General features: G+C 62.3%; 49 protein-coding genes, 2 tRNA genes and 1 pseudogene (1 of these 52 only partly in view). 31 read left to right on the top strand and 21 right to left on the bottom strand.

The genetic code is table 11. The features are described 5' to 3' along the window. Positions 1–4 precede the first annotated feature (4 nt). A tRNA-Leu gene (locus tag C2I35_RS13875) sits at positions 5–90 on the bottom strand. 148 nt (positions 91–238) lie between these two features. Between C2I35_RS13875 and C2I35_RS13870 the strand changes: the two genes are divergently transcribed. Together C2I35_RS13870 and C2I35_RS13865 are read left to right on the top strand one after the other, a co-directional pair. Continuing rightward, the gene (locus C2I35_RS13870) at positions 239–1,222 is read left to right on the top strand and encodes a complex I NDUFA9 subunit family protein (RefSeq protein ID WP_103763653.1); all 984 of its coding nucleotides are present in this window, start codon (positions 239–241) and stop codon (positions 1,220–1,222) included. A 26-nt stretch (positions 1,223–1,248) separates the two neighbouring features. Further along, a complete protein-coding gene (locus C2I35_RS13865; protein ID WP_146050038.1) occupies positions 1,249–1,953 on the top strand; it encodes a hypothetical protein in 705 nt (234 codons plus the stop codon). Here the strand turns inward: C2I35_RS13865 and C2I35_RS13860 are convergent. Continuing rightward, positions 1,944–2,747: an undecaprenyl-diphosphate phosphatase gene (locus C2I35_RS13860; protein ID WP_103763651.1), complete on the bottom strand. Its 804-nt coding sequence runs from the start codon at positions 2,745–2,747 to the stop codon at positions 1,944–1,946. The two genes, C2I35_RS13865 and C2I35_RS13860, sit on opposite strands and share 10 nt — an antisense overlap. Before the next feature lie 220 nt (positions 2,748–2,967). On the opposite strand from C2I35_RS13860, the gene C2I35_RS13855 reads away from it, so the two are divergent. The 10 genes from C2I35_RS13855 to C2I35_RS13810 all read left to right on the top strand — a co-directional run bounded on the left by C2I35_RS13855 (position 2,968) and on the right by C2I35_RS13810 (position 18,216). Beyond that, on the top strand, positions 2,968–4,404 hold the full coding sequence (locus tag C2I35_RS13855; protein WP_211286151.1) for an NAD(P)-dependent oxidoreductase: 1,437 nt from the start codon (positions 2,968–2,970) through the stop codon (positions 4,402–4,404). Positions 4,405–4,469: 65 nt separating this feature from the next. Then, positions 4,470–9,002 (top strand): glutamate synthase large subunit, encoded by a 4,533-nt coding sequence (gltB, locus tag C2I35_RS13850; RefSeq protein ID WP_103763649.1) that lies wholly within the window; start codon positions 4,470–4,472, stop codon positions 9,000–9,002. A gap of 117 nt (positions 9,003–9,119) precedes the next feature. Continuing rightward, positions 9,120–9,848: a monofunctional biosynthetic peptidoglycan transglycosylase gene (mtgA, locus tag C2I35_RS13845; protein ID WP_103763648.1), complete on the top strand. Its 729-nt coding sequence runs from the start codon at positions 9,120–9,122 to the stop codon at positions 9,846–9,848. Positions 9,849–9,906: 58 nt separating this feature from the next. Beyond that, positions 9,907–10,572: an FtsZ-binding protein FzlA gene (gene fzlA / locus C2I35_RS13840; protein ID WP_103763647.1), complete on the top strand. Its 666-nt coding sequence runs from the start codon at positions 9,907–9,909 to the stop codon at positions 10,570–10,572. Between the two features lie 117 nt (positions 10,573–10,689). Further along, positions 10,690–11,739, top strand: coding sequence for a tRNA epoxyqueuosine(34) reductase QueG (queG, locus tag C2I35_RS13835; protein ID WP_103763646.1), 1,050 nt, complete (start codon positions 10,690–10,692; stop codon positions 11,737–11,739). Between the two features lie 44 nt (positions 11,740–11,783). After that, a complete protein-coding gene (locus C2I35_RS13830) occupies positions 11,784–13,784 on the top strand; it encodes a hydantoinase/oxoprolinase N-terminal domain-containing protein (protein ID WP_103763645.1) in 2,001 nt (666 codons plus the stop codon). Positions 13,785–13,872: 88 nt separating this feature from the next. Further along, positions 13,873–15,072: a glycine C-acetyltransferase gene (locus C2I35_RS13825; protein ID WP_103763644.1), complete on the top strand. Its 1,200-nt coding sequence runs from the start codon at positions 13,873–13,875 to the stop codon at positions 15,070–15,072. Continuing rightward, a complete protein-coding gene (locus tag C2I35_RS13820) occupies positions 15,069–15,989 on the top strand; it encodes a PLP-dependent cysteine synthase family protein (protein ID WP_245890494.1) in 921 nt (306 codons plus the stop codon). Before C2I35_RS13825 ends, C2I35_RS13820 begins: the two co-directional genes overlap by 4 nt. A 15-nt stretch (positions 15,990–16,004) precedes the next feature. Then, a complete protein-coding gene (gene tdh, locus C2I35_RS13815) occupies positions 16,005–17,036 on the top strand; it encodes an L-threonine 3-dehydrogenase (protein WP_211286154.1) in 1,032 nt (343 codons plus the stop codon). Between the two features lie 169 nt (positions 17,037–17,205). After that, positions 17,206–18,216, top strand: a complete 1,011-nt coding sequence (locus C2I35_RS13810) for a GlxA family transcriptional regulator (protein WP_103763642.1) — start codon at positions 17,206–17,208, stop codon at positions 18,214–18,216. Here C2I35_RS13810 and C2I35_RS13805 read toward each other — a convergent pair. Next, positions 18,173–18,706 carry a glutathione peroxidase gene (locus tag C2I35_RS13805; RefSeq protein ID WP_371931612.1) on the bottom strand — a complete coding sequence of 178 codons (534 nt, stop codon included), beginning with the start codon at positions 18,704–18,706 and terminating at the stop codon, positions 18,173–18,175. The genes C2I35_RS13810 and C2I35_RS13805 overlap by 44 nt on opposite strands. 129 nt (positions 18,707–18,835) lie before the next feature. On the opposite strand from C2I35_RS13805, the gene C2I35_RS13800 reads away from it, so the two are divergent. Further along, positions 18,836–19,759 (top strand): DMT family transporter, encoded by a 924-nt coding sequence (locus C2I35_RS13800; RefSeq protein ID WP_103763641.1) that lies wholly within the window; start codon positions 18,836–18,838, stop codon positions 19,757–19,759. On the opposite strand, the gene C2I35_RS13795 is transcribed toward C2I35_RS13800, so the two are convergent. From C2I35_RS13795 to C2I35_RS13775, 5 genes are all read right to left on the bottom strand, one after another. Then, positions 19,756–21,096: an NAD(P)/FAD-dependent oxidoreductase gene (locus tag C2I35_RS13795; protein WP_103763640.1), complete on the bottom strand. Its 1,341-nt coding sequence runs from the start codon at positions 21,094–21,096 to the stop codon at positions 19,756–19,758. The genes C2I35_RS13800 and C2I35_RS13795 overlap by 4 nt on opposite strands. Then, the gene (locus tag C2I35_RS13790) at positions 21,093–21,914 is read right to left on the bottom strand and encodes an ABC transporter permease (RefSeq protein WP_103763639.1); all 822 of its coding nucleotides are present in this window, start codon (positions 21,912–21,914) and stop codon (positions 21,093–21,095) included. Before C2I35_RS13790 ends, C2I35_RS13795 begins: the two co-directional genes overlap by 4 nt. Positions 21,915–21,993: 79 nt before the next feature. Continuing rightward, the gene (locus tag C2I35_RS13785; RefSeq protein ID WP_103763638.1) at positions 21,994–22,884 is read right to left on the bottom strand and encodes an ABC transporter permease subunit; all 891 of its coding nucleotides are present in this window, start codon (positions 22,882–22,884) and stop codon (positions 21,994–21,996) included. After that, the gene (locus C2I35_RS13780; RefSeq protein WP_103763637.1) at positions 22,881–24,377 is read right to left on the bottom strand and encodes an ABC transporter ATP-binding protein; all 1,497 of its coding nucleotides are present in this window, start codon (positions 24,375–24,377) and stop codon (positions 22,881–22,883) included. Before C2I35_RS13780 ends, C2I35_RS13785 begins: the two co-directional genes overlap by 4 nt. Before the next feature lie 63 nt (positions 24,378–24,440). Continuing rightward, on the bottom strand, positions 24,441–25,535 hold the full coding sequence (locus tag C2I35_RS13775) for a polyamine ABC transporter substrate-binding protein (protein ID WP_103763636.1): 1,095 nt from the start codon (positions 25,533–25,535) through the stop codon (positions 24,441–24,443). A 147-nt stretch (positions 25,536–25,682) separates the two neighbouring features. On the opposite strand from C2I35_RS13775, the gene C2I35_RS13770 reads away from it, so the two are divergent. The 3 genes from C2I35_RS13770 (at position 25,683) to C2I35_RS13760 (ending at position 29,157) form a co-directional block, all read left to right on the top strand. After that, positions 25,683–26,378 carry a GntR family transcriptional regulator gene (locus C2I35_RS13770; RefSeq protein ID WP_103763635.1) on the top strand — a complete coding sequence of 232 codons (696 nt, stop codon included), beginning with the start codon at positions 25,683–25,685 and terminating at the stop codon, positions 26,376–26,378. Between the two features lie 88 nt (positions 26,379–26,466). Continuing rightward, entirely contained in the window at positions 26,467–27,864 is a 1,398-nt protein-coding gene (locus tag C2I35_RS13765; RefSeq protein ID WP_103763695.1) for an aspartate aminotransferase family protein, read from the top strand. 105 nt (positions 27,865–27,969) lie between these two features. Continuing rightward, positions 27,970–29,157: a leucine-rich repeat domain-containing protein gene (locus C2I35_RS13760; protein ID WP_103763634.1), complete on the top strand. Its 1,188-nt coding sequence runs from the start codon at positions 27,970–27,972 to the stop codon at positions 29,155–29,157. 156 nt (positions 29,158–29,313) lie between these two features. Here the strand turns inward: C2I35_RS13760 and C2I35_RS13755 are convergent, their stop codons facing one another. Further along, positions 29,314–30,501 (bottom strand): M24 family metallopeptidase, encoded by a 1,188-nt coding sequence (locus C2I35_RS13755; RefSeq protein ID WP_103763694.1) that lies wholly within the window; start codon positions 30,499–30,501, stop codon positions 29,314–29,316. Between the two features lie 424 nt (positions 30,502–30,925). Here C2I35_RS13755 and C2I35_RS13750 point away from each other — a divergent pair, with 424 nt between their 5' ends. The 4 genes from C2I35_RS13750 (at position 30,926) to C2I35_RS13735 (ending at position 36,319) form a co-directional block, all read left to right on the top strand. Beyond that, positions 30,926–32,029: an ABC transporter ATP-binding protein gene (locus C2I35_RS13750; RefSeq protein WP_103763633.1), complete on the top strand. Its 1,104-nt coding sequence runs from the start codon at positions 30,926–30,928 to the stop codon at positions 32,027–32,029. Positions 32,030–32,143: 114 nt separating this feature from the next. After that, positions 32,144–33,256, top strand: a complete 1,113-nt coding sequence (locus C2I35_RS13745) for an extracellular solute-binding protein (RefSeq protein WP_103763632.1) — start codon at positions 32,144–32,146, stop codon at positions 33,254–33,256. Between the two features lie 90 nt (positions 33,257–33,346). After that, positions 33,347–35,086, top strand: coding sequence for an ABC transporter permease (locus tag C2I35_RS13740; protein WP_211286150.1), 1,740 nt, complete (start codon positions 33,347–33,349; stop codon positions 35,084–35,086). A 3-nt stretch (positions 35,087–35,089) separates the two neighbouring features. Continuing rightward, complete coding sequence (locus C2I35_RS13735) at positions 35,090–36,319, top strand: ABC transporter permease (protein ID WP_103763631.1); 1,230 nt, start codon at positions 35,090–35,092, stop codon at positions 36,317–36,319. A 54-nt stretch (positions 36,320–36,373) separates the two neighbouring features. Here the strand turns inward: C2I35_RS13735 and C2I35_RS13730 are convergent, their stop codons facing one another. Beyond that, entirely contained in the window at positions 36,374–37,762 is a 1,389-nt protein-coding gene (locus C2I35_RS13730; protein WP_103763630.1) for a citrate lyase subunit alpha, read from the bottom strand. 29 nt (positions 37,763–37,791) lie between these two features. After that, on the bottom strand, positions 37,792–38,658 hold the full coding sequence (locus C2I35_RS13725; protein WP_103763692.1) for a branched-chain amino acid aminotransferase: 867 nt from the start codon (positions 38,656–38,658) through the stop codon (positions 37,792–37,794). Positions 38,659–38,814: 156 nt separating this feature from the next. On the opposite strand from C2I35_RS13725, the gene C2I35_RS13720 reads away from it, so the two are divergent. The 6 genes from C2I35_RS13720 (at position 38,815) to C2I35_RS13690 (ending at position 44,602) form a co-directional block, all read left to right on the top strand. Beyond that, entirely contained in the window at positions 38,815–39,312 is a 498-nt protein-coding gene (locus C2I35_RS13720) for a MarR family winged helix-turn-helix transcriptional regulator (protein WP_103763629.1), read from the top strand. Further along, a complete protein-coding gene (locus C2I35_RS13715) occupies positions 39,309–40,010 on the top strand; it encodes a response regulator (protein ID WP_103763628.1) in 702 nt (233 codons plus the stop codon). Before C2I35_RS13720 ends, C2I35_RS13715 begins: the two co-directional genes overlap by 4 nt. 320 nt (positions 40,011–40,330) lie before the next feature. Next, on the top strand, positions 40,331–41,734 hold the full coding sequence (gene leuC / locus C2I35_RS13705; protein WP_103763626.1) for a 3-isopropylmalate dehydratase large subunit: 1,404 nt from the start codon (positions 40,331–40,333) through the stop codon (positions 41,732–41,734). After that, positions 41,734–42,339 (top strand): 3-isopropylmalate dehydratase small subunit, encoded by a 606-nt coding sequence (gene leuD / locus C2I35_RS13700; RefSeq protein WP_103763625.1) that lies wholly within the window; start codon positions 41,734–41,736, stop codon positions 42,337–42,339. Before leuC ends, leuD begins: the two co-directional genes overlap by 1 nt. A gap of 362 nt (positions 42,340–42,701) precedes the next feature. Continuing rightward, positions 42,702–43,541: a hypothetical protein gene (locus tag C2I35_RS13695; protein WP_103763624.1), complete on the top strand. Its 840-nt coding sequence runs from the start codon at positions 42,702–42,704 to the stop codon at positions 43,539–43,541. A 41-nt stretch (positions 43,542–43,582) separates the two neighbouring features. Further along, positions 43,583–44,602 (top strand): endonuclease/exonuclease/phosphatase family protein, encoded by a 1,020-nt coding sequence (locus C2I35_RS13690; RefSeq protein ID WP_103763623.1) that lies wholly within the window; start codon positions 43,583–43,585, stop codon positions 44,600–44,602. On the opposite strand, the gene C2I35_RS13685 is transcribed toward C2I35_RS13690, so the two are convergent. After that, positions 44,566–45,498 carry a Rossmann-fold NAD(P)-binding domain-containing protein gene (locus tag C2I35_RS13685; RefSeq protein WP_211286149.1) on the bottom strand — a complete coding sequence of 311 codons (933 nt, stop codon included), beginning with the start codon at positions 45,496–45,498 and terminating at the stop codon, positions 44,566–44,568. The genes C2I35_RS13690 and C2I35_RS13685 overlap by 37 nt on opposite strands. 108 nt (positions 45,499–45,606) lie before the next feature. Here C2I35_RS13685 and C2I35_RS13680 point away from each other — a divergent pair, with 108 nt between their 5' ends. From C2I35_RS13680 to C2I35_RS13670, 3 genes are all read left to right on the top strand, one after another. Further along, a complete protein-coding gene (locus tag C2I35_RS13680) occupies positions 45,607–46,491 on the top strand; it encodes a LysR family transcriptional regulator (RefSeq protein WP_245890493.1) in 885 nt (294 codons plus the stop codon). Between the two features lie 55 nt (positions 46,492–46,546). After that, positions 46,547–47,653: a 3-isopropylmalate dehydrogenase gene (gene leuB / locus C2I35_RS13675; RefSeq protein ID WP_103763621.1), complete on the top strand. Its 1,107-nt coding sequence runs from the start codon at positions 46,547–46,549 to the stop codon at positions 47,651–47,653. A 294-nt stretch (positions 47,654–47,947) separates the two neighbouring features. Beyond that, a tRNA-Pro gene (locus C2I35_RS13670) sits at positions 47,948–48,024 on the top strand. Between the two features lie 88 nt (positions 48,025–48,112). Here C2I35_RS13670 and C2I35_RS22315 read toward each other — a convergent pair. The 8 genes and pseudogenes from C2I35_RS22315 to C2I35_RS13630 form a co-directional block, all read right to left on the bottom strand. Then, complete coding sequence (locus C2I35_RS22315) at positions 48,113–48,277, bottom strand: hypothetical protein (protein WP_211286148.1); 165 nt, start codon at positions 48,275–48,277, stop codon at positions 48,113–48,115. A gap of 627 nt (positions 48,278–48,904) precedes the next feature. Continuing rightward, positions 48,905–49,048 (bottom strand): annotated as a pseudogene (locus tag C2I35_RS13660) (transposase); the annotation flags it as partial. Positions 49,049–49,311: 263 nt separating this feature from the next. Continuing rightward, complete coding sequence (locus tag C2I35_RS13655) at positions 49,312–50,727, bottom strand: DUF7056 domain-containing protein (protein WP_211286147.1); 1,416 nt, start codon at positions 50,725–50,727, stop codon at positions 49,312–49,314. A 91-nt stretch (positions 50,728–50,818) separates the two neighbouring features. Beyond that, positions 50,819–51,445, bottom strand: coding sequence for a class I SAM-dependent methyltransferase (locus C2I35_RS13650; RefSeq protein ID WP_103763618.1), 627 nt, complete (start codon positions 51,443–51,445; stop codon positions 50,819–50,821). Between the two features lies 1 nt (position 51,446). Next, a complete protein-coding gene (locus C2I35_RS13645) occupies positions 51,447–52,391 on the bottom strand; it encodes a glycosyltransferase family 2 protein (RefSeq protein ID WP_170067210.1) in 945 nt (314 codons plus the stop codon). After that, the gene (locus C2I35_RS13640) at positions 52,388–53,395 is read right to left on the bottom strand and encodes a lysylphosphatidylglycerol synthase transmembrane domain-containing protein (protein ID WP_103763617.1); all 1,008 of its coding nucleotides are present in this window, start codon (positions 53,393–53,395) and stop codon (positions 52,388–52,390) included. Before C2I35_RS13640 ends, C2I35_RS13645 begins: the two co-directional genes overlap by 4 nt. Before the next feature lie 18 nt (positions 53,396–53,413). After that, positions 53,414–54,610: a glycosyltransferase family 2 protein gene (locus C2I35_RS13635; RefSeq protein ID WP_103763616.1), complete on the bottom strand. Its 1,197-nt coding sequence runs from the start codon at positions 54,608–54,610 to the stop codon at positions 53,414–53,416. 336 nt (positions 54,611–54,946) lie between these two features. Then, positions 54,947–55,987, bottom strand: coding sequence for a zinc-dependent alcohol dehydrogenase family protein (locus C2I35_RS13630; RefSeq protein ID WP_103763615.1), 1,041 nt, complete (start codon positions 55,985–55,987; stop codon positions 54,947–54,949). A gap of 85 nt (positions 55,988–56,072) precedes the next feature. Here C2I35_RS13630 and C2I35_RS13625 point away from each other — a divergent pair, with 85 nt between their 5' ends. Together C2I35_RS13625 and C2I35_RS13620 are read left to right on the top strand one after the other, a co-directional pair. After that, positions 56,073–56,861, top strand: a complete 789-nt coding sequence (locus C2I35_RS13625; RefSeq protein WP_103763614.1) for a hydroxypyruvate isomerase family protein — start codon at positions 56,073–56,075, stop codon at positions 56,859–56,861. A gap of 52 nt (positions 56,862–56,913) precedes the next feature. Beyond that, on the top strand, positions 56,914–57,381 hold the full coding sequence (locus C2I35_RS13620; protein WP_103763613.1) for a rhodanese-like domain-containing protein: 468 nt from the start codon (positions 56,914–56,916) through the stop codon (positions 57,379–57,381). A gap of 7 nt (positions 57,382–57,388) precedes the next feature. Here the strand turns inward: C2I35_RS13620 and mdoH are convergent, their stop codons facing one another. Next, positions 57,389–57,671, bottom strand: partial view of a glucans biosynthesis glucosyltransferase MdoH gene (gene mdoH, locus C2I35_RS13615; RefSeq protein ID WP_103763612.1) — the end only. The gene runs 1,586 nt beyond the window's last position; only the last 283 of its 1,869 coding nucleotides appear in the window; its start codon lies beyond the right edge, outside the window — the gene reads right to left on this strand; the stop codon is at positions 57,389–57,391.

Genomic DNA, 57,671 nt, shown 5'->3' with positions numbered 1-57,671 from the left:
CGAATGGTGCCCAGGAGAGGACTCGAACCTCCACGTCCATACGGACACTAGCACCTGAAGCTAGCGCGTCTACCATTCCGCCACCTGGGCAGGTGTCGTGGAGGCGCATTTAGACATCACGCCGGGTCATGTCAACGTGGATTCGTGCGGATAGTTCGCATTGGTCAATTCGCCTTGTCGATTTCGGCCATCACGTCTAGTAGAAAGGAACCCAAAGGCGCAGACGGGAGCACCAATCATGTCCAGGCTTGTCACCATTTACGGCGGATCGGGGTTTGTCGGGCGGTATATCGCGCGGCGGATGGCGCAGAAGGGATGGCGTGTGCGGGTCGCGGTGCGCCGCCCACACGAGGCGATCTTCGTCAAACCCTACGGTGTCGTGGGCCAAGTCGCGCCCGTAGCGTGCAACCTGCGCGATGATGACAGCGTGCGCTCGGTGATGCACGGCGCGGATGCGGTGATCAACTGCGTCGGCACGTTCGATCGGCGCGGTAAGAACAATTTCGACGCCATTCAGGTCGAAGGCGCGCGCCGCGTGGCGCGTATGGCCGCCGAGACAGGCGTCGGCCGCATGGTGCAGATCTCGGCGATCGGCGCCGACACGGGCTCGCCCAGCATCTACGCCCAGACCAAGGCCAAGGGCGAAGAGGCCGTACTGGAACATATGCCCGACGCCGTCATCCTGCGTCCCTCGGTGATTTTTGGCGCCGAGGACAGCTTCTTTAACCGTTTCGCCGGCATGGCCCGGATCTCGCCGATCCTGCCCGTCGTCGGCGCAAGCACGAAGTTCCAGCCGGTCTATGTCGACAACGTCGCCGAGGCCGCGGTGATGGGCGCCACGGGCGACGCCGCCCCCGGCATCTACGAGCTGGGCGGACCTGACGTGCACACCTTCCGCGAGCTGATGCACCAGATGCTGGAGGTGATCCGCCGTCGCCGTCTGATCATGAACATCCCCTTCGCCATCGCGCGGCCCCTTGGCGCCGCGATGGACGGGGTCCAGTTCCTCAGCGGCGGGTTGATCCCGGCGCAAATCACCCGCGACCAGGTCGCCAGCCTTAAACGGGACAACGTCGTCGCGGACGACGCAAATGGATTTGCCGCGCTGGGCATCCGGCCCACGGCGATGGAGGCGGTTCTGTCCGATTACCTGTGGCGGTTCCGCCCGTCGGGCCAGTATTCGGATATCAAGGAATCGGCGCGCAACCTTCGCCAGGGATGATCCGGCGCGCGATATGTGCCGCGCTGTTGCTTGTCTCGTCGGCGCTTGCGGTCTGTGCCCAACCGATACCGGAAAAGCAGGCGCAGCTTTTCGTCGATTTTGCGCGGGACGTCTCGGGGAATGATCCCCAGGTCATGGCCACCGCGCGCGACCTGATTGAAACGCCGCCCACCACGCTGGAGACGATCGGGTACTACGGTCTCGAAGACGCCCCGGCAGCAGAGCGCACGCTGCACGGGATCATCAGCCTGCTCGACGCCCGCGGTCACATCCTCGGGATCGAGGACAAATACATCAACGAGATGCCGCTGGTGCTGGAACAGCAGGGCCTGGCCGATTTCGCAGGCGACCCGCAAAGGGATGTCATGACCCTGTTTCCGGGTGAAATAGATCCTGAAACCGGACCGAGCGACGATCAATGGCGCGCCTTCCGCAAGGGCTTTGGCGGGCATGTCCGCGCGATCGAGGCGGCGATGGCGCGCAAGGGGCACGTGCTCATGTCGCTGGATCTGCCGCTCGGCGACACGTTGCACCTGTGGTGCGCCTCGCCCGAGATGGCAGAGAAGTGGCGCGGCCAGGTTCTGTATTTCGGGAGGAACACGCTCGACCGGCGCTATTTCCCCACCGTGACCGTCGCCGTGACAGATGTGGCTTGGAACGACTACTGGGGCTTTCTGACCTATGCGCTGTTCATCCCCGAGCGCCATAGCGACCTGCCTGTCTACGAATAAGCCACGACCAGCAGCACGATCCCGAGGACGATCCGGTAGATCACGTATGGCGTGAAGGACACGCTGCGCAATAGCCGCATCATCAGCGTCAGCGCCAGCAGCGCAGAGAAGAAGGCAAACGCGGCGGCAATGGCGCTGTCCCGGATCAGCGCGACATTCGCGGTGTAGATCGCCTCGCCGCCAAGGAACACGCCGCTTTCGATGATCACCGGGATCGACATCAGCATCGACAGCCGCGCCGCGTCGGACCGGCTGTAGCCCATGAACCGCGCGCCGGTGATGGTTATCCCGGACCGCGACGTGCCCGGGATCAGCGCGATGGCCTGCCAGACGCCCATCACCATGGCATCGCGGAGCGACCAGTCCGCGGTGGTGCGCGTCGCCTCGCCCGCCTGGTCGGCCCAGTAGAGCACGATACCAAAGACCAGCATCGTCCAGCCGATCACCGCGATCGAGCGCATGGCGTCGTCCAGCCCGGTCAATTTCAACAGCACGCCGAAAGCCACCACCGGGATCGACGACACGATCAGCAGAAAGGCCAGTTTCGAGCCTTCCGTGTCGATCCGGCCCTTCAGGGCGCGGGGCAGGCCCGACAGCGCCAGTTTCACGTCCGACCAGAAATACAGGATCACCGCGAAAAGCGTACCGACATGCACCGCCACGTCGATCGCCTGACCTTGATCGTCGAGTCCGGTCAGGCCGGGCAGCAGGATCAGGTGGCCCGAGGACGACACCGGCAGGAACTCTGTGATCCCTTGGATCACGGCCACCAGTATAAGATGGAAAAGCGGCATGTACGCGGCCCTGCTCGTGTCTTTTTTTCCTAGCTATACCGCATTCGGAGTCCGAGGGAAGTGGACATTTATGTCCGGATCGGACCTAAGTTTTTGATCAAACTTGACGTAGCGCGGTACCGAGGGTAGAAATATCGCAATATAGGTAAACTGTACTGACTTTATTTTTGCTTGGTCTTGCACTACACCTTCCGAACCTAGGCGATCTTTGGAGAGAATCGTGGCAAAAACACCGATGCTGAAATTCGTGTCCGTCGAGCGGGACATGCCCACCAAGCGCACCGCTGATGCGCGCTGGGAAGATTTCAACGAGATCTACGCGGAATACGCCGACGAAAAGGCCAAGGAGCAGTCCGGCCGGTGCAGCCAATGTGGCGTGCCTTATTGCCAGAACCACTGCCCGCTGCACAACAACATCCCCGACTGGCTGCGCCTGACCGCCGAGGGGCGCCTGCAGGAGGCCTACGAGGTAAGCCAGGCGACTAACACTTTCCCCGAGATCTGTGGCCGCATCTGCCCGCAGGACCGGCTGTGCGAAGGCAACTGCGTGATCGAGAAATCCGGGCACGGCACGGTCACCATCGGCGCGGTCGAGAAATACATCACCGACACCGCGTGGGAGGAAGGCTGGGTGCAGCCCATCGCACCCGTTCAGGAGCGCGAGGAAAGCGTTGGCATTATCGGCGCTGGCCCTGGCGGGCTGGCGGCGGCGGACGTGCTGCGCAACGCTGGCGTGCAGGTCACGGTCTATGACCGCTATGACCGCGCGGGTGGATTGCTGACCTATGGCATCCCCGGCTTCAAGCTGGAAAAGCCCGTTGTCATGCGCCGTGTCGAACAGCTTGAAAAAGGCGGTGTCGAGTTCGTGCTGAACTGCGACGTGGGCAATGACATCACCTTTGACGAGATCCGGCAGAAACACACCGCGGTCCTGATCGCCACGGGCGTCTACAAAAGCCGCGAACTGCCCGGCCCCGGCGCGGGTGCCGCGGGCATCGTGCGGGCCATCGACTACCTGACGGCGTCGAACCGCAAGAGTTTCGGCGATGACGTGCCAGAGTTCGAAAACGGCGAGCTGAATGCCGAGGGCAAGCGCGTCATCGTGATTGGCGGCGGCGACACCGCGATGGACTGTGTGCGCACCGCCGTCCGGCAGGGCGCCACCAGCGTCAAATGTCTCTATCGCCGCGACCGGGCAAATATGCCGGGCTCGCAACGCGAGGTGATGAACGCCGAGGAAGAAGGCGTGGACTTCCAGTGGCTTTCCGCCCCCAAGGCGTTCCACGGCGACCCGGTGACCTCCGTGAAGGTGCAGCAGATGCGCCTCGGTTCGCCGGACGCCACGGGCCGGCAAAGCCCCGAGGAGATCGAAGGCGCGGATTACGACGAGCCCGCCGACCTGGTGATCAAGGCGCTGGGCTTCGAGGCCGAGGAACTGCCGACGCTGTGGGATCAGGATGAGCTGACCGTGACCCGTTGGGGCACCATCCGGGCCGAATTTACCAGCGGCAAGACCTCTCTGCCCGGCGTCTATGCCGTCGGCGACATCGTGCGCGGTGCCAGCCTTGTGGTCTGGGCCATTCGCGACGGACGCGACGCCGCTGCGGCAATTCTTGAAGAGATGGACGCCGGCGCAACGGCGGTGGCGGCGGAATAAGCGTTTTCCGCCACGTTAGAGACTGTTTTTCGGGCCATGCCCGCACCCATTGAAGGGGTATAGTGATGACGAAATTCGATGAAACCTGGGCCGCTGGCGAAGAGGCCAAGCGCAACTGGATGGCAGAAAACGGCATGTACGCCCACGAGGAAGAGCATTCCTCCTGTGGTGTCGGCCTTGTGGTGTCCGTCAACGGCAAGGAAAGCCGCAAGGTGGTCGAGGCCGGGATCGACGCGCTCAAGGCGATCTGGCACCGGGGCGCCGTCGATGCCGATGGCAAGACCGGCGACGGGGCCGGCATCCATATCCAGATTCCCGCGCCGTTTTTCTATGACCAGGTGCGCCGCACCGGACACGAGCCGCGCGAAGATCAACTTCTCGCCGTTGGTCAGGTCTTTCTGCCGCGCACCGATTTCGGGGCGCAGGAAACCTGCCGGACCATCGTGGAAACCGAAGTGCTGCGCATGGGGCACTATATCTACGGCTGGCGCCACGTGCCCGTGGATATCAGCGTGCTGGGCGAAAAGGCAAACGCGACCCGCCCCGAGATCGAGCAGATCCTTATTTCCAACGCCAAGGGTATCGATGTCGAAGATTTCGAGCGCGAGCTTTACGTCATCCGCCGCCGGATCGAGAAAGCCGCCGCCGCCGCCGGTGTCGGGCAGCTTTACATCGCGTCGCTCAGCTGCCGCAGCATCATCTACAAGGGCATGATGCTGGCCGAGCAGGTCGCGGAGTTCTATCCCGACCTCAAGGACGAGCGGTTCAAGTCGAACTTCGCCATCTACCACCAGCGTTATTCCACCAACACCTTCCCGCAATGGTGGCTGGCGCAGCCCTTCCGCATGCTGGCCCATAACGGCGAGATCAACACGCTGAAGGGCAACACCAACTGGATGAAAAGCCACGAGATCCGCATGGCCTCGCAGTCCTTTGGTGAAATGGCCGACGACATCAAGCCGATCATCGCCCAAGGATCGTCGGATTCCGCCGCATTAGACTCTGTTTTCGAGGTCCTGGTGCGCGCCGGACGCTCGGCGCCCATGGCGAAAACCATGCTGGTGCCCGAAAGCTGGTCCAAGCAGGCCGAGGAACTGCCGCAGGCGTGGCGCGACATGTACTCCTACTGCAACTCGGTGATGGAGCCGTGGGACGGCCCCGCAGCACTTGCCATGACCGATGGCCGCTGGGTCTGTGCCGGGCTCGACCGGAACGGGTTGCGCCCGATGCGGTATGTGGTGACGGGCGACGGCCTTGTGATCGCGGGGTCCGAGGCCGGGATGGTGCCGATCGACGAGGCCACCGTGCGCGAAAAAGGCGCGCTGGGCCCGGGCCAGATGCTGGCCGTCGACACGCAGAAGGGCGTTCTTTACCACGACACCGAGATCAAGGACAAAATGGCCCGCGCCCTGCCCTTTGATGAATGGGTGGGCAAGATCACCGACCTCGATGAGCGCCTTGCCGGGGTGACCGAGACGGCGACCTGCGAAGGCACGGAGCTGCGCCGCCGCCAGATCGCCGCGGGCTATTCCGTGGAAGAACTGGAACAGGTTCTCGCCCCCATGGCCGAGGACGGCAAGGAGGTCGTGGCCAGCATGGGTGACGACACGCCCAGCGCGGTCCTGTCCAAGAAATACCGCCCGCTCAGTCACTATTTCCGCCAGAACTTCAGCCAGGTGACCAACCCGCCGATCGACAGCCTGCGCGAATTCCGCGTCATGAGCCTGAAGACCCGGTTCGGCAACCTCAAGAACGTTTTGGACGAGTCCAGCAGTCAGACCGAGATCATGGTGCTGGAAAGCCCCTTTGTCGGCAACGCGCAGTGGCAGGCGATGCTGGAAAGCCTGAACGCCGACGTCTGCGAGATCGACTGTACCTTCGAATCCGGGAAAGGCGCGCTCAAGGCCGGGCTGGAACGGATTCGCGCCGAGGCCGAGGATGCCGTGCGCTCGGGGGCGGGGCATATCGTGCTGACCGACCAGGGCGTCAACGAGACGCGCATCGCCATGCCGATGATCCTGGCCACCAGCGCGGTCCACAGCCACCTGACCCGCAAGGGTCTGCGCACCTTCACCAGCCTCAACGTGCGGTCTGCGGAATGCATCGACCCGCATTACTTTGCCGTTCTGATCGGCGCGGGCGCGACCGTGGTCAACGCCTACCTCGCCGAGGACAGCCTCGCCGACCGGATCGAACGCGGCCTGCTGGATTGCTCGCTGACCGAGGCCGTGGCGCGCTATCGCCTCGCCATCGACCAGGGCCTTCTGAAGATCATGTCGAAGATGGGCATCAGTGTCATCTCGTCCTATCGCGGCGGTCTGAATTTCGAGGCTGTGGGCCTTTCGCGCGCCATGTGCGCCGAGTACTTCCCGGGCCTTGTCAGCCGCATCTCCGGCATCGGTGTCAGCGGCATCCAGGCCAAGCTGGAGGAAATCCACGCCACGGCCTTCCGCGGCGGCAAGCACGTGCTGCCGATCGGCGGCTTCTACAAGTCGCGCAAATCGGGCGAAACCCACGCCTGGGGCGCGCAGACGATGCACATGATGCAGATGGCCTGCAACAAGGCCAGCTTCGAGCTGTGGAAACGCTACAGCCAGGCGATGCAGGCCAACCCGCCGATTCACCTGCGCGACCTGATGGCGATCAAGCCCATGGGCGAGGCCGTGCCGCTGGAAGAGGTGGAAAGCGTTACCGCGATCCGCAAACGCTTCGTCACGCCCGGCATGTCGCTGGGGGCGCTTAGCCCCGAGGCGCACAAGACGCTGAACGTCGCCATGAACCGCATCGGCGCGCGCTCTGACAGTGGCGAGGGCGGCGAGGATCCGGCGCATTTCGTGCCAGAACCCAACGGCGACAACCCATCGGCCAAGATCAAGCAGGTCGCGTCGGGCCGCTTCGGCGTGACGGCGGAATACCTCAACCAATGCGAAGAGCTTGAAATCAAGGTCGCCCAGGGCGCCAAGCCCGGTGAGGGCGGCCAGCTGCCCGGCATGAAGGTGACCAAGCTGATCGCGCGTCTGCGGCACTCGACCGAAGGCGTGACCCTGATCTCACCGCCGCCGCACCACGACATCTACTCGATCGAGGATCTGGCGCAGCTGATCTATGACCTGAAACAGATCAACCCGACCGTGAAGGTCTGCGTCAAGCTGGTGTCGCAATCCGGTGTCGGCACCATCGCCGCCGGTGTGGCCAAGGCCAAGGCCGACGTGATCCTGATCTCGGGCCACAATGGCGGCACGGGCGCGTCCCCCGCCACGTCGATCAAATATGCCGGCCTGCCCTGGGAAATGGGCCTGACTGAGGCGCACCAGGTTCTGTCGATGAACAACCTGCGCAGCCGCATCACCCTGCGGACCGATGGCGGGCTGCGCACCGGGCGCGACATCGTCATGGCCGCGATGATGGGGGCCGAGGAATACGGCATCGGCACCGCCGCGCTGATCGCCATGGGCTGCATCATGGTGCGCCAGTGTCAGTCCAACACCTGCCCGGTGGGCGTGTGCACGCAGGACGAGTCGCTGCGCGAGAAGTTCACCGGCAATGCCGACAAGGTGGTGAACCTGATCACCTTCTACGCCCAGGAAGTGCGCGAGGTGCTGGCCAGCATCGGCGCGCGCAGCCTCGATGACGTAATCGGACGTGCCGATCTGCTGACCCAGGTCAGCCGTGGCTCGGCGCATCTCGATGACCTGGACCTCAACCCGATGCTGATCACCGTGGATGGGGCGCAGCACATCACCTATGACCGCAACAAGCCGCGCAACGAGGTGCCCGATACGCTGGACGCCGAAATCGTGCGGGATGCCGCGCGGTTCCTCAACGATGGCGAGAAGATGCAGCTTCACTATGCGGTCCAGAACACGCACCGCACCGTGGGCACCCGCGTCAGCAGCCATATCGTCCGCAACTTCGGCATGCGCAACGCGCTGCAACCCGATCACCTGACCGTCAAGCTGACGGGCAGCGCGGGTCAGTCCCTGGGCGCCTTCGCGGCACCGGGGCTCAAGATCGAGGTGTCGGGCGATGCCAACGACTATGTCGGCAAGGGCCTGTCGGGCGGCACTGTCGTGGTGCGCCCCCCCATGGTCAGCCCGCTTGAGGCCGCCGATAACACCATCATCGGCAACACCGTCCTTTACGGTGCGACCGAAGGGTACCTCTTTGCCGCCGGTCGCGCGGGCGAACGCTTTGCCGTGCGCAACTCTGGCGCCAAGGTCGTGATCGAGGGCTGCGGCAGCAACGGCTGCGAATACATGACCGGCGGGATGGCCGTGATCCTTGGCTCCGTCGGCGCGAACTTTGCCGCGGGCATGACCGGCGGCATGGCCTTCCTCTATGATCCAGAGGGCGACACGGACAAGCTGATCAACCGCGAGTCGGTGGTGACCTGCCCGGTCACCGAGCTGCACTGGCTGACCCAGCTCAAGGACCTGATCGAGCGTCATGTCGAGGAAACCGGCAGCCGCCGCGCCGCCGAGATCCTGCAATACTGGGAGGCCGAGAAAGACAAGTTCGTGCAGGTCTGCCCCAAGGAAATGCTGGGCAAGCTGGAGCATCCCATCGGCATCGAGGACAGCGCCATTCCGGCGGAATAGGGTCTGAATCATACTTCGGCTGGGGGAATGCAAGCCATGCCCCCGGCCGGGATACCTTGGGCCGGAAGAAACTGTCGATTGACCATCGGACCCCGGTTTGCACTATTGCGGGCAGCGATGGCCAGGAAAACACGCAGCAGAAAATCCAAGCCCTCGGTGATGGATCGCATCGCCGCCCCCGTGGTGTGGGCGCGTGTCTGGATCGTGCGCGTGTTCCTGATCGTCGTGGTGATCGTCTGCGGCACGATCCTGGCACATCGCTGGTGGGCCCCGCCCGACACGCTTTACATGAAGCAGGAAGCCTTTCGCCTGGGCGAGATCCGGCACCAGTGGGTGTCGCTGAGTGACGTTACCCCGGTGATGGCGCGGTCCCTGGTGGCAGCCGAAGACGCCAACTTCTGCCTGCACTGGGGTTTCGACATGAACGCCATCCGCGACGCGCTGGAAGACGGCAGCGGGCGGGGCGCCTCGACCCTGAGCCAACAGGTCGTCAAGAATGTCTATCTCTGGCACGGGCGCAGTTGGACCCGAAAGGCGCTCGAAGCGGCTCTGACCCCGGTGGTCGAGCTGCTCTGGTCCAAGCGTCGGATCATCGAGGTCTATCTGAACGTGGCCGAGTTCGACGAAGGCATCTTCGGCATCGACGCCGCCGCGCGGCATTATTTCGACGTGGCCCCGGACGCGCTGAGTGACGTGCAGGCGGCGCGGCTTGCCGCCATCCTGCCCAACCCCAAGGGCCGCTCTGCGTCCCAGCCCAGCAGCGCGACCCGCAAGCGCGCCGCCGGTATCATGGACGGGGCGGCCACGATTCGCCGTGACGGGCGCGCGGCGTGTTTCGAGGATTGAAATGGGCGCAGATTGCGGGCATTGAAGAACAGATTTTCGCCAGCCGCCCGGAGTATACATGGCCAAGCTATACCACGTTCCCCTCTCCCCCTTCTGCCGGAAGGTGCGGCTCTGCCTCGCGGAAAAGCGGATCGAATGCGAGTTGGTCGAGGAACGCTACTGGGAGGCCGATCCCGATTTCCTGCGCCGCAACCCGGCGGGCAAGGTGCCGGTGCTGCGTCTCGACGGCATGACCCTGGCGGAAAGCACGCCGATCTGCGAGTACCTCGAAGACAAGTACCCCGAGCCTGCCCTGCTGCCCAAGGCGCATGAAGGCCGCTACGAGGTGCGGCGCCTTGTGGGCTGGTTCGATGACAAGTTCCACAACGAGGTGTCTTCCAAGCTTCTTTATGAGCGGGTGAACAAGAAGGTCATGGGCCAGGGCTTTCCCGACAGCAGCAACGTCAAGGCGGGCGCCAAGGCGATCAAGTTCCACCTCGATTACATGGCGTGGCTGCTGGACCGCCGCCGCTGGCTGGCTGGCGACGTGATGACGCTCGCCGATTTCGCCGCCGCCGCGCACCTTTCCAGCCTCGATTATATCTCGGACGTGGACTGGAACCGCTCCGAAGTGGTCAAGGACTGGTACGCCAAGATCAAGTCGCGCCCGGCCTTCCGCAGCATCCTGGCCGACCAGGTGCCGGGTTTCCCGCCGCCGGCGCATTATGCCGACCTTGATTTTTAAAGCGTGTCGCGCAAAAGTGGGGACCGGTTTTGCGCTCCCCGGATATGCGGCACCTAATGAGGGGCTTTGCCCCTCGGCCTGCGGCCTCACCCCAGAGTATTTGGGCCAAGAAAAAGCATGGATGGGCTGAAACAGAGACTGGTGGCGCAGGCCCTGGCCGAAGGCTTCGACCTTTGCCGTGTGTGCCGCCCGGGTGACGTGCCGCAGGTGCCCGAGCGGTTGGCGGCCTTTCTGGACAAGGGCTATCACGGACAGATGGCGTGGCTGGCCGACCGGGCGCAGTGGCGCGGCGCGCCCGATGTGCTGTGGCCCGAGGCGCGCTCCGTGATCATGCTGGGCGAAAGCTATACGCCCGAGAGTGACCCGATGGCGACGCTGGACGACCCCGAGGTTGGTACGGTCTCGGTCTATGCCCGCAACCGCGACTACCACGATGTGGTGAAGAAACGGCTGAAGCGGCTCGCGCGTTGGCTGATCGCGGAAGGCGGCGGCGAGGTGAAGGTGTTCGTCGATACCGCCCCGGTGCCGGAAAAGCCGCTGGGCGAGGCGGCAGGGCTGGGCTGGCAGGGCAAGCACACCAACCTGGTCAGCCGCGACATGGGCAGTTGGTTTTTCATCGGGTCGGTGTTCACCACGCTGGAAATAGACACTGATCCGGCGGAAGTTGACCATTGCGGCTCTTGCCGGGCCTGTCTTGACGTGTGCCCGACCGATGCCTTTCCCGCGCCCTACCAGCTGGATGCGCGGCGCTGCATTTCCTACCTGACGATTGAGCACAAGGGTCCGGTGGACGAGGACTTGCGCGAAAAGATGGGCAACCGGATTTATGGCTGTGACGATTGCCTTGCGGTCTGCCCTTGGAACAAGTTCGCGGTCGAGGCGACGGAACTTCGCTATCACGCGCGCGACGATCTTGTCGCGCCGCCGCTGGCAGAGCTGGCCCAACTGGATGATGCCGGATTTCGGGCGCGGTTTTCCGGCAGTCCGATCAAGCGCATCGGGCGCGATCGCTTCGTGCGCAACGTGCTGTACGCTATCGGCAATTCGGGCCGCCCCAACCTGCGACCGGTGGCGCAGGATCTGTGCGACGACCCGGACGCTACCGTGGCCGATGCGGCGCAATGGGCGGTAAAGCGTCTCGATCATGCCGCAAACGGGCGCGATTAGCCCTCGATTTCCCGTAAGCCAGAACCCAGACAAAGGGGACACTCATGGCAATTCTGTTGGGCGTGGATACTGGCGGCACCTATACCGACGCGGTTCTGGTGCGCGACGAGCGTGAGGTCATCGCAAGCGCCAAGGCGCTGACCACGCGCCAGGACCTGTCGATCGGCATCGGTGACTCAATCGAGGCGGTGCTGGCGCAAAGCGGTGTGACGCCCGATCAGATCGGGCTTGCCTCGCTCTCCACCACGCTGGCCACGAATGCGCTGGTCGAGGGGCAGGGCGGTCGCGTCGGGCTGGTCTGTATCGGGTTTCGTGAGCGTGATCTTGACACGCATGGCCTGACAGAGGCGCTGGCCGGGGATCCCGCACTCGTGATGAGCGGCGGGCACAACCACGCGGGCAGCGAGGCGGCACAATTAGATGAAAGCGCCCTTTCCGCTTGGTTAGACACTGAATTGGGTGCCTCTGCCTTCGCCGTCGCCAGCCAGTTCGCCACCCGCAACCCCAGCCACGAGTTGCGCGTGGCCGAGATGATCCGCGCCGCGACCGGCAAGCCGGTCAGCTGCTCACATCACCTGTCGGCCAAGCTGAATGGCCCGAAGCGGGCGCTGACCGCGCTGCTGAATGCGCGGCTGATCGGGATGATCGCGCGGCTGATCGAAAAGGCCGAGGCGACGCTGAACCGGTTCGGCATCGACGCTCCGCTGATGGTGGTGCGCGGCGATGGCGCGCTCATTTCCAGCGCCCAGGCGCGGGAACGCCCCATCGAGACCATTCTCAGCGGCCCGGCCGCCAGCATCGTCGGCGCGCGCTGGATGACCGGCGCCGATCACGCGCTGGTCTCGGATATCGGCGGCACCACCACGGATGTCGCTGTGCTGCGCGACGGCCGCCCGATGATCGACCCGGCGGGCGCGCAGGTGGGTCCGTGGCGCACCATGGTCGAGGCGGTTGCGATGTGCACCACCGGCCTCGGCGGCGACAGCGAGGTGCACGTGATCGACGAAGGGCTGGTTGGCGGCGTCACGCTGGGCCCGCGCCGGGTGGTGCCGGTCAGCCTGATCGCGTTGGAAGATCCCGCCGCCCTGCACGCCGTGCTGGACGACCAGTTGCGCAACGACACGCCGGGCGAACATGATGGCCGGTTCGTGCGCATCGTGCCGGGCGTGGACGCGGACGGACTGGGGCCGAAAGACACTGCGCTGCTGGAGCGGATCGGCACTGGCGTTCAGCCGCTGGGCACGGTGCTGCGCAACCGGATGGACGGCGCGGCGTTGCGGCGGTTGGTGGCGCGAGGCCTCGTGCAGGTGGCCGGCGTCACGCCGTCCGATGCCAGCCACGTGCTGGGGCGGCTCGATGCCTGGGATGCCGGGGCCGCGCGCAAGGCCGTGCAACTGGTCGGCCGCAAGCGCACCGGCAATGGCAACCGCCTGTGCCCCGACCCCGAGGCGATGGCGCAGATGATCGTCGATCAACTGACCCACCAGACGAGTCTGGCCTTGTTAGAGACTGCTTTTGCCGAGGACGACCACGACTTCGGCCTGCCTGCCGCACAGCTGGCGCGGCATGTCCTGATGCAGAAAGGGCTGGACCGGCATCGCGGATTGGTGCGGCTCGATACCGGGCTGAACGTGCCAGTGATCGGGCTGGGCGCCTCGGCCAGCAGCTATTATCCGGCGGTCGGCGCGCGGCTTGGCTGCGACATGATCCTGCCCGAACATGCCGGGGTCGCCAATGCCATCGGCGCGGTGGTCGGGCGCGTCACGATCCGGCGGCAGGGCACCATCACCAGCCCCGCCGAGGGCCGCTTTCGCGTGCATCTGGAAACCGGGCCGGAGGATTTCGTCGAGTCCGACGAAGCCATGGAACGGCTCGAAGACGTGTTGAAATCCGATGCACGTCAGACAGCCCTCGCCGCTGGCGCGGAGAATCTTCAGACGGACATTTCCCGCGACATCAAGACCGCGCAGGCCGAGGCGCGCGAGGTTTTCCTCGAGGCCACAATCACCGTCGAGGTCAGCGGCCGGCCGCGCATCGCCTCGTGACCGGGTCACCCATCTGACGGCTGCGCTTGTGATCGGCAGCTGTTACATTGAGTATTCGAGGAACGATGAACGCCAGAGGGAGCGCACCATGCGGGCGGCCGAGAAATTTGACGCGGATATTGCCGGTCGCCTCGACGGGCTGCGCGATGACGGGCTTTACAAGACCGAATGGGTAATCACCTCGATGCAGGCGGGCGAGGTCACGCTGGAAGGCGGGCACGAGGTCGTGAACCTTTGTGCCAACAATTACCTTGGCCTTGCCGACGATCCGGAGGTGATTGCCGCCGCGCACGCCGCGCTCGACCGCTACGGGTTCGGCATGGCCAGCGTGCGCTTTATCTGCGGCACGCAGGAAGAGCACAAGGCGTTGGAAGTCCGGATTGCAGACTTCCTGGGGACCGATGACAGCATCCTGTACGCCGCCGCCTTCGACGCGAATGCAGGTTTGTTCGAGACGATTCTGGGTCCCGAGGACGCCATCATATCCGACGCCCTGAACCACGCCAGCATCATCGACGGTGTGCGCCTGTGCAAGGCGCAGCGCTATCGCTATGCCAACAGTGACATGGCGGATCTGGAACGCTGCCTGAAAGAGGCGGAGGGCGCGCGCCACCGCCTGATCGCCACCGACGGGGTGTTCAGCATGGATGGCTATATCGCCAAGCTGGACCAGATCTGCGACCTGGCCGAGCGGTACGATGCGATGGTCATGGTCGACGACTGCCACGCCACCGGGTTCCTGGGCGACACCGGGCGCGGCAGCCATGAACATTGCGGCGTCATGGGCCGCGTCGATATCCTGACCGGCACGCTGGGCAAGGCGATGGGCGGTGCCTCGGGCGGCTATACCGCGGCCAGCGCGCCGGTTGTGGACTGGCTGCGCCAGCGCTCGCGGCCTTACCTGTTTTCCAACACGCTGGCCCCGGTCATCGCCGCCGCGTCCTTGCGCGTATTTGACCTTTTGGAGGAACGGGGCGACGCCTTGCGCAGCCAGCTTTGGGACAACGCCGCGTATTTCCGCGAGCGGATGGGCAAGCTGGGCTTCGAACTGCTGCCCGGGCAGCATGCGATCATCCCCGTCATGCTGCGCGACCCCAAGCTGGCGCAGGAGATGGCCAAACGGCTGAACGACCGCGGCGTCTATGTCACCGCCTTCAGCTTTCCTGTCGTGCCGCGCGAACAGGACCGCATCCGCACCCAGATGAGCGCGGCCCTGACGCGGCCCATGCTGGACCGCGCCATCGACGCGTTCGAGGCGGTGGGCCGCGAGCTGGAGGTCATCGCGTGACCGTCCTGCCCTCCGTCATCGAGGCCATGGGAGAGACGCCCTTGGTCGAATTGAGCCGGATCAGAGACGCATTGAACCTCGACGGCCGCATCCTCGCCAAGCTCGATTACCTGATGCCGGGCTTTTCCAAGAAGGACCGCGCGGCGCGGGCGATCATCGAAGGCGCGCGTGCCACGGGCGAGCTGGCGCCGGGCCAGACAGTGGTGGAACTGACCTCGGGCAACATGGGCACGGGGCTGGCCATCGTCTGTGGCGTCCTGGGCCACCCGTTCGTCGCGGTGATGAGCGAAGGCAATTCCGAGGAGCGCGCCCGCATGATGGGGGCCTTGGGGGCAGAGGTGATCCTCGTCCCGCAGGCCAATGGCAGCCGCAAGGGTGAGGTCTCCGGCGCGGACCTCGCGCTGGTCGATACCGCCGCGCAGGACATCACCGCGGAGCGGGGCGCCTATCGCGCCGACCAGTTCGAGCGGGCGGGCAATCCCATGGCGCACGAGATGGACACCGGGCCAGAGATCTGGGCGCAGTCGGGCGGCGCAGTCACCGCCTTTTGCGACTTCGTCGGCTCCGGCGGCACTCTGGCCGGGGTGACAGCCTATCTTGGCCCAAAAGGCGTGCGCTGTTACGGCATCGACCCTGACAAACCCGGCCATCCGATCCAGGGCGGCGGCTATTCCATGCCGGACCTCACGCATCTGAAAAACGCCAATTTGGCCGGAACAGTCACTGTTTCCGGCCGAGACGCCGCCGAGGCCGCCCGCCTGCTGGCCCGCACCGAAGGCATCTTTGCCGGCTATTCCGCCGGGGCCAACCTGGCCGGCGCGATCCAGCTTCTGGGCGGTGTGGAACAGGGCGGCACAGTCGCTATCGTGATGTGCGACAGCGGCCTGAAATATCTCAGCACCGATTTGTGGGACTAGACCATGCAGAACCAGATGAAAGCCCTCGTGAAGTCCAAACCCGAACCGGGCCTGTGGATGGAACATGTCCCGGTCCCTGAACCGGGGCCGAGCGACGTGCTGATCAAGGTCAAGAAATCGGCCATTTGCGGCACTGACGTGCATATCTGGAAATGGGACGAATTCAGCGCCAAGACCGTGCCCGTGCCCATGGTGGTCGGCCACGAATTCGTCGGCGAGATCGTCGATATGGGCCCTGCCGCGCTGAAATACCGGATCGGCCAGCGAGTCAGCGGCGAGGGGCACATCGTCTGTGGCGCCTGCCGCAACTGCCGCGCCGGGCGTGGGCACCTCTGCCGCAACACCAAGGGCGTCGGCGTCAACCGCCCCGGCAGCTTTGCCGAGTATCTCTGCATCCCCGAATCCAACGTGGTGCCGATCCCCGAGGATATCCCCGACGAGATCGCCGCCATCTTCGACCCGTTCGGCAACGCGGTGCACACCGCGCTCAGCTTTGACCTGGTGGGCGAGGATGTGCTGGTCACCGGCGCCGGCCCCATCGGCATCATGGGCGCTCTCGTGGCGCAGAAGGTCGGCGCGCGAAAGACCGTGATCACCGACATCAACCCCTATCGCCTAGACCTCGCCCAAAAGATGGGCGTGCAACACGTGGTCGATACCAGCCGCGAACAGCTGCGCGACGTGATGGATCAGATCGGCATGACCGAAGGCTTCGACGTTGGCCTTGAAATGTCCGGCGCCTCGGCGGCCATGCAACAGATGATCGCGCGCATGAACAACGGCGGCAAGGTCGCCCTGCTGGGCATCGCTCCCACCGAATTCCCGGTCGACTGGAACACCGTCATTTTCAAGATGCTGCATATCAAGGGTATCTACGGCCGCGAAATGTACGAGACGTGGTACAAGATGATCGCGCTGGTGCAGTCGGGGCTGGACGTGTCCGGCCTGATTACGCACCGGATCGGCATCGACGCGTTCGAGGAGGGCTTCGCCGCGATGATCTCGGGCAATTCCGGCAAGGTGGTGATGGACTGGGGCGTGTCCTGAGGCGATGCACCGGTGCAGGCCGAATTTGGCGGATCGGGTCGAGTCATGTCGCCTGCGGACATCTTCGTGCCGAAATCAAACGCGACGGGCAGGGCCGGTCAGGATGAAGAGTACACGATCATGCCTCCCGCCGGGGAGCCTTTCGTGACCCACAGCCAGGGACCTCTCGATGCGCGACAGCACCCAACCGCCGAAACGGTATGTCTTCCTGCTGATCCCCGGCTTTTCCATGCTGGGCTTCACCTGTGCGCTGGAAACCCTCAGTCTCGCGAACCGGCAATCCAGCACCCGCGACTACTATGAATGGCGCCTTCTCAGTGCCGATGGCGCCGTCGCGCGGGCCTGGAATGGTGTCACCGTGGCCGTCGACGGCGCGCTGGAGGAGTTGCGCCGCGACGATACGCTGGTGGTCTGTGCTGGCCATGCGGCTGCTGCGGGTAGCACCAAGGACGTACTTGCCTGGCTGCGCCGCGAGACGCGCAAGGGTATCAGTTTCGGCTCGCTATCCAGCGGGGCCTATACCCTCGCGCTGGCGGGGCTGATCGCGGGGCGGCGGGTCAGCACCCATTGGGAATATGTCGATGCCCTGACCGAGGCGCTGCCGCAAGTCACCGTGCAGGACACGATCTATTCCGTCGACGGCCGCGTGTTTTCCTGTGCCGGTGGTGCCTCCTCGATGGACCTCATGCTGCACCTCATCGGCGAGGATTACGGGCCCAAACTGGTGGAATACGTGGCCGAGCAGATGGTCTATACCGCGCCGCGCGACCACAGCCAGTCGCAGCGCCTGTCGCTGCCCGCCCGCGTCGGGCGTGGCAACCGCCGTCTGACGCAGGCGATCGAGATCATGCGCGGCAATATCGAAGACCCACTGAAGCTCAGTGAACTGGCGGCGATGGTCGGCGTCTCGGTGCGGCAGTTGGAGCGACTTTTCATGGCCTTCCTCAATATCTCGCCCAGCCGCTATTACCTCGAAATTCGGCTGGAAAAGGCTCGAAATCTGCTGCGTCAGACCGAGATGAGCATCACCGACATCAGCGTTCTCTGCGGTTTCACAAGCCCCACGCATTTCTCGCGGGCATATCGCAAGCTGTACAGCATCGCCCCCAGCAAGGAGGCCGACGCGACCACGCCGATCAGCCGCCCGTCCGGGCCAGCATCTTCTCGATCTCGCCGGTGATCGTGGACGACATCGGCTTGACGGGCGAACCGTAGGTGCCCACGACCTTGCCCTCGGGGCTCAGCAGGATCTTGTTGAAGTTCCAGCGCGGCGTGAACCCGGCTTCCTGTGCGACCGAGCGATAGAAAGGATGCGCGTCCGCGCCCCGTACCTTGGTGATGCCGGTCATCGGCAAGGTCAGGTCATAGTTCACCTCGCAGAAATCCTTGACCTCGTCCTCGCTCGCCAACTCTTGGTTGAAATCGTCCGACGGCACGGCCAGCACCACCAGTCCCCGGTCGCGGTAGGTGTCGTAAAGCGCCTGCAAATCCGAATATTGCCCGGTGAACCCGCACATCGACGCGGTGTTCACCACCAGCACCGGCTGACCTTGCCAATGCGACAATCGGTGCGTGCCGCCGTCAATATTGGTGAAGGTGGATTGCAGGTCCAGCGCAAGCGCGGGAAGGGCGAAAACAGCGGCCACGAGGCCGAGAAGAAAGCGCATCATCATACTCCGTAATGATAGAGCATTACGTGCCGTGGCCCAGCCTGGATCATTCGCGTCATAGCGGCCTTGCACGCTTGTAGATTGATTTTGCCACTACTTTCGGTCAGGTCAATGGGACGGAGACGCTCCATGAAACCTCTCAAGGGTATTGCCCTCAAGCTTGTCGCGGTGACGCTGTTCATCGTCATGTCGGCCCTGATCAAGGCCGCATCAGACACTGTTCCACCAGGACAGGCGGTTTTCTTCCGCTCGTTCTTCGCAATCCCGGTGATCCTCGCCTGGCTCGCGATCCGCGGGGAAATGTCCACGGGCCTGAAAGTGGCGTCGCGCATGGGCCATTTCTGGCGCGGCTTCGTCGGCACCACGGCAATGGGCCTGACGTTTGCCGGTCTCGGCCTGTTGCCCCTGCCCGAAGTCACGGCGCTCAGCTATGCCGCCCCGCTGCTGGTGGTGGTCTTCGCGGCGATGTTTCTCGATGAAAAGGTCGGCGTCTTTCGACTTGCCGCCGTGGCGTTGGGCCTCGTCGGCGTTCTGGTGGTGCTGACGCCGCGCCTGACCACGCTGGGCGGGCCGACGGTGGAAACCGCGCAGGCGGTCGGCGCGGTGCTGGTCCTTCTGGGCGCGGTCTGTGCCGCGCTGGCGCAGATCTACATTCGCAAGCTGGTCCAGACCGAACAGACCAGTGCGATCGTGTTTTATTTCTCGCTTACCTCGACGCTGCTGTCGTTGCTGACCCTGCCCTTCGGATGGGTCATTCCGGGCGGAACGGAGACTGTTTATCTCGTGCTCGCCGGTCTCTTCGGCGGGCTCGCCCAGATCTTCCTGACCTCCGCCTACCGCTTTGCCGATGCCAGCGTCATCGCGCCCTTCGACTACGCCTCGATGCTGTTCGCCATCGCCATCGGGTACTTCATCTTCGACGAGGTGCCGACATCGCAAATGCTGATCGGCGCCGCGCTGATCGTGCTGGCCGGGATCATCATTATCCTGCGCGAACGTCAGCTTGGCCTTCAACGCGGAAAGGCCAAGGCGGCAAAGACCCCGCAGGGCTAGCGATCGAGCCAAGCGTAATGCAGGTAGGCCGGCCGCATCAGCATCCGGCGAAACCGGCCCAGCGGGAACTTGCGCGGCGTATGTCGCAACGGTGCGGGATAGGGCGTCTCGGGTGTCTGGCCACGAACCAGATCTGCCAACAGACGCCCGGCGTAACTGCCCATCGACACCCCGTTCCCGTGATAGGCGAACGCCGCGAACCCGCCCGGCATCTCGGGAATCGGCCCTGCATAAGGCATCAGGTCGCGCGACAAGCACACGAAGCCGGACCAATAATGTGGCGTTTCCACATGCGTCCAGGCGGGAAACATCTTTTCGAAATCGGCGCGGATCATCGCCCTGATCTGCGCCTCGGTGCCGGGCGAATGCCGCAGCCCGCCGCGCATCCCCATCAGCATCCGGTTGTCCGGCATCAGGCGGAAATAGTGCAGCAGGTGCCGTGAATCGTAGCACATCTGCCGGCTGGTCCAGCCCTGCGCGGCCAGCTCGTCATCGCTCATGGGCCGCGTGACGATCACGCTCGATTGTGTCGGCAGGTACCGCCCGCCCATCCAGTCGGGCAGGTTGTCCGAGCTATAGCCGTTCGTGGCGATAATGAATTTTTCAGCTGTAACAGAGCCTTTATCGGTGTGCAGCCGATAGCGCCCATCGGCCAAACTCTCGATCCGGGTGACCGGGCTGTGCCCATGCACCACGGCCCCCGCCGCCTCGGCTGCCTGGCACAGGCCAAGCGCGTATTTCCGCGGGTTGAGGGCAAAGCCGATCGGCATGGTCGACGCGCCGTGAAACGGCCCCCGAAGCCCCACCTGCGCCAGCTCGTCTGGCGGGGTAATGGTCGGCGTGACACCATAAAGAGCCCGCGTCGCCTCGACATCCTCGCGCATCGCGTCGAAATCGCGTGGGCGGTGCGCCAGCTGCGTCTCGCCTTCCGAATGGCGGTCGACATCCAGCCCCAGCCGGTCGATCAGGCCGCCCACATGCGCGACCGCCGCCAGTTCCGCCTGCGCAAATCCACGCGCCTCGGCCTCGCCGAACTTCGCCTTCATGGTGTCGTGACTGGCCTTGGCCCCGCCCAGGCAACAGAACCCGCCATTGCGCCCCGACGCGCCCCAGAACGGATGCTGCGCCTCCAGCACGGTCACGCCGACGCCCGACTCGGCCAGCGCCAGCGCCGCGTTCAGCCCGGTGAACCCTGCGCCGATGACCGCGACCTCGGTCGTCGTGTCGCCCTGCAACGCCGGCCAATCGCCCGGCGGCACGGTATCGGCCCACCAGCAATCGGCCACCGGCGCGGCGCCGTAAGCGCCGTCTTCCCAGATCCTTTTGAGCGTGGTCATGCCTCGGCCCGCACCGCGGCCTTTTCATCGGCGTCCTGCCGCAACAGCTGGCGCTTGGAAATCAGCGACGCGCCGATGACCCCCACCGCCACGATCGCGATCAGGATCGTCGACAGCGCATTGATCTCGGGGCTGACGCCCAGCCTGATCGACGACCAGATCTTGATCGGCAGCGTCGTGGCCGACGGCCCGGCGGTAAAGCTAGCGATCACAAGATCGTCCAGCGACAGCGTGAATGCCAGCAACCAGCCGGAAATCACCGCCGGCGCGATGATCGGCAGGGTGACCAGCCGGAACGCCTGGAACGGGGAACAGCCCAGGTCCAGCGCCGCCTCCTCCAGCGACCTGTCGAAACTGATCAGCCGCGAGGATACCACGACCGACACGAAGCACATCGAAAAGGTCGTGTGCGCCAGGATGATCGTCAGCACCCCCCGGTCCAGCCCGATCCCGATGAAGAGCAGCAAGAGCGACAGGCCCGTGATCACCTCGGGCATCACCAGCGGCGCATAGATCATGCCTGAAAACAGCGTCCGGCCCCAGAATCGCCCGGCCCGCACCAGCACATAGGCCGCCATCGTGCCCAGCACCGTCGCGATGGTGGAGCTGACGACCGCCACCTGCAACGTGACCCAGGCCGCATCGAGGAACGCCTCGTTCTGCAACAACTCGCCATACCACCTGGTCGAGAATCCCGCCCAGACAGTCACCAGTTGCGACGCGTTGAAGCTGTAGATCACCAGAATGACCATCGGCAGGTACAGGAACGCAAAGCCCAGCGTCAGGGACGTCGTGTTGAACCATGACAGGCGTCTCATCGTACAGCCCTCCACGCCGGAGCGCCAAAAGCTTTGACAAAGCTTTTGGCAAAACTCTTCTCAAGAGTTTTGCGGCCCCTCATCCTTCCGCCTCCCGCTGCTTCTGCTCGTTGCGCTGGAACAGCACGATGGGAATGATCAGGATCAACAGCAGGATGACCGCCACCGCGCTCGCCACCGGCCAGTCGCGGTTGTTGAAGAATTCCTCGAACAGCACCTTGCCGATCATCAGAGTCTGCGACCCGCCCAGCAGCGATGGGATCACGAATTCGCCCATCACCGGGATGAAGACAAGGAAGCACCCCGCGATGATCCCGTTCTTCGACAGTGGCAGCGTCACCAGCCAGAAGGCCGTCAGCCGCGAACACCCAAGGTCTTCGGCCGCTTCCAGCAGGCTGTCATCCATTCGCTCCAGCGTCGAATAGATCGGCAGGATCATGAACGGCAGATAGGTATAGATGATCCCGATATAGACCGCGACATTGGTGTTCAGAATCATCAGAGGTTCCGAAATCAGACCCAAACCCAGCAGAAGCTGGTTCAGATACCCTTCGGTCGACAGGATCCCCATCCACGAATAGACCCGGATCAGAAAGCTGGTCCAGAACGGCAGGATCACCAGCATCAGCAGCGTCGGCCGCCAGTGGTTCGGCGCGCGCGCCATGGCATAGGCGATCGGGTAGCCCACCAGCAGCGTCAGGATGGTCGAAATCACCGCGATCTGCAGCGAGGACAGGTAGGATTTCCAGTATAGGTCGTCCTCTGTCAGGAACACGAAATTCTCGAAATCGAGCGCGGCGAAGAACGCCTTCACGCCCTCCCACCCTTCGGACAGGTCCAGCTGCGGCGTGTAGGGCGGGATCGACAGCTCGATATCCGAAAGGCTGATCTTCAGCACGATGGCAAACGGCACCAGGAACAGCGCCAGAAGCCACAGGTAAGGCACGATGATGAGGGCCACGCGCCTCATGACGTCAACACCACGCCCGCCGTGCCGGTCCAGCTGACCCAGACCTCGTCTTCCCAGGTGATGTCCCGGCGCGAGATGCGCCGGGTGTTGGCCAACTGCGCCTTGATCATCGTGCCGTTTTCCAACTCGACGTGATAGGTCGACAGATTGCCGAGATAAGCGATGTCGATCACCTTGCCCTTCAGCGCATTGACCGCGTCGGGCCTGGTCTTGGAAATGCCGACCTTCTCGGGGCGCAGCGCCAGCTTCACTTGCGTGCCATCCTCCAGATCCGGCGCGTCGAGCGCGATCAGAGGCGGCTGCCCCTCGGCCCAGTCGATGGTGATACCGCCTTCCGGGATATCGTTGGTTTCGGCGGGAACAGTCTCTGGTTCTTCACGCTTCGCCGTGCGTTCCGCGTCGCTTGGCGGCGGCAGTTGCCGCACGATATCGGTGCGTGGCCCAAAGACCCTGGCCCAGACCTTGTCATGCAGCCAGAGACCCAACTTGTTGGGTTGCGGCCCTTGCGCAGGTGTCGCCTTTGCCGCTTTCGGCTCGGCGGGCGCGGGGTCATCGGACGCGACAGGCGCCTCCGGGTCTGCCGGTACGCCGATCTCGGCCACCGCCTCGGGCGTCTCGACAGTCTCTGTTTCAGGCGTTTCGGCCTCTTGCGGTGCAGGTTCGGCCTCGGTCTCGGACGCGTCGGCAGCCGCAGGCTTCGCCCCCGGCGTCCGATTCATCGCCGTGCCGGAAAACAGCGTCACGTCGCCGATGAAATCCGCCACATAGGCCGAGATCGGCGCCTCGTAAATCTCGTCCGGTGTGGCGATCTGCACGATCCGACCGTCATCCATCACCGCGACGCGGCTGGCCACGGTCATCGCCTCTTCCTGGTCGTGGGTGACGATCACGAACGTCGTGCCGGTCTTTTCCTGGATATCCATCAACTCGAACTGCGTGTCCTGCCGCAGCTTGGCATCCAGCGCCCCCAGCGGTTCATCGAGCAAAAGCAGCTTCGGCCCCTTTGCCAGGCTGCGCGCCAGCGCCACGCGCTGCCGTTGCCCGCCGGAAATCTGGTGCGGCTTGCGGCCCGCGAACTTCTCCAGCCGGGTCAGCTTCAGCATCTCGTCCACCCGCGCCGCGATCTTGTCGGCGGGCAACTTGTCGCGCTTCAGGCCAAACGCGATGTTGTCGCGCACCGACAGGTGCGGAAACAGCGCGTAGGACTGGAACATCATGTTCACTTCCCGCTTGTTCGGCGGGATCGGCGCGATGTCGCGCCCGCCCAGCAGGATCGTGCCCTCGGTCGGCGTCTCGAACCCCGCCAGCATCCGCATCATCGTCGTCTTGCCACAGCCCGACGGGCCCAGCAGGGCAAAGAATTCCTGCGCGTAGATGTCGAACGACTGGTCGTCGATGGCGGTGAACGTGCCGAACCGCTTGGTCACGTTCTTGAACTGGATCAGCGGCTTTTCATTCGGATCGTTCCACGGCGCGAACCTGCATTCCGGCATTGCTGTCCCCTTGAAGGAATGAACCCGCGCAACCGTGCTGCGCGGGTCCTGACGTCTGGTGTCTTACGTGCCGGACTTGATCTTGGTCCAGAGACGGGTCACCGTCCTTTGCACCTTCGCCGGATAGGGCTTCTTGATATAGGTGTTCTCAAGAGCGGCTTCCGACGGATAGATTGCCGGATCGTTGATCACGTCTTCCTCCAGATACTCCTGCGACGCCTTGTTGCCATTGGCGTAGTAGACATAGTTCGAGGCCGCCGCCATGTTCTCGGCATCCATGATGAAGTTCAGGAACTTGTGCGCACCCTCCGGGTTCGGCGCGTCGGCGGGGATCGCCATCATGTCGAACCACATCACCGCGCCTTCGCTCGGCGCGTTATAGGCGATCTCGACACCGTTATCCGCCTCGGCGGCACGGTCCCGCGCCTGCAGCACGTCGCCGGACCAGCCGATCGCCACGCAGATATCGCCATTGGCCAGCCCGTTGATGTACTCGCTGCTGTGGAATTTCTGCACATGCGGCCGCACGGACATCAGCAGTTCGCCGGCCTGTTCAAGCTCGTCCTCGTCATGGCTGTTCGGGTCGAGACCAAGATAGGTCAACGCCGCCGGGATCACCTCGTCCGGCGCATCAAGGAAATGCACGCCGCATTCGGCCAGCTTTTCCATGTTCTCGGGCTCGAAGATCAGCGACAGGCTGTCGATCGGGGCATCCTCGCCCAGGACTTCCTGCACCTTGCCGGTGTTCACGCCGATGCCCGTCGTGCCCCACATGTAGTTGATCGCGTATTCGCTGATCGGAATGTCGGAATCATAGCCCGTCAGGCGGTCCTTGATCACGTCCCACAGGTTGTCCGAGTTGGGCAGCTGGTCATAATCCAGCTTCTGGAACGCGCCCGCCTGGATCTGGCGCAGCAGGAAGCTGCCCGTGGGCACCACCACGTCATAGCCCGAGCCACCGGCCAGCATCTTGGTTTCCAGCACTTCGTTGCTGTCGAACACGTCATAGACCAGCTCCAGCCCGGTCTCTTCCTCGAACTGGGTCAGCAGGTCCTCGTCGATATAGTCGGACCAGTTGTAGACGCGCACTTCCTGCGCCATGGCGCTCGTCGCGCCCAGCGCCAGCACGGCGGTCATGGTCAGAAACTTCTGTGTCATTCGGTATCTCCCTTGGTTCGGCGCTTGTTGCGCCTTGGCCCGGGATTTGATCAAACAAAACCGGACATGGCAATATGGTAATGCTTTCACGCAGCCGCTAAACTCGCAAGGCGATTGCATGGATCGCCGCGACGGAAAGCAGATCGAATGACCAGACACGCCCAGAAATTCGGCACCGATGGCGCGCCGGAGACGCGCGTTCCGGCGCATGAGTTGATCTATCGCGAATTGCGCGCGTTGGTGCTGTTCGGCGACCTGGCGCCGGGGCAGGCGGTGACGATACAGGGCCTGACCGACCGCCTTGGCGCCGGCATGACCCCGGTGCGCGAGGCGATCCGCCGGCTGACCGCCGAGGGCGCGCTGGAGTTTCGCGGCAACCGCCGCGTGGTGGTCCCGACCCTGACCGCCGACAATATCTCCGAGCTGATCCTGGCCCGCCAATGGCTCGATCCGCACCTTACTTTAAGGGCGACCGAGCGTGCAGCACTGGAAGACCTCGACCACCTGACCGCGCTCGACAGTGACCTCGATGCGGCCATCGACGGCGGCGACCTGCGGTCCTATCTCGAGCTGAACTACGCCTTTCACGCGCATATCTACACCATCGCGGACGCCCCCATACTCGCCGATCTGGCCGATGGGTTGTGGCTGCGGTTCGGCCCGTCCCTGCGGGTCGTCTGCGGGCGCATGGGCACCCAGAACCTGCCGGACAAGCACAAGGATATGCTGGACGCCATGCACGCCCGCGATGCCGAAGCCGCGGCCCGCGCCATCCGCGAGGACGTGATCCAGGGAATGGAGCAGGTCCGCGTTTCGCTGGAGCAGTCCGCCGGTTTGACGTGATTCGATTGACTCAGAATAATTTGATCATATTCTGGCGCAAACGGACCGGCCCGCCCTGTCCGGTCCCCCGATCATGAAAGGTACCGCCATGACCGCCATCACCAATCATATGCCCACCGCCGAGCTTCAGGCGCTGGATGCCGCGCATCACCTGCACCCCTTCACCCATGGCGACGCGCTCAACAAGAAGGGCGCGCGTGTCATCACCCGCGCCAGGGGCGTGACCCTGACCGACAGCGAAGGGCATGATTATCTCGACGCCATGGCGGGCCTGTGGTGCGTCAATATCGGCTATGGCCGCGAGGAACTGGCCGAGGCCGCCGCCCGCCAGATGAAGGAACTGCCCTATTACAACACCTTCTTCCAGACGACCCACGTGCCCGCCATCGCGCTGGCCGACAAGCTGGCGCAGCTGACGCCGCACGACCTGAACCACGTCTTCTTCGCCTCCTCGGGGTCCGAGGCGAACGACACCAATATCCGCCTCGTCCGCACCTATTGGGAGCAGAAGGGCCATCCCGAGAAAAAGGCCATCATCAGCCGCAAGAACGCATACCATGGCTCGTCCATGGGCAGTGCCAGCTTGGGCGGCATGGCCGCGATGCATGCCCAGGGCGGCATGCCGATCCCCGACATCCATCACATCGACCAGCCCTACTGGTACGGCGAGGGAAAAGACACTGATCCAGCCGAATTCGGGCTTGAGCGCGCCCGCCAGCTCGAGGACAAGATCCTCGAACTGGGCGAAGACAAGGTCGCCGCCTTCATCGGCGAGCCGGTGCAGGGCGCGGGCGGCGTGATCGTTCCGCCCGAAACCTACTGGCCCGAAATCCAGCGCATCTGCCGCAAGTACAACATCCTGTTGATCGCCGACGAGGTGATCTGCGGCTTCGGGCGCACCGGCAACTGGTTCGGCTCGGAAACCTTCGACATCAAGCCCGACGTCATGACCATCGCCAAGGGTGTCAGCTCGGGCTATGCCCCTGTCGGCGGCTCACTGGTCAGCGACGAGGTGGCCGAGGTGCTGAACGGCTGCGAGTTCGCCCACGGCTACACCTATTCCGGCCACCCGGTGACCTGCGCGGTGGCGCTGGAAAACCTGCGCATCCTCGACGAGGAAGGCATCGTCACCCGCGTCGGGTCCGAGACCGCGCCTTACCTGAAGGAAAAATGGGAAACCCTAGCCGATCACCCGCTGGTGGGCGAGGCCGCGATCTGCGGCCTGATGGGCTCCATCGCGCTCAGCCCCGACAAGGCCAACCGCGCCAGGTTCGCCGCCGATGCCGGCACCGCGGGCCTGATCTGTCGCGAGCATTGCTTTTCCAACGGCCTGATCATGCGTCACGTCGGCGACCGCATGGTGATCTCGCCGCCGCTGGTCATCACCAAGTCCGAGATCGACACGCTGGTCGAACGGGCAAACATCGCCCTCGACCTCGCGCACAAGCAATTGAAAGACGAAGGCCTGATGAAAGCGGCCAGCTAGGCCGCGCCATTGAAATTGACCAAGGACGCCCATCTTTCGTCCCAATGAAGAAAGAGACTGCCGCGCAAAGCAATTGCGTGGCAGTTTCATTTCAGGGGCAGAACAGTGTCTAAATACATTGCATTTATCGGGCTGATCCTCGGTGTCATTCTTATCGTGGGCGCGGGGCTCGTGACGTGGTCTCAGGCCATCGGCCCCAAGGCCACGGCTGAACCCAGCCATGACGAAAAGCTGCTGGCCAAGATCGAGGAGATGGCGAAGGACCCGGTCGTCAAAGCGCGGGCGCCACGAACCTCGGAATTCATCCTCGAAAAAGCCCGCACCACCGTCGCCGAACAGAACGGTCCCCCGATCCCTTGTGACGCGGACGGCTTGCCGGGTATCCGTTTCGGATCGCAATGCGTGACGTCCCAATCCGAGAGCATCGTTTCGATGCGCGGCCCGCAATTCGGCTGGCTGTCGGAGTTTCAGGGCAATACCTCGATCCGCACGATCATGAGCACGGGGGCCGAGGCTGATGATCTGAGCCTGCTGACCGGCCTGCCGAACCTGACCCGCCTGAGCCTTTTCGGGGCGAAGGTGAACGATTTCAGCACCTTGTCGAAATTGAACGATCTGACCGTGCTGAACATCGGGTCCAGCAACATCTCCGATATTTCCTTCGTCGCGGATATGCCCAACCTTCGCGTTTTGCAGATCTTCGCGACCGACATCTCGGACCTGTCCCCGCTTGCCGGGCATCCCGCGCTGCAGGAACTGGACATTTCCCAGACCGCCGTGACCGACCTGTCGCCCCTCGCCGACGTGTCGACATTGGTCAAACTGGTGATGGAACAGACGGAGGTGGCTGACCTGTCGCCGCTGGCAGGCTTGACGCGGTTGAACACCCTGTCGCTTCGGGACATGCCGGTGTCCGACCTGTCGCCGCTGTCGGATCTGACCGAGCTGCGCTCGCTTTACCTCGGCGGCGCTGCCGTCACCGATATCAAGCCGCTCGCCGGGATGACCCAACTTACGACCCTCGACATGGATCGAACGGCGGTGTCGGATCTCTCGTCCCTTTCGGGCATGAAGTCCCTGAACAGGCTCTATCTCAGCGAAACGCAGGTGAGCGACCTTGTGCCCTTGTCAGGCTTGCCCGAGCTCTCCCGCCTCGATCTAAGCGCGACGCCGGTGCGCGACCTGACCCCGATTGCTGACCTGCCCAAGCTCAGGACGTTGGAGCTCAAGGATGCGGATCGGGCCGATATCGGTCCGCTTCTGGGCCGCGATTGGATCACGGTACGGCAGTAAACGTAAACGCCGGCTCGATGCGCCGTACGCTCTGCAAACCCTCCAGGATGCCGAACATGGCACCGTCGCCATACCACCCGGATACCGACGCGATACCGACGTGCCATTTCGGCGTCTCAGCCAGCGTTTACCGTGGTTCCCGCCGGCTGATTCGCGTCAGTCCTTGACGAACATCTGCCGGGGCATGTTGCACAGGCATTCCGCCGGTCCGTCCTCGTTGATCAGGATCGTCTCGGTCGTCTCCAGACCCCAGGTATCCATCCAGAGGGCCGGCATGAAGTGGAACACCATGCCGGGTTCCAGCACCGTGTCATCCTCCAACCTGATCGACGCCGTCCGCTCGCCCCAGTCGGGTGGATAGCTGACGCCGACAGGGTAGCCCATGCGCCCTTCGCGCTTGATTTCGTACTTGGCCAGAACATCCAGAAGGGCCTGCGCGATATCGCAGGTGCGGTTGCCGGGTCGCGCCGCTTCCAGCCCCGCCTCGATGCCTTCCAGCTGCGCTCTCTCGGCGTCGCGTATGTCCTGCGGCGGCTCGCCGCCAAGGAAAACCGTCCGGCACAGCGGCGCATGATAGCGGCGGTAACACCCTGAAAGTTCGAAGAAAGTCGCCTCGCCGGCCTGCATCGGGTTGCCGTTCCAAGTCAGGTGCGCGGCGGTGGCATCGAGGCCCGAAGGGGTCAGCGGCATGATCGCCGGATAGTCGCCCCAGTCGTCATCCACGCCCTCGATCCCGGCCTTCAGGATGTTGGCCACAAGGTCGTTCTTGCGCAGCCCGGGCTCCGCCATGTCGATGGCGGTGCGCATCACCTTTTCCGAGATGCGGGCGGCCTTGCGGATCAACACCAGCTCCTCTTCGGATTTGACGATCCGCTGCCAGTTCACAAGCGTCGTGGCGTCGACGATCTTGGCTTTCGGCATTTCCTCGCACAGCACGGCATGGGCCTTGGCGGAGTAGTAATAGTTCTCCATTTCCACGCCGATCGTCGCGGTTTCCAGCCCGTACCGCTTGAGCACTTCCGCCAGATCCTGCATCGGATGGCGTTCGGTCGACTGCACGAAATGGTCGCCATATCCAAGGATGAAATCGTGCTCCATCCAACAGGTCCTGCGCCCCCCCAGCATGTCCATGTGCCGGCCCCACCAAAGCGGCGGGCCGTCCATCGTCAGGATCGCCCCCTGGTGCACGTAGAAGGACCATCCGTCATAGCCGGTCAGCCAGTTCTGGTTGGACGGATCGGTGATGAAAACGGCGTCGAGGCCGCGCTCTTCCATCGCGGCACGGGCCCGTTTCAAGCGGCGGTCGTACTCGACAGGGGTAAAGGGCAGGTCTTTCATTGTGATGGTGCTCCTCATCATCGTCGGGCGGGATGGAACATCCGCAGCGTGTCGAGCCTGCATCCCAATTCAGGGGATTGCACGCAAAAAATTCGCTTCAGAACGTTGTGACCGACCGACGAAGTAATCTTGCGCGCGGGTGCGGCTCTGGCCCTTTGTATCGGCCGAATGACGCGTCGAACCCCTGCCAAACCGGGCGTTCCAGACCGCGACAAGCCGCGGATTTCGATGAATTTTTGAGCGTCGTTCGACGCGATACAGCGTGAAACACGGGAAAAGTGACTTTTTACTGGGCAGATGCAGGCGATTTGCCTTCAAGCGTATATCGAGCCGGATGAGTTTATGAGTCTGCTTGCATCAGCGGCGGAAACTAGCTTTATTCCAAGCAAAGCGCGGGGAAACCGCGGACAAAAACGATGGGGAGACACTCTTGACCGAAGCGCAAGCGAGCGATGCGTTCGTCGCATTTGATCGCGTTCAGAAAAGCTACGACGGCGAGACGCTTGTCGTGAAGGATCTGAACCTTTCCATGCCCAAGGGCGAGTTCCTGACCATGCTCGGGCCGTCCGGGTCGGGCAAGACCACCTGCCTGATGATGCTGGCGGGGTTTGAGACCGCCACCCACGGCCGCATTCTGCTTGATGGCGTTTCCATCAACGATATCCCGCCGCACAAGCGTGGCATCGGCATGGTGTTCCAGAACTACGCCCTATTTCCTCACATGACCGTGGCCGAGAACCTGTCTTTCCCGCTGGAAGTGCGCAAGATCGGCAAGTCCGACCGCGAGGCCAAGGTCAAGCGGGCGCTGGACATGGTGCAGATGGGCGACTTCGGTGGCCGACGTCCGGCTCAGCTTTCGGGCGGTCAGCAACAGCGGATCGCGCTGGCCCGCGCTCTGGTGTTCGAGCCCGAGCTGGTGCTTATGGACGAACCGCTGGGCGCACTCGACAAACAATTGCGTGAGCACATGCAGTTCGAGATCACCAATCTGGCGCATGATCTTGGCATCACCACGGTCTACGTGACCCACGACCAGACCGAGGCACTGACAATGTCGGACCGCGTCGCGGTGTTCGACGATGGCCGCATCCAGCAGCTTGCGCCACCGGACGAGCTGTACGAAAGCCCGCAGAACAGCTTCGTCGCGCAGTTCATCGGCGAGAACAACACGCTGGAAGGCACCGTCAAGGAGATCCAGGGCGGTCTCGCGCAGGTGCAGCTGGACGATGGTGGAATCATCGATTGCAAGCCGGTCAACGTCAGCGAAGTAGGCGAACGTACCCGCGTCTCGATCCGGCCTGAACGTGTCGAATTCGACAAGAAGCGCCTCAAGGAAGGCACTCATACGATCAAGGCCGAAGTGCTGGAATTCATCTATATGGGTGACATCTTCCGCACGCGCCTCAGCGTGGCGGGCAACGACAATTTCGTGATCAAGTCGCGGAACGCGCCGGACCAGACGCGGCTCAAGCCGGGTGAGACGATAGAGATCGGCTGGCTGCCCGAAGATTGCCGCGCACTGGATGCGAACTAGGAGTTTAAGGCATTCGGGCGGGCCTCTGAGCTAGCCCGGATAGAACGAGGTCCGCATGTTGTTCCCGTGACATGGGGCCCGAAAGGTAAACGGGAGTACTTTTGGGAGTATGACATGAAACTGACGAAAACACTCATGGCCACAACCGCACTGACGGTTGCAGCCGCGTCGGCTCACGCACAGGAAATGGCCGACTCGATGACCGTCGTGTCCTGGGGCGGCGCCTATCAGGCGAGCCAGAAGAACGCGTATACCGACCCCTACCAGGAAATGAACGAAGGCCTGGAAGTGATCTGGGACGAAAGCTTAAACGAGGCCGTGGCCAAGCTGCGCGCGATGGACGAGGCCGGGAACATCACCTGGGACGTCGTCGACGTCGTGGCCGCTGACGCGCTGCGCCTGTGCGACGAAGGTCTGGCGATGGAAATCGACCCCGAGGAAGACCTGGCCGCGGCACCCGACGGAACCTCGGCCGAGGAAGACTTCGGTGAACTGCTGGTCGGTGACTGCTTCATCCCGCAGATCGTCTATTCGACCACCTTCGGCTATCGCACCGACATGGTTCCGGAAGGCGTGGAAGCGCCCAACGACATCTGCGACGTGTTCGACTTGGAAACCTACCCGGGCAAGCGCGCGCTGGAGAAGCGCCCGATCAACAACGTCGAATGGGCGCTGCTGTGTGACGGCGTTCCGAAAGAAGAAGTCTACGACGTTCTGGCCACAGCTGAAGGTCAGCAACAGGCGTTGGACAAGCTGGCAACCATCAAGGACGACGTAATCTGGTGGTCCGCCGGTGCCGACACGCCGCAGCTTCTGGCTGATGGCGAAGTCTTCATGGGCTCGACCTACAACGGTCGCCTGTTTGCCGCGATCGAAGAACAGGATCAGCCGATCGGCATGATGTGGGACGCGCAGGTCTTTGACCTGGACGGCTGGATCATCCCCGAGGGCCTGCCCGAGGATCGCCTGGCCCGCGCCAAGGACTTCATCATGTTCGCGACCGACACGCAGCGTCTGGCCGACCAGGCCAAGTACATCTCGTACGGTCCGGCCCGTGCCTCCTCGGCACCGCTGGTGGGTCAGCACGCGGAACTGGGTATCGACATGGCTCCGCACATGCCGACCGACCCGGACAACGCCGAGAACACGTTCCTCTACAACTACGAGTTCTGGGCTGACTACCGCGACGACATCGACGCCAAATTCCAGGCGTGGCTGGCGCAATAAGCGGTCCGCTTGAAGCTACCTGGAAGGGCCGCGCGCGGCCCTTCCACACCGATAAGAAAAACAAATCAACAATCTGCCGACGGGGACTTTATGAGCGATGTGACTGACGCCACGACCGGCAAGGCGGCGCCCACGCCAGATGATGGGCTACGCATTGCGGACAGCAACGACAGCGGCCCGGTTCTGGCCGCAGACGGCACACCGCTCAAGAAAAGTCTTTCGCGCACCTTACGCCGCCAGAAGATGCGGGCGCTGCTGCTGATCGCCCCGCTTCTGATCTTCGTTCTGGTTACCTTTATCGTTCCCATCGTTTCAATGCTGTTGCGTTCGGTCGACAACACGATTGTACCGGACACGCTGCCGCAGACGGTCAGCGTGATTTCCGAGTGGGATCCGAATGCAAGCGACCTGCCGGACGAGCCCGTCTACGAGGCGCTTTATTATGACCTGTTCCTCGCCTCCGAGGCGAAGGAACACACCAAGCTGGGCACGCGCCTGAACTACGAACAAACCGGCCTGTCCTCGCAGTTCCGCTCCGTCGGGCGCGACCTTGATGAGATTGGCGAAGACCAGATCGACGCGCTCGAGGATCTGGCCGAGGACACTTGGGATAATGAGGCGTTCTGGTTCGACCTGATGCGCGGCGGTGAGAATGCCGAGAACACCGACCAGGACGTGCTGGACCGTGCCCGTGCCCGGTTGCGAGCCCTGACGGGCGACGCGTTCACAGGCGGCACCGGCTTCCTGCCCGGCGCGGAAATTTCCGCGCTTCTCCCGCGAACGGCCTATGAATACGCCAGCTTCGCGGTTTTTACGGCCATCGCCGAAGAAGACGTGGTGGCCGAGGAAGAGCCGTGGGAATCTGTGAAGATTGCCCTGATCGAAGAACTGCAGGCCGGTGCCGACGTGTCCTCCTACAATGGCTTTGGCGCCGAGGAACTTCGCGCTGCGCAGGAGATGCTGGCCGATCAGCCGCAACAGAATTTCAAGGAATCGTTCCTCGAGATCGATGAGGGCTGGGGCAACCCGCAGACTTGGAAAACGATCAACGTTTACAAGTCGCCCTACACATCGGGCTACTTCCTGAACGCCGCAGATTACCAGCTTGGTTTCGACGGGGTCGAGGCACGGCCCGAGAACCAGCAGATCTACATCAAGCTGTTCATGCGCACGCTTTACATGTCGCTGGTCATCACCGGCAGCTGTATCCTGCTGGGCTATCCGGTGGCGTGGATCCTCGCCAATTTGCCGCTGCGCACGGCGAACGTGCTGATGATCCTTGTTCTGTTGCCCTTCTGGACCTCACTGCTGGTACGGACCTCCGCGTGGAAGGTGCTGTTGCAGCAACAGGGCGTGATCAACGAGATCCTCGTCTGGCTTGGCTTCGTGGATGACGCGAACCGATTAATCTTGATGAACAACGCGACGGGCACGATCATCGCCATGACGCATATCCTGTTGCCGTTCATGATCCTGCCGCTCTACTCGGTGATGAAGACAATCCCGCCATCTTACCTTCGTGCGGCGAAATCGCTGGGCGCGACGAACGTCACGGCCTTCTGGCGGGTCTATTTCCCGCAATCGGTGCCGGGCATCGGCGCGGGCTCGATCCTCGTGTTCATCCTGTCGATCGGGTACTACATCACGCCCGAGATCGTGGGCGGCACCGACGGTGTCTTCATCTCGAACCGGATCGCTTACCACATTTCCAGCTCGCTGAACTGGGGTCTGGCGGCCGCGCTGGGAACGATCCTGCTGGTCGTCGTGCTGGTGCTCTACTGGTGCTACGACAGGATCGTGGGCATCGATAACGTCAAGTTGGGGGGCTAGGTCATGACCGATCAAGACGATGGCTACACAGTCACCATTCCGCGCCCGCCGCTGACCGGGTTCACTTTGCCGCTGACGGCGGTTCTGGGCGCCATGTTCGGCTTTGTCGCGGGTAATGTTTACGGCCAGCCGTGGCTTGGCGCGCTGGTCGGCGCGGTGATCGGGGCGGGTATCGCGGCGCTGGCGCATCAGATGTCGGGCCAGCGCACTCAAACCCGTTGGGGTATAATCGCGGCTTTCGCTGTCGCGGGCTTTCTTGCCGGCGGTCTTGGCGCGGCGATTTCCGGTGTCATCATCGGCGCGGTGCTCAGTTGGTTCGCCTACTGGCTCGACACCGGCGATTATCGCAAGAACGTGCCCATTTACTACACTCCCGGGCAGGTTCTCTGGCACAATACGTTCCTTTTCATCTGCGGCTTCGTGTTCTTCTTCCTGATCGCACCGCTGATCCCCGTGATGTGGCTCAGCTTCAATGCCGAGAACTTCTTTACCTTCACGCCCGAGATGTTGAATTTCCAGGCCGAGGGCTATTCGCTGAAGCACTACCGCGACTTCCTGGGCACCGACGAGTGGATGACGCCGCTGAAGAACTCGCTGATCATCGCGCCTTTCGCCACGTTCATTTCGGTAAGCCTCGGCACATTGGCTGCCATCGGCCTTTCCCAAAGCCACGTTCCCGGGCGACAGGCGATCATGGCAATCCTGATCTCGCCGATGATCGTGCCGCTGATCATCTCGGCCACCGGCATGTTCTTCTTCTACGCGCCGCTGGGCAACTGGCTGGAGGCGAATCTTGGCCTCGACCAAGCGTTCGTGGGCTATGTGAAGGTTATCCTGGCGCACGCGGCACTGGGCGTGCCGTTCGTGATCATCACGGTGACGGCAACACTTGTTGGCTTTGACCGCTCGCTGACACGGGCCTCGGCCAACATGGGCGCGAACCCGGTGACGACGTTCTTCCGGGTTCAAATGCCGCTGATATTGCCGGGGGTGATCTCTGGCGGGCTCTTTGCCTTCATCACGTCCTTTGACGAGGTGGTCGTGGTGCTGTTCGTCGGCTCGGCGCAGCAGCAGACGCTGCCGTGGCAGATGTTTACCGGCCTGCGCGAACAGATCTCGCCCACCATTCTTGCGGCGGCGACGATCCTCGTGACGATCTCGATCCTGCTGCTGACGACGGTGGAGCTGTTGCGCCGCCGGTCCGAGCGTCTGCGCGGGCTGAGTCCGGGCTGAACCTGACGATAACTTTAGGAGAAGCCGGGCCTGCTTGCCCGGCTTTTCTTTTGCTCAAGGTACAAGCGCGCGCACGTGATCTATAACTTTGCCGTCCGGCGCTTCGCATTCGGCAATAACCCGGTCCGCAAATTTCGGCGCTGCACGTTGCGTGGCCTGCGCTTCGGCCTTGTGGCGCAGCTCGTCGAGCGATGACAGCGGCAACCCGGCGCTCTTCGCGGCCCGCGCCAGTTCCGGGGCGGCAGGGGAAATGGCGATGCCTTCTTCCGTAACCACGGCGCCGATGGTGTTGCCCGGCGTGGTGAGACAGGTCAGGCGTTCGACCAGCTTGGGAAATCCGCCGGCGCAAAGCGGGGTTGTCACGATGGCCAGCTTCGCGCCCGCAGCGGTGTCGGCATGGCCGCCCGATCCGCCGATGATCCGCCCGTCGCTGGTGCAGGTCACGTTGACGTTGAAATTCATGTCGACCTCTGCCGCGCCGAGGATCATCACGTCAAGCCGGGAGGCCGCGCTGTCGGGATTGGCAGGGCTCGCGTAGTCCCACGCGGACATCGCGTGATGCGCGGTGTCATTGGCATAGGAGGTCACGGCGGCTCCGTCGAAGGCCTGAACGTCGAGCAAACGGCGGAAGAGTCCGGAATGCAGCATTTGCACCAGTGGCCCGGTGATGCCGCCCGCCGCGAAGTCGCCAACCACGCCGCGTTCGGCCATGACGGGCGCCAGGCTGCGTGCGACTGCAAGAGATGTCGCGCCAGCGCCGGTCTGGAAACTGAACCCATCTTTCAGAAGGCCGCTGCATGCAATGAGGCGGGCAGTCAGGTTGGCGATGGCCTGACCCTTGGCAGACGGCGCACGGGCGGTCGTACCAGAGGCCACCTGCTGCGCATCACCAATGCTGTCGACGGTGACCACGAGATCGACCTGCTCGGCCGGGATGCAAACCCGTGGCAGGTCATGGACATAATGATCGGTGACCGCCGTGACAAAGCCGGCATGGGCGGCATCGACCATTGCGTATCCCAGCGGGCCGCACGCGTTCGGGCCGGCGGCGCCGCCGAGGTTGCGTTTGGCGTCCACCGCCGGAGTGGCGATGAACGCCGCGTCGATTTTCAGTCGGCCTGAGGCAATGGCCTCAGCCCGCCCGCCATGGGTTTGCAGACGGACCGGATGAAGCAGAAGGCCGCGCTGTACCGCCTCGGCGAGAGGCCCGTTCATGTAGGATGTGGTGATCCGTGTAACGGTGCCGTCTTTCACGAAAGGGATCAGTGCCGCATGGCAGGGAAAGAGCGAAGAGGGCGCGATGTGCAGGTTGCGCAGGCCCTCTTCGGCGCAGATCTGCAGGACCTCGCGCATCAGGTCGTCGCCGTTCCGCAGGTGATGGTGAAACGACAGCGTCGCACCGTCAGCCAGGCCTGCGGCCGAAATTGCGGTGCGTACGCTCATGCGGTCGTCTGCGACGCGAAGGCCAAGACCTAAGCGCGCACCAGTTTTTCGTAGCTTTCCGCGATGTCGCGAGTCAGCGCGCCGACCTCGAAATTGTAATCACCGATCTGGCCCACGGGCGTGACCTCGGCGGCGGTGCCGGTCAGCCAGCATTGCTCGAAACCTTCCAGTTCCTCGGGCATGATGTGCCGCTCGTGCACCTTGACCTGGCGGTCCTTCAGCATCCCGATGACCGTCTGGCGCGTGATCCCGTTCAAAAAGCAATCGGGATCGGGCGTATGCACCTCGCCGTCCTTGACGAAGAACATGTTGGCGCCCGTCGCCTCGGCCACGTAGCCGCGATAGTCGAACATCATGGCGTCCGAACAGCCCTTCGCCTCGGCGGCGTGTTTCGAAAGGGTGCAGATCATGTAAAGACCGGCCGCCTTGGCGTGGCTGGGGATAGTTTCGGGGCTGGGCCGCTTCCACTTGGAGATATCGAGCTTGGCACCCTTCATCTTGGCGTCACCGTAATAGGCGCCCCATTCCCAGGCGGCGATGGCCAGGCGAACGGGATTACGAGCCGATGCGACGCCCATATCCTCGCCCGCGCCGCGCCACGCGACCGCGCGGACATAGGCGTTCTCGAACCCGTTGGCTTGCAGTACTTCCATTTTGGCGGCTTCGATCTCGTCCACTGTATAGGGGATCTCGAAATCCAGTTGCCCGGCAGAATAATGCAGACGTTCCGAGTGCTTGCGGCTCTCAAAGATCTTGCCGTTGTAGCACCGCTCGCCTTCGAACACGGAACTGGCATAGTGCAGGCCGTGGGTCAGGATATGCACATTCGCGTCCCGCCATTCGACCAGTTTGCCATCCATCCAGATCTTGCCGTCGCGATCGTCATACGCTGCCATTTTCGCCTCCTCAGCCCAGACTCTTTTCATTTGTTGCGCTAGAAACGTCCGAAGTGGACATAAAATTGCGCATAAACTGCGATTCGCTACCAGTTTGATCTTGGAATGTCAACAAGGCTGACGTATCTTGGCAGCCAAGGCGACGGGAGGACGAACATGGCCGAGGTGCATAGCGGCGAAAACCTGCTGTTTCTGACGGATGAACAGCTGCGCCAGGGGATCGAGGCAATGTTCTTTGCCTATCGCGGGTTCACCGCCGACCCGGACCGTATTCTTGCCACGATGGCCTATGGCCGAGCACATCACCGCGCGCTGCACTTCATCGCGCGTCGTCCCGGCACGACCGTGAACAACCTATTGGGGATACTGGGCGTCACGAAGCAATCCTTGAACCGGGTGCTGCGGACGTTGATCGAGGATGGACTTGTCGAAAGCCAGCAAGGCAAGACGGACCGGCGGGAACGGCACCTGACCCTCACGGACAAGGGGCGCGGACTGGAACAGACCTTGTCCGATGCGCAAAGGGCCCGGATGCGGGCGGCCTATCGCAAGGCGGGCCCCGAGGCCGTGGCGGGATTCCGGCAGGTGCTGGAAGCAATGATGGACCCGGATATGCGGCGGAAGTACCATGCGATCCGGGAGGCAGATACATGAACGATCCGGCGCCGCACCTGCTGATCGTCGATGACGACGAGCGCATCCGCGATCTTCTGCGCAAGTTCCTTGCGCGCAATGGGTTTCTGGTCTCGGTCGCGCGGGACGCAAGCCATGCGCGCCGCGTGTTGTCGGGGCTTGAATTCGACCTGATCGTGATGGACGTGATGATGCCGGGCGAAGATGGCGTGACGCTGACGCGGTCGCTGCGTGAGACGATAGAGACTCCCATCCTTTTGCTGACCGCCAAGGGCGAGACCGACGAGCGCATCGCGGGGCTGGAGGCCGGAGCGGACGACTATCTTGCCAAGCCGTTCGAGCCCAAGGAATTGCTGTTGCGGATCAACGCGATCTTGCGCCGGATGCCTGAACCCCTGCCGGAGCATACCGCACCGAAGGTGCTGAGCATGGGGCCGGTGCGATTCGATATCGAACGGTCGGAACTGATGCGCGGAGAAGACCTTGTCCGGCTGACGGCAACCGAGGTTCAGCTGATGCGCATCTTCGCCGAGAACCTGCGCGAGCCGGTCAGCCGCACCAAGCTGGTCGAGGATCTGGGGCGCGACAAGGGGCAGGCGCAGGAACGCGCGGTGGATGTTCAGATCACCCGGTTGCGGCGCAAGATCGAGGCCGACCCGAAACAGCCGCGCTATTTGCAGACGGTGCGTGGCGAAGGGTACATGCTGGCCCCGGACTGAGGCGCGATCGGAAGGAGCGGCTGCGCCGCGCAGGTTTGGTGAATTGGGGCCAGCCCCCAGGGTTGAAGCGCGGCTTCAACCGAATCCCCGGGAAATTTACGGCCAGAGGAAGGGACGGTTCGGACCACTGTTTCGTTGTGCCCTTGATAGACTCGGAGCGGGGTTGTATCTGACATTCATGATACGGGTTTTCGACATGGACGATCGTGCGCGCCTGCCTTGGCGTTTTTTCGGTGCGGCCTGCACGGTTCTGGCGCGCCTATAGGGCGGTGCCGATACCTGCCATTTTGAGATTTCACTGACACGACGGGAGAGGACCAATGTCCCCCAAGACACTCTATGACAAGATCTGGGATGCCCACCTGGCACATGAGGCCGAGGATGGCACCAGCCTGCTTTATATCGACCGGCACCTGGTACACGAAGTGACCAGTCCGCAGGCCTTTGAAGGGCTGCGTATGGCGAACCGCAAGGTGCGTGCGCCGGACAAGACAATTGCCGTGCCGGACCACAACGTCCCGACCACCGAGGGCCGCGACAATCCCGAAGCCATGCCGGAGGACAGCCGCATCCAGGTGGCCGCGCTCGACAAGAACGCCAAGGATTTCGGTATCCATTATTACCCGGTCAGCGACGTGCGGCAGGGGATCGTTCACATCGTCGGCCCGGAACAAGGCTGGACCTTGCCGGGCATGACCGTGGTTTGCGGCGACAGCCACACGGCGACCCATGGCGCGTTCGGTGCGCTGGCGCACGGGATCGGCACGTCGGAGGTCGAGCACGTTCTGGCGACCCAGACACTGATCCAGACCAAGTCGAAGAACATGAAGGTCGAGATCACGGGCAAGTTGCCTGCCGGTGTGACCGCCAAGGACATTACGCTGTCGGTGATCGGCCTGACCGGAACGGCGGGCGGCACAGGGTACGTGATCGAATATTGCGGCGAAGCGATTCGCGACCTCTCGATGGAAGGACGAATGACCGTCTGCAACATGGCGATCGAGGGCGGCGCCCGCGCTGGCCTTATCGCGCCGGACGAAAAGACCTTTGAATACATCAAGGGCCGTCCTCACGCGCCGAAAGGCGCGCAGTGGGAGGCGGCGCTGGCCTGGTGGAAGACTTTGTATTCCGATGACGACGCGCATTGGGACAAGGTGATCACCATCAAGGGCGAGGATATCGCGCCGGTCGTGACTTGGGGTACCAGCCCCGAGGACGTACTGCCGATCGACGCCGAGGTGCCCACGCCCGAGAGCTTCAGTGGCGGCAAAACCGAGGCAGCCAAGCGCGCGCTGGAATACATGGGTCTCAAAGCGGGTCAGAAGCTGAAGGATATCGAGATCGACACGGTCTTCATCGGCTCCTGCACCAACGGTCGGATCGAAGACCTGCGCGCTGCCGCCGAGATCCTGAAAGGCAAGAAGATCAAGGTGAAGCGGGCGATGGTCGTGCCGGGCTCGGGCCTTGTACGGGCGCAGGCAGAGGAGGAAGGTCTGGCCGAGATCTTTACAGATGCGGGCTTTGAATGGCGGCTTGCGGGCTGTTCCATGTGCCTGGCGATGAACCCGGACCAGTTGCAGCCCGGGGAACGGTGCGCCGCGACGTCCAACCGTAACTTCGAGGGCCGGCAGGGCCGCGGCGGGCGCACGCACCTGATGAGCCCGGCGATGGCCGCGGCGGCGGCGGTGACCGGCAAGCTGACCGACATCCGGGAGATGAACTAATGGAAAAATTCGTGAAACTGACAGGCGTCGCGGCGCCGATGCCGCTGGTCAACATCGACACCGACATGATCATTCCCAAGCAGTTCCTAAAGACGATCAAGCGGTCGGGGCTGGGGGTGAACCTGTTCGACGAGATGCGGTATGACGACAATGGCAACGAGATCCCGGATTTCGTTCTCAACCAGCCCGCGTATCGCGAGGCCAAGATCATCGTGGCCGGCGATAATTTCGGCTGTGGCTCGAGCCGGGAGCACGCGCCTTGGGCGCTGCTCGATTTCGGTATCCGTTGCGTGATCTCCACCAGCTTCGCCGACATCTTCTATAACAACTGCTTCAAGAACGGCATCCTGCCCATCGTCCTGCCGCAGGAAGAGGTGGAAAAGCTGATGGATGACGCGGAGCGTGGGGCGAACGCGGTGCTGACCGTGGATTTGGAAAATCAGGAAATCACCGGCCCGGATGGTGGCACGATCGGATTCGAAGTGGACCCCTGGCGCAAGCACTGCCTGCTGAATGGGCTTGATGATATCGGTCTGACAATGGAAAAGGCCGCGTCGATCGATGCGTTCGAATCGAAGGCTGCGACGGAACGCCCTTGGGTCTGATCCCGAACTGACAGCAGTGCGCCGGCGGCATTGAGTGGCCGGCGCAATCCAGTTCTTAAAACATTAATTAAAACCACAACTTATATTAATCAATTATTGTGGGGGGTTAGCGAGATACCCCTACATGTAGGGTGTGAACACCACAGCGCCTCAAACCGGGCAGCAAATTGATGCAATCTGGCACCACAATTACCATCAAATCGCCGGAAATTCTAACTCTAAAGACTTGGTATCTTGAGCCGGATGGTGAAAGAAGGCAAAAATTGGGCAAGAATGAGGCAAGCCGTCATAATCGACGGACCCAAGTTGGAACAATGGCACGGCATCGAACCGGGTCAGGCCAGTTGGAAGGGAACCGGGCAGTGGTTTCGCAGATCATTAGCGCGCTGACGCGTGCAATACTCGTGGCTTTGCTGGTGGCAACACCGGCACTTGTGCTGCCGTCGGTCGCGACGGACACGGCACAGATCGTCGTGGTGATCGCGCTGCTCTTCTCGTTTCTGACGTTCATCGAGTATTTTGGCCGTTACCCGAGCATTGTCGAGTTCCGGTTCGCCCCACCGTTCAACCGGTTGAAGTTCCTGGCGCTGGTCTTGGTGGTTGTCATGCTGTCGCTGATCGCGCGCGGCAAGATCGAGCCGAGCCCGATCACGCTGATCATCACCTATTTCGCCCAGGCAATCGGCAATGCGATGGATTTTCCGTTCTCGCCGGTGCGTCTTGTCGTGCTGATGTTGCCGCCAGACGCGACGTTGGAGCTTGCCAATAGCGTGCGGATCGCGGCAGGCGTCGCCTACAGCGTGTCGCTGGTCATGATACTGGTCTTCGTCACGCTGGTGCGGCTTCTGGGGTGGCCGATGCGCAACGGCGCGTTCAACGTATGGGTGAACCTGCCGCTTTTCGATCCCACGCGCGGGGGCGACATCGTGGATCGGCTACGGCGCGATTCAGGTCTTAACATTGTGTTAGGAGCTTTGCTGCCATTCTTGATTCCAGCGATCGTGAAGGCGGCATCGCTGGTGATCGAGCCGGTGTCGTTCCAGAGCGAGCAAACATTGATCTGGATGATGACCGTATGGGCCCTTCTTCCTGCAAGCATCTTGATGCGTGGCATCGCCCTTATGCGTGTGGCCGAGTTGATCGAGGAAAAGCGTCGGCGCGTCTACGCCAAGGCCGAGGCCGAGGAATTGCAGAACGCCTGATCGCCGGCATTCTGATCGGGTCCCTTGGCGCTTGGCCCGCGATGGCAGAAACGCTGGTTCGCATCGCAACATTCAACACCGAGCTGGCCCGGAATGGTCCGGGACTTTTGCTGCGCGATATCCTGTCCGAGGAAGATCCGCAGGCGGAGGCTGTCGCACGGGTCATCGCGCAGGCGCAGCCGGATATCATCGCGCTTCAAGATATCGACTATGACCATGACTTGGCCGCCTTGCGGGCGCTGAGTGACAGAATTGCCCATCACGGTCTCAATCTGCGTTATATCTTTGCCCTGCGCCCAAACGCTGGAATGGTGACGGGGCTGGACCTTGACGGAGACGGACGGCTGGGCCGTGCCAGGGACGCACAAGGCTACGGAGAGTTCGCAGGACAGGGTGGTATGGCGGTGCTGTCGCGGTTCCCCATCCTGACCGGCAAGGTGCGTGACTTCAGTGGCTACCTTTGGCGTGACACGCCTGATGCGCAGTTGACGTTGAAGGATGGTACACCGCTATTGCCAAAAGATGTCGCCGCGATTCAGCGCCTTTCAACCGTGGCGCATTGGGACGTCCCGATCCAGGTCGGCGACACGACCCTGCGAGTTCTGACCTTTCACGCCAGCCCGCCGGTGTTTGACGGGTCGGAAGATCGGAACGGACGCAGGAACCATGACGAGATTGTCTTTTGGCTTCACTATCTCGATGGCAGGCTGGATCAGGCACCCGACGCGCCCTTCGTTCTGGCCGGCGACGCCAACCTCGACCCGATTGACGGCGAAGGGCGGAAAGAGGCAATCCGGCGCCTTCTTTCGGATGACCGGCTCCGGGATCCGACGCCGATGCGTAGCGGCGGCTTGAGACAGGGCGAGGCCCATACAGGCGACCCGCGCCTTGACACGGTGGACTGGCCTGCGCCCGTGCCTGGATCGCTTCGGGTCAGCTATGTCCTGCCATCCGCCGAGCTGGAAATCCTGGACAGCGGGATAGTGGCGCACGACACCGAGACGGACATCGAGGAAGCAAGCCGTCACAGGTTGGTTTGGGTCGACCTTTTGGTGAAGTGACAGAACTGAGCGCAGCGCGCGTGTCGGACGCGGCTCAACCATGGCGCGGCAGCCTGGCGGAGCGCATCTTCCACATCAGTATCGCGATAGGTTGGGCAAAGCTCCGACAGGCGCTTGGACCGCAAGCTGTGGGGAGTGTCCCAAAGATAGCGCATCTCCAGCAAGCCCTTTGCCATGGGCCAGACCGGTGCAACCAGCCGAAGCGGTATCCATGACATCCGTCGCACCATGATCTTGCGGCGTGAAATCTGCGACAGAAGATCGGCAATTTGCCTGCCCGTCACGCTGTATCCCGGAAATATGACTTCCTCGTAACTTCCCAGGCGGAACTTCTGCCGCGCAAGGTGTTCGGCCGCTCGCGCAAGGTCGGGTAGAAAGGCCCAGGCATGCAGCGCATCGGGATCACCGGGGTAAAGAATCTGTCCCCGGTCAAAGCACGACATCAGAACCCTGTCGAACCAGCCGCCTGTCGGTTCAGTGTCAATGAAATCACCCGCGCGCAGAAGGATCGTCTGCACGCCGCTGTCACGGTAGCCCTGTTCCACTTCCTGTCGGATGCGCCCCAACGGCGTGGGCGCGGCGTGGTTTGTCCCTTCGCTCCACGGTGCCTTGGCGTCGGGTGGGTAGACATAGACATTTCCCGGCAAGACCACCGCAGCGCCAGAAGCCCGCGCGGCAGCCTGCACCTTGGCGTGAAGCAGGGGGACTTGATCTTTCCAGAGGTGATACGGCGGGTTCCACGCGACCACGATGATATCGGCACCCCGTGCCGCGGTCGTCAGGTCGTCCTGCGCGCGGTTGAATAAACGCACCGTCCAGCCGGCATTCCAGAACGCGTCGGTGGCGTGGCGCCCGAATCGCCCCGTGGCACCCAAAATAAGAACGGTTTTCTGCATCTGTTCATCCCTCGCGCGACGATGATTTACGCCACGTTAGATAATTGAGCGGGAATAGGAATTGCCAAATGTTGCTCATAAGATATTCATTTATGAATGGTAAGCCGCATGTCAGATCTGGATTGGTCGCTCGTCCGCGCGTTCCTTGCGGTGGCGGAAAAGGGATCGCTTTCCGCCGCGGCCCGGCTGTTGGGGGCCAGCCAACCGACGCTTGGACGCCAAGTCCGACAGCTGGAAGAGCAGCTTGGCCAAGTTCTGTTCCACCGCAAAGCAAAGGGCCTGGATCTGACCGAAAGCGGCCAATCCTTGCTGGAACCCGCACGCGCAATGCATCGCGCCATGGTCGAGATCGAGCTTACCGCTGCCGGGCAACAGACACAGGCCGCCGGCGCGGTGCGAATTACCGCAAGCGAGACGGTGTCGGTCTATATTCTGCCGCCGATCCTGGCGCGGCTGAGGGCCGAGCATCCCGGAATCAGCATTGACCTCATGCCTTCGGACAGCACCGAAAACCTTTTGTTCCGCGAGGCCGATATCGCGGTGCGCATGTATCGCCCGGAACAGCTCGAGCTGGTGGCGCGCCACCTTGGGGATTTCCCGCTTGGCCTGTTTGCTTCCCGCGCCTACCTGCACAGCGCAGGACGACCGCGCACCTTCAAGGACCTCTATGACCATCCTCTGATCGGCTATGACCGGAACGAGGAGATCATTCGCGGCATGCAGGAACGTGACATGCCCGCCTCGCGCGAGATGTTTGCCTTTCGATGCGACAGCCACACGGTGGGTTGGGAACTGGTCCGCGCGGGATGCGGTATCGGATTTGGCATGAAGGCGCTGGGCAAGCTTCACGATGATGTCGAGGATCTCGATTTCGATATCGATCTGCCAAGCCTTCCAGTCTGGCTCGCCACCCATCAGGCGCTGCGACACACACCAAGGATTGCCGTGGTTTGGCAGGCTCTTGCAACGGGATTGAAGCCTTACCTTTCTTGACCCTTCCCGCGGCTCAGGCTAGGCGATGGAAAAGAGAGTTTCGAAAGGATCGCGCATGAGTACCCCCTCGCTTCTTATTCTGCCCGGCGACGGGATCGGCCCCGAGGTCATGGTCGAAGTCCGTAAGGTGATCGACTGGTTCGGATCCAACCGCGGCATGGCGTTTGACGTAAGCGAGGATCTTGTCGGCGGCGCGGCCTATGACAAGCACGGCACGCCGCTGCATGACGACACGATGGAAAAGGCGCAATCTGTTGATGCGGTGCTTTTGGGCGCGGTCGGCGGACCGAAATACGACAACTTGGATTTCTCGGTCAAGCCGGAGCGCGGCCTGTTGCGGCTGCGCAAGGAGATGGATCTTTATTCCAACCTGCGCCCGGCACAGTGCTTTGACGCCTTGGCGGATTTTTCCAGCCTGAAGAAAGATGTCGTTGCAGGGCTCGACATTGTCATCGTGCGCGAGCTGACAAGCGGCATCTATTTTGGTGAGCCGCGCGGCATCATTCAGGAAGGCAACGAGCGGGTCGGTATCAACACCCAACGCTACACCGAATCCGAGATCGACCGCGTCGCGCGGTCGGCCTTCGAACTTGCGCGGCGGCGGTCGAACAAGGTCTGTTCGATGGAGAAGGCCAACGTCATGGAGTCGGGCATCCTGTGGCGCGAAGTGGTCCAGAAGGTGCATGACGAGGATTATCCGGATGTCGAGCTGAGCCATATGTACGCCGATGCGGGCGCGATGCAGCTTTGCCGCTGGCCCAAGCAGTTCGATGTGATCGTCACCGACAATCTCTTTGGCGACATGCTGTCGGATGCCGCCGCGATGCTGACGGGCAGCCTTGGGATGCTGCCTTCGGCCAGCCTCGGGGCGCCGATGGCCAATGGTCGGCCCAAGGCGCTTTACGAGCCCGTGCACGGTTCGGCGCCCGATATCGCGGGGCAGGGCAAGGCGAACCCGATTGCCTGTATCCTCAGCTTTGCGATGGCGCTGCGGTACAGCTTCGATCAAGGCGACGAGGCTACACGCCTTGAAGCCGCGGTCGAGAAAGTTCTGGCCGATGGCCTGCGCACGGCGGACCTTCTGGGTGAGGAAGGCGTACAGCCGGTGACGACCAGCGAAATGGGCGATGCAATCGTCGCCGCGCTGTCCGACGGTCTTTGATCGATACGCGGGAGTATCGCCCGGAATTGGAGCCGGATATCCTGCTTCTTTGACGGGCGTGCTTGTCGCATTACAGGGTCTACGCGGCGACGCAAAAGCAAGAACGGCACGTAATCGACCTGCTGAATGCTTCGCGGCATGTTTCCTGCCTTATGGTGTTCTAAGGCGATAGGCCCATAAAGGCGGAAGGTTGTGAGCGCTCTTGCAAACGGCTCCGGCAAGCCGATGAGAGCCCACCACGCGATTCCGCCCTTGCAAAGGAAATGCGGCTTCTGTAATCGGCTGTCTCACGGTCGGAGTGTAGCTCAGCCTGGTAGAGCACTGTCTTCGGGAGGCAGGGGCCGGAGGTTCGAATCCTCTCACTCCGACCAATAAAATAAGGGCCTCGAGGGGCCCTTAAGTTTTTTAGGATATGTTTTTATCTGGGACGCGTCCCAGAAATGCGACACTGACCTGGTCTTATGGTGGCGTCTGCCGCTTCTCGATAGGAGGCAGGCTGGCGTGACGCGCAGCGTTGACCTGCCCGTAGGAGACGCATGATTTGCCCATGTTGTTGGCCACGTTGACAGCTGTCTTAACGTAGTCCGGATGGTGGTGCGCGTAATACTTCTCGAGCGTGTCCATCGTTACGCCGAAGAAGCCTGATACGTGCCAGGCATTCGCACCGCCCTGCATGGCCCAGGTGATCGCGGTGTGTCGCAATGTGTGAGGCGTGACCTCCGGCGTCCCATGGTTTCCCAATCGTTCTTTATGCCTGCAACGCGATGTCCTTCGATCTCGACAACCCATTTCGCACCATTCTTTTGCCACCACTAGAAATGGCGGAGCAGCCGATCCGGAATCGGAATGGTCGGCGCATTCTTCTTGGTCTGCTTTTGGGCATTCCCCTTGCGGTGAAGCTTTGCGGTTCGGAAACCCACATAGCCACCATAAAAGTGAAGAATGAAACCGAGGCCGAGGATCATAGATTTTCGGGATCCAGTGTACAGGGCCGTTAGAATGAACTTCGCGAGGTATCGCGTCCTTGGTGATTTGCGTGCCGCACGAATGAGCTGGGCTACCTCGTCGCGGGTACCCCGACGGCTTGAAGAACATCCTTCCAAGGTATCCAAGCAGGTCAATTAGCAGTTGGTTCATGCCGCTGAAGGGGAATTGGCTGGAAGGTTGGAAATTCAGACTGGTAGCCAAGTTACGCTGGTTGCCTGCGAGAGAACGTGTCGGCGGCGTCGATCATACAGAACAAAACGCTTGAATGTTGGAATACTTCTTCTTCCAGTTGAAATCGGTCGCCTGGCTGATGCCTGTCTTGCGGCAGATCTCAGACGCCAGCGTGCCTTCCTCGCCGTACTTGATGATGAATGCTTTCTGCGCGACCGAAAACTTCGATGCCTTCATGCGATTCCGCTCCTCTCCCAGCCAGGGAATCATAGCGGAAAACTCCAGCTTCAGACGGTCCAGTTTGCGGGGATCAGATCAGTAAGCAAAAACCGTTACGCGGAAATTTTTATGTGCTGATCGTGAGCAATATAGGCGCTGAAAAGCCAACATTCACAAGATCTAATCCGCACGAGGCAGATATTCCAGAATGTACTGACGAACTCGAAAAACGCAAGATGAGCATGTCTAAACATGAAACACGCATCCGTACGCAGCAGATATCAATCGGTATATATACCGTTGAAGAGCGGAGCCCGCTCGGCCTTTGGAGGTGTCAGGATCCGATTAGCTTCGAGCCGCAGCAAAATATGTGAAGTTAGGAAGCCGTATGTCGTATTCAGAGCATCACCGAATACGGAGCTCAACCCGTCTGTGCGATACGTCGCAATCACAAGGTGAGGCTCGGCACGGAGTAATGCGCCGTAGAGCGTGGAATTCCGCCCTTCTTCGTTCGTTTCACGAACGGCCTGGGCATCGAGCCACAGGCGGGGCTCCATACGGCGGCTCGGGATCATGCCGATGCCGTCGAAATATGTCTCGTCCTGCGCAAGCTGCGCTTCAGCCTGTTGCACGAGTGCGAGTTGAGCGAGATTGTCGTGGCCCAGGTACTGCACATTGCGAACGATGCTCTGTACGGCGATCACCGACAGGATGACCAGCGCCATTGCGGACCGGCTTGCCCCCTGCCGCAGCAGGACTGTCAGGGCAACAGCGCCAAAGACCGCCAGGAATGGCAGCGCCATTGAGAACACGTAGGGCCATGTCTGGTTGTGAAAGAAGACAAGCCCGGTCAGCAGGACCGCGTGGACAAGAAATATCCGCGCGGCACTGTCGCATTTGAGAATACGCGCAGCTGACAGGACAAGGCCAAGGCACACCAGCGCGTACGGCACAGCGTTGCGCAAAAGCGTCTGCCAGACAAAGGCATCCAGCCCTTCATAGTAGCTGCCACCATGGAGGGCGAGTTCGACCGGCCCGAGGAAAAGCATCTTCAGGACCTGCGGCATCGCGGTGCCGCCGAGCAGGGCGCCGTAGAAGAATATGGCACCGGCCCAGCCGAGAATGAGCAGCCCTCCGCGAAAGAACGCGCGCGAGGCAGAGCGCATGCAGAGGGCATCGACCACCAAAGCGGCCCCCAGGGCAAAGTTGAAATAGACCGATTTCTGCGTCGTCACGAAGGCCAACCCGCTGAGCAACCCCGCGATCAGAAGGGTCTTGGCACGGTCGGTTTCATATCGGATGACGACCAGCACGGCCAAAGCCGCAAACAGCGTGGCGAGCGGCTCGGACCGAAGTCGGAATCCGCGCTCGATATAGCTGCTGAAACTGAGCAGGAGCGCCACTGCCAGGATCGCTGTGATACGCTCGTGGCCCAAGGCGCGGGCGCATTTGTAGATGCACACGATCAACGCCAGCGAAAGGCAGGCTGTGGTCAACCGGCCCGTGATCAACATAGATGTCGCATCCCAGCCGATCAGGTGGGACAGTTCGTAGAAGACCGCGTAGCCAACCGCTTTCTTGGGCCATATCGTGTCGAAGGTGCCGTCGAACAGATATACAGGCTGGGTGAAGTGCCAAAACTCATCCATCACAAAGCGCGTGTTGATCGCCAGCACAAACAAGGCGGCGATTTTCACCAGGATGAACAGCCTTATCGCAAACGTAAGCCTTTGTTCGTGACTGAGCCCCGGAGGTTGGATGCACGTGATTGCCGTCATCTCCAATGGCCTATCTGACAACCTTGAAGGCGTGGTTCTGAGACCAGGGTCTGATCGATTGCTCCGCCGCGACCGCTGCGGGCCCGAACACCGAAGCGATCAGCTCCCGTTGCTCTTCCATGGCCATGTAGGCGACGTTCTTGTCGCCACCGATATAGACGTCGGCCACATAGCAGGCCGCGTGAATGGGCGTGCTGCGTCTGAGCCAGTCCTTGAACACCAGAACACCGCCGGGCACCAAAAGCTTTTTCGCGGCTTGCAGGATGTCCGCGCGGATACCGACCGGCACATGGTGCATGACATCGTTGAGGACAACCAGATCGAACTGTCCGCTGCGTTCTTCGGCCAGGTCCTGTGCGTCGATCTGGCGGAATTCGGCACGATCCCCGTCATACATGCGTCCAAGTTGCGGGGCGATGTCGATGCCTAGGTAGGACGCATCAGGAAAGTCCCGGCAAAGGCGTTCGGCCAATGCGCCCTCGCCACAGCCGATTTCACAGATGGCGGTCGGATCTGCCCAGTCCTGGATACAGGCCGCCAGATTCTCCAGGTCGATGAAAACACGGCGGTAGAGTTCCGAAACCTGCCTCTCATAGGGGCCAAAGGCACGTCTTACGCTTGCTCCGATAGATCCCATGTCATGTTCCTTTTTTCATTGCCAGCTTCATCCGGGGCGCCAACCTGTTCACGATCTGTGTTGTCATGAGAAAATCGCTCCATTCGTTAGGGCCAAGCATGAAAGCCTTTCGAAGGGCTGAACCAACACCGCGAAGACTGCGGTGATGCAGGCCCGCCAAACAGACGTTGAGCGCGTTGGCTGCCTCCGCGCGTCTGCGGGCGCGCCGCCTGAGCCGGTCCGGCAGATGCACGAGATGCCGGTCGAGCGGTATCTCCAACTGGCGTTTGAAGGACTGCAAGTTCCGCGAACCGGTCATGGTCAGGGAGTTAGCGTGAATCCTGAACGCCGAGGCGTGTCCGGGATCCCAGGCCAAACCGTTTTGCGCAAGGCTCAGCCAAAGATCCCAATCCGCAGTGTACCAAAGTGCCTCATCAAGACCGCCCTTGTGTAGCGCGGCATCGCGCCGGAACATGACAGCGGGCAGCGCCAGGGTGTTTTGCACGATCAGGTGCGACATCGCCTCTTCGGACGTCAGAACACGGCGCGCCGTCCCGAATGGTGGACACATCTGACCGACGGTTGCCCCGTGTTCGTCAATGAGGTCAGCACCATGCGCCCAAATGTCGACCTCTTCATGCCGGCCGGCCATGTCTTTGAGAAGCGCGGCGCGCCCAGGCGACCAGACATCGTCCTGATGCAGCATGGTGATAAGCGGTGCGCGGGCCTCATGCAGGCCGATGTTGGTGTTCTCGGTCCACGAACTGCCGTCGGGATTGTCGATGATCCGGATCGGAAGACGGATTTGCGCCGCCTGTAGCAGATCGCGACTGCCATCGGTTGACGCTTGATCGACGGCGATGATCTCGAGCCCATCGCATTGCCCTGCAAGCGATGACAGCGCTGTGTCCAGAGTCGCATGGCCGTTGAAGATCGGCATGATCACAGAAAGCCAGGGCCGGGTCATGGCGCGCTCCGCCTGCGTGGCTGGAGGTCGGCGAGGAGCAGCGGCGCGATTAGGAAGAAGCCCAGGGTCGAGACCACCCGCAACGCCAGAGCGGCTTCGACCGCCTGATCGAAGGGCAGGCCTTCGCGCGCGAGGACGCCCGCCCATGTCGCTTCGACCACGCCAAGCCCGCCGGGGAACACGGGCAGCGACATAAGGAACAGAACCAACGGATAAGCGATCAGAAGTGGCAGGATGTCCACGCCCGCGATGGTGCTGAGCAGCAGGACATTCAGCGCGGCAAGGACAGCATACCCAAGAAGACTCAGTGCGGTGACCGATGTCAGGATGTGGTCGGGCAACTGCGCGGCCCTTTCGACGCCCAGGCGCAGACGATCGGCGGAACGCGTCAAAAGTGGCGCCCCATGATCAGCGATATGTGTAAGCAGTTTCGACGCCAGCTGAATTGATAATCGGACGAAGAAGACCAGGGCGGTCATGAACAGGATCGCGGCACTCGCATCGAACACCCAGCCGGGTGTTGGCAGCAGTAACAACACGCTCAGGCCTGCTGCGCTGACCAGCACGAGAAGCTGAAACGTTTGCTCCAATGCCGACGTGCCCAGGGATCTCAGGACAGGGATATCGAAACGCGCCGCTAACCATGCGCGAATTACCGGGGTGCAAAGCTGGATCGGCAAAAACTGTCCTGCAATGGCGGCCGATGTCGTCGCCGCGGTTGCATGGCGGAGGGCCAAGGTTTTGCCCCGGGGCGAAACGGCTTTCAGCAACACGCGCCAGCGGACAGCCGCCAGCAATACGATGGTCGCCTGGCCAAGGGCAACGATGCCATAGGTCCAAAGGGGGACGCGGGCGCACAGGGCCGCAAGACTGGGGAAGGACGCTTCGCTGGCAAAGAAGAGGGCCACGATCCCCAGTACCGCGCCGACCGTGACGGCCAGCGCGATCCACAGCTGGCTTTGTCTTGGTTCGGCTCCGTCGATGATATTTGCCTGCTTCATCATCGCATCTGCCAGCTTTGGTCAGACACTTGCTGCATACAGATGCTGCGAGCGGTTGCCGGAGACCACCGACATCAGGAAACCGGCAAAGAATACCTGCGCACCGATCACGCACATCGTTCCTGCTGCGATCATCGACCGCATCGCGCTGAGGCCAGCATAGTCGGATGCAATCCAGCCGAGCGTGATGGTGCTGATCCACGCAAGGCCGCCCGCGATCAGCAACAAGCCGGCCAGAAGCCAGTATTCGAGCCGTGACGCAGTGAGAAAGGCTATGGCCCGTTTGCTGGGCCGCCGGATCAGTGCCTTGTAATTGTAGAGCTGGGCGAACAACCCCATGATGATCGTTTGCACGGAGATGACCATTGCGGCGCTGGCCATGACGGCCCAGTGGCTGCCAAAGAAGAAGAAGCCGATTTGCACCAAGTCATCGCCCTCGACGGACAGCAGGGCGGTCATCAATACAAGCCCGAGCACTCCAAGCGCGAGGCCAGGCACCATGAAGAGCCAGCTTGGACTGAGCAAAAGCATGTAGATGAGGTGCCGCATCCCGTCGCGCCAAGGATTCAGATGCGGATCGCGGCCGCGCTGATCTGGCGACAGGGTGACCGGCACTTCCGCGATCCGGTAATCCAGCAAGACGGATTTCAGGAGCATTTCGGAGGCGAACTCCATTCCGGATGACGACAGGTTAAGGCCTTCGAAAGCGGGTGCAGTCAGGGCGCGCAGGCCGCAATGGGCGTCGCCAATGTCGGTCTTGAAGAGAAACCTCAGGAGACCCGAAAGGGCCGGATTTCCGATGTAGCGGTTTTTCCACGGCATTGCGCCGGGTTTGATGCCGCCGCGAAACCGGTTGCCCATGCACAAGTCGGCACCGTTCAAAAGCTCTTCGATCATCGGGACGGCCTCGACGAAGTCATAGGAGCAATCGCTATCGCCCATGACGAGATATTGCGATTTCGCCGCGCCGAACCCGGCGAGCAGCGCCGCGCCGTAGCCGCGTTCCGGCACATCCACGACCCTTGCGCCCGCGCGTCGGGCAATGTCCTGGCTGCCATCGGTGCTGCCGTTGTCAGCAACGATCACTTCGCCGGAAAGGCCAAACTTCTCACGAATTTCTGCCAGAGCGACCTGCGCTCTGAGAATGCACTTCTCCAGCGTCGCAACCTCGTTGAGACATGGCAGGACAAATGCAACAGAGATTGTTTCGTTCTTCATTAGCCCCTCACAAGCTGAAATTTAAACCGCGAAACGGTTCGTTTCTTTTTAATGGATCTTGTGTCAAGATTTGGGCTGAACCTGTACTGATTTTGGGTTTTCAGAGCGAGATTGCGTGAGGCATGCAAAAAATGCTGACGTGGAATAGCGGCTCAAAGATGCTAAGCATGCAGGTCCGATGTTTCTGGTACCGTCCCAGATATCTGACGGATTTCTGGGGTAATACGAAGTTATGAGCAATTAAAATGTCTTGTTTTTCTGTTCCCAAGATTTCCGAACTGTCTTCGGGAGGCAGGGGCCGGAGGTTCGAATCCTCTCACTCCGACCAGAATTCCTTTAGAATTCGGTAATGACGGTCGCACCAATGCCGGCGAAGTTGTCCATTCCCGTCAAGGCGTCGATGGACGCCTCGAGCGAAATGCGGTCGCCTATAAGTTTATCGGGAGACAGCAAGCCGGATTGGATCATCGCCAGCATGGCATCGTAGCGATGCGCTTGCATCCCGTGGCTGCCGAGGATTTCAAGCTCGTCGCCGATTACCTTCGCCATCGGGGCGGCCGGCGTGGCCTGTTCCGCCAAAAGCAGGCCAATCTGCACGTGACGCCCATGCTTGCGCAAGTTCGAGACCGAGTTGAAGAATGTCGTCGGGTGACCAAGCGCATCGAGCGACACATGCGCGCCACCGTCGGTGATGTCGCGCACTGCTTGGACCACGTCGCCAGCCGCGGTGGCGTCAATCGTATGCGTCGCGCCGCAGCTTCGGGCGAGGGTCAGCTTGTTTTCTGATATGTCGATGGCGACCGTTTGCGCCCCGATTGCCCGCGCGATCATAAGAGCCGAAAGTCCCACACCTCCGCAGCCATGCACGGCGACCCACTCGCCCGCCCGGACACGTCCCTGGTCGACCACCGCGCGGAAGGCGGTTGCGAACCGGCAGCCAAGGCTTGCCGCGGTTTCGAAAGACATCGTGTCGGGAAGGGCCACCAGGTTCAGGTCGGCTTGCCCGATAGCGACATACTGCGCGAAGGACCCCCAGTGCGTGAACCCGGGTTGAAACTGGTTGTGGCAGACCTGCTGATGGCCCGCGTGACATTCCGGGCAGGTGCCGCAGCCGCCGACGAACGGCACCGTCACACGGTCTCCCACTTTCCACCGCCGCACCTCGCGCCCGACCGCCGCAACCCGACCCGCCAGTTCGTGACCGGGAACATGGGGAAGCGTGATGTCTGGATCGTGGCCCATCCAGCCGTGCCAATCGCTGCGGCACACGCCCGTCGCGCCGACCTCGATGACAACGCCCTTGCCATCCGGTGTCGGGTCCGGAACATTTGCGATCTTCGGCGTGACGCCGAACTGGTCGAACAACACGGCCTTTATGGTGTTTTCCCTTGGGTCAATGCGTCATCTATGGTTGTGATTTAGCAGGGTCGTCCTCTGTGCAAAAGCGGGTCAAGCAGGTCTCATGCCGAGGTTTTCCGCCAATCTGGGTTTCCTTTGGTCGCGGCTGGATTTGCCGCAGGCCGTACGTGCGGCCGCGCGGGCCGGTTTCGATGCGGTGGAATGTCATTGGCCCTACGACACGCCGCCCGAGGCTCTGCGTGACGCGTTGAACGAGACGGGACTGCCCCTTCTTGGCCTAAACACCGCTCAGGGCAACGTATCCGCCGGGGATTTCGGCCTGACCGCCCTGCCGGGACGCGCGGCGGACGCGCGCGCCGCCATCGATGCAGCTGTAGACTACGCTCGCGCTGCAGACGCCGAGGCGATCCATGTCATGGCAGGCCGGGCGGAGGGGGCAAAGGCCGGATCGGTTTTCAGGGACAACCTTGCCTATGCGTGTGACATCGCATCCGACAGGACCATCCTGATCGAGCCGATCAACCCGTTCGACGCTCCCGGCTATTTTCTGCAATCCACCGACCATGCGCAGCAGGTGATTGCGGACGTGAACGCGCCGAACCTGAAGCTCATGTTCGATTGCTACCACGTGGCGCGGGTCGAGGGCGATGTGATCGCGCGCCTGCGCGCGGTCCTGCCTGATATCGGGCATATTCAGTTCGCTGCCGTGCCTGACCGGGGTGGGCCGGATCACGGCGATCTCGACTATGACATGGTGTTCCACGAAATCGACGCGCTTGGCTGGAACCGCCCACTGGGCGCAGAGTACAGGCCCCAAGGTGACACCGAGACATCGCTTGGCTGGCTTGCCCGTGCACGCGAACGTGTTGTGCGACGAAGCGGCGGACCATGACAGGTGCACAGGGGCGAGATATGTTTAGTGCGGATCCTTCAGGACGAAAAAGATGACAGGACAACCCGCCTCGCGCCTCTCTCGCCGCGCCCTGCTAGGGGCAGTCTTGGGGGTTGGCACGGCGGCGGCTCTCGGCTGGGCGGTCTGGCCGAGGCGGCAATTAGACGGTGCTGCGCTCTCGGTCCGTGACGCTTTTGATGCGGCGAAGGCCGGCGAGATCATCCTTGTTGATATTCGCCGGCCCGACGAATGGACGCGCACCGGTATTGGCCAGGGTGCCCATCCGATCGACATGCGGGATGCCGGGTTCATTGCCCATCTGGATGCATTGACGGGCGCACGCAAGGATGTGCCGATCGCCTTGATCTGCGCGCGTGGCGTCCGTTCCGCACGGCTGAGCATTGCCCTGACCGAGGAAGGATATACCCGGGTCATCAACGTACCCGAAGGCATGTTGGGTTCGTCCGTCGGGCCGGGCTGGATCGAAACGGGTTTGCCGGTAACAGCCTACGACAGCTGAGCCTCGGTTATTCCGCAGCCTGCCGCGAGGGTGGCTTGCCTTCCAGAGCCTGCTTCAGTTCGGCGCGGTAATGACGCGCGGCCTGGGTGATCGGGGGTTCGCGCCATAGTTCCTTTGTTCCCATCCACTTGGACACCAGGCCCTTCAGCGACACGCCGCTGAGGGCCGACAGGGGAACCGCCAGAACAAGACTGACCGCGATCGGAAGCAGCCAAAGCGACACCAGCCCCGCCGCCATGCCGGCGACCAGCAGGACACCGCTTGCCGTTTCCAGCGCATGGCAGATCAGC

This window comes from Roseovarius confluentis, from assembly GCF_002917925.1.
Lineage (GTDB): Bacteria > Pseudomonadota > Alphaproteobacteria > Rhodobacterales > Rhodobacteraceae > Roseovarius > Roseovarius confluentis.
This window is presented reverse-complemented; position numbering and strand designations above follow the sequence as displayed.

Excerpts from the sequence above, each read along its gene's own strand:
- C2I35_RS13795 (WP_103763640.1), bottom strand. The coding sequence starts at position 21,096 with ATGACCACGCTCAAAAGGATCTGGGAAGACGGCGCTTACGGCGCCGCG.
- C2I35_RS13715 (WP_103763628.1), top strand. The coding sequence starts at position 39,309 with ATGAACGATCCGGCGCCGCACCTGCTGATCGTCGATGACGACGAGCGC.
- C2I35_RS13780 (WP_103763637.1), bottom strand. The coding sequence starts at position 24,377 with ATGCCGGAATGCAGGTTCGCGCCGTGGAACGATCCGAATGAAAAGCCG.
- C2I35_RS13825 (WP_103763644.1), top strand. The coding sequence starts at position 13,873 with ATGCGGGCGGCCGAGAAATTTGACGCGGATATTGCCGGTCGCCTCGAC.
- C2I35_RS22315 (WP_211286148.1), bottom strand. The coding sequence starts at position 48,277 with ATGGACACGCTCGAGAAGTATTACGCGCACCACCATCCGGACTACGTT.
- leuC (WP_103763626.1), top strand. The coding sequence starts at position 40,331 with ATGTCCCCCAAGACACTCTATGACAAGATCTGGGATGCCCACCTGGCA.
- C2I35_RS13790 (WP_103763639.1), bottom strand. The coding sequence starts at position 21,914 with ATGAGACGCCTGTCATGGTTCAACACGACGTCCCTGACGCTGGGCTTT.
- C2I35_RS13730 (WP_103763630.1), bottom strand. The coding sequence starts at position 37,762 with ATGAGCGTACGCACCGCAATTTCGGCCGCAGGCCTGGCTGACGGTGCG.
- C2I35_RS13645 (WP_170067210.1), bottom strand. The coding sequence starts at position 52,391 with ATGACCCGGCCCTGGCTTTCTGTGATCATGCCGATCTTCAACGGCCAT.
- C2I35_RS13720 (WP_103763629.1), top strand. The coding sequence starts at position 38,815 with ATGGCCGAGGTGCATAGCGGCGAAAACCTGCTGTTTCTGACGGATGAA.
- C2I35_RS13745 (WP_103763632.1), top strand. The coding sequence starts at position 32,144 with ATGAAACTGACGAAAACACTCATGGCCACAACCGCACTGACGGTTGCA.
- C2I35_RS13765 (WP_103763695.1), top strand. The coding sequence starts at position 26,467 with ATGACCGCCATCACCAATCATATGCCCACCGCCGAGCTTCAGGCGCTG.
- C2I35_RS13830 (WP_103763645.1), top strand. The coding sequence starts at position 11,784 with ATGGCAATTCTGTTGGGCGTGGATACTGGCGGCACCTATACCGACGCG.
- queG (WP_103763646.1), top strand. The coding sequence starts at position 10,690 with ATGGATGGGCTGAAACAGAGACTGGTGGCGCAGGCCCTGGCCGAAGGC.
- C2I35_RS13770 (WP_103763635.1), top strand. The coding sequence starts at position 25,683 with ATGACCAGACACGCCCAGAAATTCGGCACCGATGGCGCGCCGGAGACG.
- leuB (WP_103763621.1), top strand. The coding sequence starts at position 46,547 with ATGAGTACCCCCTCGCTTCTTATTCTGCCCGGCGACGGGATCGGCCCC.
- mtgA (WP_103763648.1), top strand. The coding sequence starts at position 9,120 with ATGGCCAGGAAAACACGCAGCAGAAAATCCAAGCCCTCGGTGATGGAT.
- C2I35_RS13735 (WP_103763631.1), top strand. The coding sequence starts at position 35,090 with ATGACCGATCAAGACGATGGCTACACAGTCACCATTCCGCGCCCGCCG.
- fzlA (WP_103763647.1), top strand. The coding sequence starts at position 9,907 with ATGGCCAAGCTATACCACGTTCCCCTCTCCCCCTTCTGCCGGAAGGTG.
- C2I35_RS13635 (WP_103763616.1), bottom strand. The coding sequence starts at position 54,610 with ATGAAGAACGAAACAATCTCTGTTGCATTTGTCCTGCCATGTCTCAAC.
- C2I35_RS13690 (WP_103763623.1), top strand. The coding sequence starts at position 43,583 with ATGGCAGAAACGCTGGTTCGCATCGCAACATTCAACACCGAGCTGGCC.
- C2I35_RS13775 (WP_103763636.1), bottom strand. The coding sequence starts at position 25,535 with ATGACACAGAAGTTTCTGACCATGACCGCCGTGCTGGCGCTGGGCGCG.
- C2I35_RS13800 (WP_103763641.1), top strand. The coding sequence starts at position 18,836 with ATGAAACCTCTCAAGGGTATTGCCCTCAAGCTTGTCGCGGTGACGCTG.
- C2I35_RS13785 (WP_103763638.1), bottom strand. The coding sequence starts at position 22,884 with ATGAGGCGCGTGGCCCTCATCATCGTGCCTTACCTGTGGCTTCTGGCG.
- tdh (WP_211286154.1), top strand. The coding sequence starts at position 16,005 with ATGAAAGCCCTCGTGAAGTCCAAACCCGAACCGGGCCTGTGGATGGAA.
- C2I35_RS13650 (WP_103763618.1), bottom strand. The coding sequence starts at position 51,445 with ATGGGATCTATCGGAGCAAGCGTAAGACGTGCCTTTGGCCCCTATGAG.
- C2I35_RS13805 (WP_371931612.1), bottom strand. The coding sequence starts at position 18,706 with ATGATGCGCTTTCTTCTCGGCCTCGTGGCCGCTGTTTTCGCCCTTCCC.
- C2I35_RS13625 (WP_103763614.1), top strand. The coding sequence starts at position 56,073 with ATGCCGAGGTTTTCCGCCAATCTGGGTTTCCTTTGGTCGCGGCTGGAT.
- leuD (WP_103763625.1), top strand. The coding sequence starts at position 41,734 with ATGGAAAAATTCGTGAAACTGACAGGCGTCGCGGCGCCGATGCCGCTG.
- C2I35_RS13740 (WP_211286150.1), top strand. The coding sequence starts at position 33,347 with ATGAGCGATGTGACTGACGCCACGACCGGCAAGGCGGCGCCCACGCCA.
- C2I35_RS13810 (WP_103763642.1), top strand. The coding sequence starts at position 17,206 with ATGCGCGACAGCACCCAACCGCCGAAACGGTATGTCTTCCTGCTGATC.
- C2I35_RS13640 (WP_103763617.1), bottom strand. The coding sequence starts at position 53,395 with ATGATGAAGCAGGCAAATATCATCGACGGAGCCGAACCAAGACAAAGC.
- gltB (WP_103763649.1), top strand. The coding sequence starts at position 4,470 with ATGACGAAATTCGATGAAACCTGGGCCGCTGGCGAAGAGGCCAAGCGC.
- C2I35_RS13870 (WP_103763653.1), top strand. The coding sequence starts at position 239 with ATGTCCAGGCTTGTCACCATTTACGGCGGATCGGGGTTTGTCGGGCGG.
- C2I35_RS13860 (WP_103763651.1), bottom strand. The coding sequence starts at position 2,747 with ATGCCGCTTTTCCATCTTATACTGGTGGCCGTGATCCAAGGGATCACA.
- C2I35_RS13725 (WP_103763692.1), bottom strand. The coding sequence starts at position 38,658 with ATGGCAGCGTATGACGATCGCGACGGCAAGATCTGGATGGATGGCAAA.
- C2I35_RS13620 (WP_103763613.1), top strand. The coding sequence starts at position 56,914 with ATGACAGGACAACCCGCCTCGCGCCTCTCTCGCCGCGCCCTGCTAGGG.
- C2I35_RS13685 (WP_211286149.1), bottom strand. The coding sequence starts at position 45,498 with ATGCAGAAAACCGTTCTTATTTTGGGTGCCACGGGGCGATTCGGGCGC.
- C2I35_RS13680 (WP_245890493.1), top strand. The coding sequence starts at position 45,607 with ATGTCAGATCTGGATTGGTCGCTCGTCCGCGCGTTCCTTGCGGTGGCG.